The following is a 53,936-nucleotide window of genomic DNA, read 5'->3' on the forward strand; positions in this document are numbered from 1 at the left end:
GGCGGCGTCGACCGCGCGCGAGGCGCGGGCCGGGCTGGCGGCGCGGTCGGAAGCCGCCGCCGAGCGGCTGGCCGAGACCGAAGCCAATCTGCGCGAAACGGCCCAGATGTCGCCCGAGGAACTGGGCCAGAAACTGACCGACGACGCCATCGCCCGCCCGCCCGACGCTGCCGGGGCGGAGAGCCTGCTGTACGGGCTGGAGCGCGAGCGCGAGGCCCTGGGCGCGGTCAATCTGCTGGCCGAGGAGGAGGCGATCGAATACGGCGACCGGCTCAACACCATGAAGGTCGAGCGCAGCGACCTGACCAGCGCCATCGCCAAACTCCGCGACGGCATCGACGAGCTCAACGCCGAGGGCCGCGAGCGTCTGGTGGCCGCCTTCGACGTCATCAACGACAACTTCAAAAGCCTGTTCGAGGCCCTGTTCGGCGGCGGCCAGGCCGAGCTGAAGCTGGTCGAGAGCGACGATCCGCTCGAGGCCGGGCTGGAAATCTACGCCTGCCCGCCCGGCAAGCGGCTGGCCGTGATGAGCCTGATGTCGGGCGGCGAACAGGCGCTGACCGCCGCGGCCCTGATCTTCGCCGTCTTCCTCGCCAATCCGGCCCCGGTCTGCGTCCTCGACGAGGTCGACGCCCCGCTGGACGACGCCAACGTCGACCGCTTCTGCCGCATGCTCGACGAGATGCGGAAGCGGACGGACACCCGCTTCATCGTCATCACCCACAACCCGGTGACCATGAGCCGCATGGACCGCCTCTACGGCGTGACCATGCCGGAGCGCGGGGTGTCGCAGCTGGTGAGCGTGGACCTGAGCCAGGCGGAAGAGATCGTGGCAGCCTAGGCTGAACCTAGCTTGCGGCTGAAGTGAAAGCCCATGATGTGGAAGCCCTCACGGAAATAGAAGCGATGAGCGCGGTCGCGGTGGACGGCCGAATGGAGCGTGGTCGTCTGACAGTCGAGCGCCGCGGCGCGGGCGTCGAACCAGCGCAGCAGGGCCGCGCCGTAGCCGCGTGAACGGTGGGCTTCGCTGGACACCAGATCCTCGATCTCGAGGCGGCGCCCGCAGTAGGTCGTCTCGAACACCCGCCACAGGCCAATGGCTCGGACCTCGCCTTGGTCGACCAGCTGAACCAGCCGCGCCCCCTCGGAGAACATCCTCTCGATCTGGGTCGGGTAGTCGGCCTCCAGCGCCGGGCGCAGCTGGCGGTGCAGGGCTTCGCCCTCAAGAAGCAGGGACCGTCGCGCGGCGGGATCATCCCCGGACAGGAGCCCGGAGGTGCGGAAGTCGATACGGTCGAAAGACATCAGCCAAGCTTTAGCGAGGCCGCGACGGCATTCAACCCCGACCCAGCACCTCGTGCCGGAGGAACAGGCCGAAGATGGCCGGGCCTTCGATGACATAGCGGCGGAACATGCGGCGGGGCTGGGTCAGCAGCCGGTGCAGCCATTCCAGCGACAGACGCTGGAAGATGCGCGGCGCCCTTTGCTGGCTGCCGGTCAGGAAGTCCACCGAGGCGCCGACGCACAGGGTCACGCCGGTCTTGCGGCCCGCGGCGCGCAGGGCGTGGGCGAACAGCTCCTGTTTCGGGAAGGAGACGCAGGCCAGCAGCACGTCCCACTCGGCCCCGGCGGCATGGCCGACGGCCGCACGCCAGCCGAGCGTGCCGGGGACCAACATCGGCGCCTCGAGGTATTTCAGCGTCTGGCGCGGATAGCGGGCGGCGAGCTCGTTGAAGGCGGCGCGGTCGGGGCCGAAGGCGGCGATGGTCAGGCCTTCGGCGGCGGGACTGGCCAGCAGGTCCGCCGTCATGTCCGAGCCCGGATAGACCGGCAGGGTCACCCCCCGCAGCCGCGCCAGGTGGCTGAGGATACGGCTGTCGCAGATCTTCAGATCCGCGTCGGCATAGACCTCGCGTCCCACCCGCCCGTCCATCAGCTTGACCACATGGTCGACATTGGGCGTCACGACATAGCCATAGGCCCCGCCCGCCATGCCGATCACCCGGGCCAGCATCTGCGGCCGGTCGCCGTCGGCGAAATCGAGGGTCATGAAGCGGGCCATGGCGGCACTCTAGTCGCGTCGCGGTCAATGGACGGTTACGATGGCCGCATGCTTCTGACCCTTCTTTCGCTGCTGTCCGCCGGGCCCGCCCAGCCGCCGCACCGGTTCGTCTTCCTCGGCGCCGGCCGGTTCGCGCAATTCGCCGACATGGCCAGTCTCCGGCCGGAGGGGTCAGGCGGGCGGATCCGTGTTTTCCAGGTGGTCGAGCCGGACTTCCGGGCCGGCGGCGCGGCCTACTGGGGCGGCTGGTCGTGGTGGCGGTTCGACTGCGACGCCAGTCAGGTCGACCGGCTGGACTTCGCCTCGGTGCGCGAGGGCGGAGAGGAAGGCCCGGCCACGCCCGACGCCGCGCCCGCCTATGAGGCCGCACAGGGCGGGGACGCCTTCGAGATCCTGGTCGCCGCCTGCAATCCGGAGGATCAGGGCACTGACGCCGGGACGCTGGAAGAGGCCGTCGCCCACGGCCGCATGAATCTGGCCGCCGGCGGCTAGACCACCGCCGCCTCGACCATGTCCGCCAGCTCCGCGGTCGCATCCGGAAGGGCCGCCGACCGGGCGCCGGCGCTCATCGCCGACAGCCGCGCGGGATCGCTCAGCAGCGTCAGCAGCGCCGCCGTCAACCGCTCGACCGTCGCCTCATCCTCCAGCACCACCTCCGCCCCGCCCGCCTCGGCCAGGCTCGCGGCGTTGAAACGCTGGTGGTCGTCCATGGCGATCTTCAAGGGAATCAGCAGCGACGGCAGGGCCGCCACGGCCAGCTCCGAACAGGTCGAGGCCCCGGCGCGGCCGATGACCAGATGCGTGGTCGCCAGCCGCCGCGCCATGTCGCCGAAGAAGGGCGCGACCTCGGCCTCGATCTCCGCGCCGGCATAGATGGCCCGCGCCGTCTCCAGCATCTCGGGCCGCGACTGCTGCTGCACCCGCAACCGTTTGCGCAGCGGCGCCGGCAGGGCCGCGAAGGCCCGGGGCACGGCCTCGGACAGGATGCGGGCGCCCTGGCTGCCGCCGGTCACCAGCACATGGATCGGCCCGCGCGCGGTCGGGGCGGCGTACGGCCGGTCGAACAGGGCGCGGATGTCGGGGCGCACCGGATTGCCGATCAGGCTCACCCGCGCCTCGACGCCGGGCGGAACCAGCCGCAGGTTCGGAAAGGACGCCGCCACCGCGCCGACATAGGGGCTGAGCCAGCGGTTGGTCCGGCCCAGCACCGAATTCTGCTCATGCAGCAGGGTCGGACGGCCCTGGCTCAGGGCGGCCAGCAGGGCGGGCGCCGACGGATAGCCGCCGAAGCCCACCACCACCGCCGCATCCAGCCGCTTCAGCGCCTTGCGCGCCTTGACCACTCCGCGCGCGATGGCGACGCCGGCCCTGGCCATGCCGACCGGTCCGCGCCCGGTGGCGGCGTCCAGGGCGATCCGCTCCTCGGCCGGAAAGGCCTGGGCGTAGGCCTCGCCGCGATGGTCGGTGGCCAGGACGATCCGCCAGCCGCGCCGCGCCAGCTCGCGCGCCAGCGCCTCGGCCGGGAACATATGGCCGCCGGTGCCCCCGGCGGCGACGACGCAGACCCGGGACGTCACGGCAAGATCCGCCCGCGATCCGGCAGGCTGGCCCCCGGCTCGTAGGCGCCGGGGCGGCGGCGGGTCAAGGCCAGGGCCAGGCCCATGGTCAGCCCCATGGCCAGCATCGAGGAGCCGCCGTAGCTGATGAAGGGCAGGGTCATTCCCTTGGTCGGGATGAGGTTGAGGTTCACGGCGATATTGATGCAGGCCTGCAGGCCGATCAGCATGAACAGCCCCGCCGCCGCCGTCTGTTCGAACGGATCGGTCAGTTTCATCGCCCGCCGCATCCCGCGCACCACGATGAAGGCGTAGAGGCCGATCATGGCCAGCGACAGGATGAGGCCGAACTCCTCCGCCCCGACGGAATAGATGAAGTCGGTGTGCAGGTCGGGCACCGACCGTTTCATCACCCCTTCGCCCACGCCGCGTCCGACCAGGCCGCCGGCGCGGATGGCCTCGGAGGCGCGGTCGATCTGGTGGGTGTCGGCGGTCTCGGGCGAGAAGAAGCGGCTCAGGCGGTCGCGCATGTGGCCGAAGGCGAAATACAGGCCGACCACGCCGCCCGCCCCGGCCGCCGCCAGGGCCGCGACCCACTTCAGCGGCACCCCGGCCATGAAGAAGACGGCCATGAAGGTGGTGGTGATCAGCAGGGTCTGGCCGATATCGGGCTGGATCAGCAGCAGGCCGACGGTCAGGGCCCAGGTTCCGAAGGCGATCGAGACGCCGGGCACGCCCTGCCCCTTCTGCGCCTCGGAGAACATCCAGGCGGCGAAGACGATCAGGCCGGGCTTGGCGAACTCCGACGGCTGCAGGCTGAACGGGCCGAGGTTCACCCAACGCGCCGCCCCCTTCACCTCATTGCCGATGAACGGCAGGGCGGCCATGACCACGATGGCCCCGAGCAGGGCCAGCAGGGCGATCCGGCGCACCCCGCGCGGCGACAGCAGGGAGGCGACCAGCATGGCCCCCGTCCCGCCCGAGGCCCAGACCAGCATCCGCCACGAATAGTGGAACGGGTCCGAGATCGATTCATCGGCCAGAATGGCGGCGGGACTGGAGGCGAAGCTCAGCGCCACGCCGAGACCGATCAGCGTCAGGGCCGCGGCCAGCAGGCCCCGGTCGACCGTCCAGAACCATTTGGCGATCGGGCTCTGGTCGTTGCGCGAAAAGGCGGGGGTGTAGTTGTGCGCGGTCATGGTTCGCTAACCATGACCGGAAGGAATGGCCCCAAGGTTAAGGACGGCGGCGCGGAACGCCTCGCCCCGCGCCTCGAAGTCGGGATACTGGTCGAAACTGGCGGCGGCCGGCGACAGCAGCACCACCTCCTCGCGTCCGGTGGCGGCGGCGGCCTCGGCGGCGGCCTTCACGGCGCTGGCCATGTCGCCGCTGATGCGGTGCGGGGTGTCGCCGAGCCGCGCCGCGAACGGCCCGGCCGCCTCGCCGATCAGGAAGGCCTCGACCACGCGCGGAAAAAGCTCCTCGAGGTCGTCGATGCCGCCCTGTTTGGCGCGTCCGCCCGCGATCCAGAAGCTGCGCTCATAGGACGACAGCGCCTGCCGCGCCGCGTCGGCGTTGGTGGCCTTGGAGTCGTTGATGAAGCGGACGCGGCCCAGACGGCCGACCTCCTCCATGCGATGGGCGAGGCCGGGGAAGGTCAGGAGGCCATTGACGGCCTCATCATGTGGGACGCCGATCGCCCGGGCGGCGACCCAGGCGAAGGCCGCGTTCTGGGCGTTGTGGCGGCCGGGGAGGGAGCGGGCCGCGCGAAGGTCGATTTCCTGTCCGTCGGCCCGGATAGAGCCAGCGGTCGCAAGGACCTTTCCTTCCCCCGCAAGGGGGGAAGAGACAAGGGTAGTGACCTCGACCGCAGTTTTCGCCTGACGCGTCAGGGCGGTCAGGATGTCCTGCCCCCAGTCTTCATCCACCCCGACCAACGACAGCCCCGCGTGGGCGAAAATCCGCGCCTTCGCCGCGACATAGCCCGCCATCCCGCCGTGCCGATCCAGGTGGTCCGGGCTGATGTTGGTCAGGATGGCCACATCCGGCGCGAAGGCGGTCGTCAGGTCCAGCTGGTAGCTCGACACCTCGATCACATAGACGGCGCCGGGTGTCGGGGCCGGCAGGGCCAGGACGCCGATGCCGATGTTGCCGCCGACGTGGACGGTCATGCCCGCCTGTTTCAGCACCCAGCCGATCAGGGCCGTCGTGGTCGACTTGCCGTTGGTGCCGGTGATCGCGACCACCTTCGGCCGCTTGCCCTCCGGCAGGGCCGCGATCGCCCGCGCGAACAGCTCGATGTCGCCGATGACCTCGACGCCCGCCGCCTTCGCCTTGCCGACGGTCCAATGAGGCTTGGGATGGGTCAGGGGCGCGCCCGGCGACAGCACCAGGGCCGCGAACCCCGACCAGTCGGCGCTGGTCAGATCCTCGACCGCGAACCCCTCGGCCTCCGCCTGCATGCGGCTGGAGACGCTGTCGTCCCACAGCACCGGCATGGCCCCGCCGGCCTTCAGGGCGCGCGCGGCCGTCAGTCCCGACCGTCCCAGGCCGAAGACCGCGATGCGCCGCCCTTCGAAACCGGGGACGGGGATCATGCGGCTAGCGCAGCTTCAACGTCGCGAGGCCGGCGAGCGCCAGCATGGCCGAGACGATCCAGAAGCGGATCACCACGGTCGATTCCGGCCAGCCCATCTTCTCGAAATGATGGTGGATCGGGGCCATCAGGAAGATGCGCTTCTTCGTGGCCTTGAAATAGGCGACCTGGATCATGACCGAGGCGGCCTCGATGACGAACAGGCCGCCGACGATGCCCAGCACCAGCTCGTGCTTTGTGGCGACCGCGATGGCCCCCAGCGCGCCGCCCAGAGCCAGCGACCCGGTGTCGCCCATGAATATCTTGGCCGGCGGGGCATTGTACCAGAGGAAACCCGTCCCGGCACCGATGATGGCGGCCAGGAAGATGGCCAGTTCGCCCGCGCCCGGCACGTGGTGGACGCCGAGATAGTCCGAGAAGATGAAGTTGCCGACCAGATAGCTGATGATGCCGAAGGCGCCCGCCGCCATCATCACCGGCACGATGGCCAGGCCGTCGAGGCCGTCGGTCAGGTTCACCGCATTGGAGAAACCGACCATGGTGAAGGCTGCGAACAGGACGTAGAACCAGCCGACGTTGAGCAGAACCTCCTTGAAGAAGGGGAAGGCGATCGAGGTCTCGAGGTTGGGCGAGGTCGGCGACTGGGTCATCCACAGCACCGTCAGCACCCCGGCGATGACCGAGACGACCACCTGGGCCAGCAGCTTCTGCTTCGAGGTCAGCCCGGCCGACGTCTGTTTCGACACCTTGGCGTAGTCGTCGACAAAGCCCAGCAGGCCGAAGGCCGCCGTCACCCCGGACACGATCCAGATATAGGGATTGGTCAGATCGCCCCACAGGAACACCGCCACCGCGATCCCCGCCAGGATCATCAGCCCCCCCATGGTCGGGGTGCCGACCTTGGACAGGTGGGAGACCGGGCCGTCCGAGCGGATGGGCTGGCCCTTGCCCTGTTTGACCCGCATCCAGGCGATGAAGCGGCTGCCCATGGCGACCGCGACGATCATCGCCGTGGCCATGGCCAGCGCCACCCGCACCGTCTGGTACTGGACCAGATTGAGCAGCGGATAGTCCTGGGCGATGTCGGCGTAGTGGAGATAGAGCAGGTAGAACATCTTGCTTCCCTATCGCTCCGCGCGCGGCGCGTCGCTGCTTGAGGGGGATCCCAGCGCCGCCAGGGCCTTGGCCACCAGCGACGCCTTCGATCCGTTTGAACCCTTGACCATGACGATGTCGCCCTTGCCGACCAGCATGGCGGCTTCGGCGGCCAGTTCGGCGGCGGTCTCGCGCCAGAGGCCCTGACGCGAGCCCGGCAGGTCGTCATAGAGCCGTTTCATCTCCGGTCCGGCGGCGTGAACCAGATCGAGGCCGGCGGCGTCGATCGGCCCGGACAGGCCCTCGTGCAGCGCCTCGGACTGATCGCCCAGCTCCAGCATATCGGTCAGCACCACCACCCGGCGGCCGCCTGTAGCCGGCAGCGGCCGCGCGCCGAGGCTGCGGAAACCGGCGGCCATCGACAGCGGATTGGCGTTGTAGCTCTCGTCGATCAGGGTGAAGTCGCCGCCGGGCGCATGGACAACCAGCGTCTGTCCCCGTCCCGCCAGCGGCTGGAACTCGGAAAGCGCGGCCAGGCCGGTGTCCAGCGGCACGTCCAGGGCGTCCAGCATCAGCAGGACGCAGAGGCTGTTCAGGCCCCAGTGGAATCCCGACTGGGCCAGGGGGAAGTCGATGGTCTTGCCGAACAGCTCGGCCCGGACGCGGGCCCCCTCGTCGTTCGGCTGGAAGTCGATCAGCCGGGCGTCGCATCCGGCGGCAGACCCGAAGGTCGCGATCCGCGCTCCGGCCCGGCGAGCGCCCGCATCCAGCACGGCGGCGAAGGCCACGTCCGCATTGAATACCGCCACGCCATTGTCGGCGAGGCCCTCGAAGATGGCCGCCTTTTCGGCCGCCACCCCGGCCTCGCCGTCGGCGAAGGCCTCGATATGCACCGGGCCGACCGTGGTGACGCAGGCCGCGTGCGGCCGCACCATCTTCGACAGCGGGGCGATCTCGCCGGGCGCGTTCATGCCGATCTCGAACACGGCCCGCTCGGTCGTGCGCGGCATGCGCGACAGGGTCAGGGGCACGCCGATATGGTTGTTGTAGCTCTTGATCGAGGCGTGGGATGGCCCCGCAAGGTCCAGCCCCGCCTTGATCGCCTGGGTCACGCTGGTCTTGCCGACCGAGCCGGTGACGGCCCCGCGCCGGGCCGGCGTCCGGTCGCGCGCCGCCATGCCGAGCGCCTCCAGCGCCCGCAGGGTGTCGGCGACGACCACCGACGGCCCGCCCTCGACCGGATGTTCGGTGATCGCTCCCGCCGCGCCCGCGGCAAAGGCGGCGGCGGCGAAGTCGTGGCCGTCCCGCGCGCCCTTCAGCGCCAGGAACAGGTCGCCGGGCGCGATCTCGCGGCTGTTGTAGGTGATGCCGGTCGCTTCGAAGGCCGCGCCCGACAGGGTCCCGCCCGTGGCGGCGGCGATCTCGGCGGAGGTCCAGAGCGGGGTGTCAGGCATGGAGGCGGAGGGCTTCAGCGGCTTCGGTGGCGTCGTCGAACGGATGGGTGATCCCGCCGACGATCTGTCCCTGCTCATGCCCTTTTCCGGCGATGATCACCACATCTCCGTCGCCCATCATTTCGATAGCTTCCCGGATGGCGGCGCGGCGATCGCCGATCTCCCGCGCGGCGGGGCAGGCGGCGCGGACCGCCTTGCGGATGGCGGCCGGGTCTTCGGAGCGGGGATTGTCGTCCGTCACGATGGCGACGTCGGCCAGCCGCCCGGCGATCTCGCCCATCATCGGCCGCTTGGCCCTGTCACGGTCCCCACCGGCGCCGAACACCACGATCAGCCGGCCGGTCGCATGGGGCCGCAGCGCCTTCAGCACCGTCTCCAGCCCATCGGGCGTATGGGCGTAGTCGACATAGACCTCGCCGCGTCCGCTTCCGGGAATGCGCTGCAGCCGTCCCCGGGCGCCGGTGATCGTCTCCAGCCCGGCCAGCACCCGTTCGGGCGTCTCCCCGGCGGCGATGCACAGGCCGGCGGCGACCAGGGCGTTGGACGCCTGGAAGGCTCCGGCCAGCGGCAGCAGCACCTCATGCAGCGAGCCGCGCACGTCGATGGTCAGGCGCTGGCCCTCAGGCACGGCCCGGCGGCCGATCAGCGACAGGTCCCGGCCCCGCTCGCCCACGGCCATCACCCCCAGACCCGACATGATCGAGGCCGCGGCGAAGCTGGAATAGGCGTCGGAGTCGGCGTTCAGCACCGCCGTGCGGCCGCGGGGCAGCAGGGTTTCGAACAGCCGCAGCTTGGCGGCGCGATAGGCGCCCATGTCGCCATGATAGTCGAGATGATCCTGGCTCAGATTGGTGAAGGCCGCGGCCTGCAGGGTCACCCCGTCCAGCCGGCGCTGGTCGATGCCGTGCGAGGACGCCTCGAGCGCCAGATGGGTGACGCCGCTTTCGGCCAGATCGGCCAGCATTCGCGCCGCGTCGGCGGCGTCCGGGCTGGTCAGGCCGGGGCCTGTCAACTCCTGGTTAACGTTACCGTTTTGCGCCAAAACCCCGAGGGTCCCCATGCTTGCGGCATGCAGACCCAGGGCGGCCCAGATCTGGCGGCAGAAGGCGGCGACCGAGGTCTTGCCGTTGGTGCCCGTGACGGCGACGCAGGTCGCCGGCTGGGCGCCGTAGAAGCCGCGCGCGGCGATGGCGTAGGCCCGCCGGACATCGCCCGAGGTGATCAGCAGGGGCGCCAGCCGGGCGTCCGTATCGGCCGGCGCGAGAACCGCGGCGGCGCCCTGCGACAGGGCCTGTGGAATAAAGGCGCGGCCGTCGGCGGCGCTGCCCGGCAGGGCCACGAACAGCGCGCCCGGCGCGACCTTGCGGCTGTCGGCCGTCACGCCCGTGATCATCGGATCGGCGGCCACGTCGCGGCGCAGCAGTTCGGACAGCTTGATCGGGGCGGGCCGGGTCGCGCTCATCGCCCGTCGCCTTCCAGATCCTCGAAGGCCGGGATGCGGTCGCCGAGGGCGGTGCGATAGGGATCGGCCCGCCGCGCCACGCCGAGGAAGCCGGCGATCCGGTCGGCGATCCGCCCCACCGCCGGGGCGGCGACGAAGCCGCCGGTGCGGGGATAGGTCTGGGGCTCGTCGATCAGCACCAGGATCTGGTAACGGCGCGCGTTGACCGGACCGTCGGCGGGGAAGACCCCGGCGAAGGTGCCGACCGCGTGGGCGGTGTTGTACCGGCCGTTGACCGACTTGTTGGCCGAGCCGGTCTTGCCGCCGACCCGCAGGCCGGGCGCCTCGGCCCGGCCGCCCGAGCCGCGCACCACGTTGCGGCGCATCAGGTCCAGCATGGTCAGGGAGGTCTCGGGCGAGACGATCTGGCGGCCCCGCACATCCGGCCGACCGCCCTTGCGCAGGGTCAGGGGAATGAACCGCCCGCCGTTGGTCAGGGCCCCCATGGCCGCGGCCATCTGCATCGGGGTGATCGAGATGCCGTAGCCGAACGACAGCGACGCCAGGGTCGAGTCCGACCATTCGCGCGGCACGATCGGCGCTTCCGACGGAATCTCGAACGGCGCGCGCGACATCAGGCCGAAGCGGTCGAAATAGTCGCGCATGACCCGCGGTCCCATCTCGGTCGACAGGCGCGAGGTGCCGATGTTGGACGAATGGAGATAGACCTCCTCCAGCGTCATCACCTTGTTCTGGGCGTGGAAGTCGGTGATCCGGCGGTTGCCGATCTGCAGCGCCTCGGAGGCGTCGAGCAGGGTGTTCATGTCGGCCCGGCCGGTGTCGATGGCGGCGGCGACGGTGAAGGTCTTGAAAACGGACCCCATCTCATAGGTGGCGGCGGTGGCGAGGTTGCGCGAGTTGGACGCCGGCCAGCTGGCCATGCCCAGGACCTCGCCGGTCTGGACGTCGGTGATGATGCCGACGGCGCCCTTGGCCTGGGTCGCCTCGGCGGTGGCGGCCAGTTCGTTTTCCAGCACGCCCTGGACGCGCAGGTCGATGGAGATCTGGAAGCTTTCGCCCCGGGCCCCGGCGGCTCGAATCTCGTCGTTGAAGGCGCGTTCGGCGGCGGACAGGCCGACCCCGCCGGTATCGACATTGCCGACCACGTGGCGGGCGGACTCGCCGAGGGGATGGACGCGGACGTCCTCGGGCTCGAAGCTGACGCCGCCGAGGGCCAGATTGTGGATCGCCACCTTCTCGCGCGGCGTCAGACGGTTGACCACCAGCAGGCGGCGATCGCCGTAGAGCGCGTTCTGAAGCCGGGTCCTCGACACCCGCGGCAAGGCGCGCCGGATCTGCGCCGCGGCGGCCCGGCGGTCCCAGACCTGGGCCGGATCGATATAGAGACCGTAGTGGACGATGTTGGTGGCCAGCAGGGCCCCGTTGCGGTCGACCATGTCGGCGCGCACCACCGCATTCGGATGGCTTGAGGCCCCGCCGCCGGCGCTTGCGGTCAGCAGGGCCGCATGCACGGCGCCGAGCGTGAGACAGACGAACACGGCGGAAAAGACCGACAGGATGACGAAGATGCGGACCCGGGTGTCTTCCTCGGGGCGGGCGTTGGCGTGGGCGCGGCCGAAGGCATGCTCGACCCACCACATGGCCTCGGTCAGCCAGCGCCAGGACGGCGTGTACCGCCGCACGCCCCACGACGGAGCGGGCCGGGAGCCGGCGTGCGGATCTTGCGCGCTCATCGCTCCACCTCCGCGGCGGCGGGGGCGGGGGCGGCGGGCGGCGTCGGCGCGATGATGACCGGGCGCGGCTCGGGGATCGGGGCCAGGTTCGGCAGGTTCTCGGCCGTGGCCTGACGGTGCACGTCGACCGGACCCAGGCCCGCGCCGCGAGACAGGGCCTCGAGCCGGTTGGGCTGTTCCAGCCGGGCGACCTCGGCGCGCAGCAGGCGGACCCGCTGGCCGTTGTCGCTGATCTGTCGCTCTAGATCCGAGATGCGGGCGCTCTCACGCGCCGCGGCGGCCTTGGCCAGATAGACCGAGAAGACCATGGCCGCGACCAGCAAGACGCCGATGATCTCGATCCAGCGGACGCCGCGAATCTTCCAGGCGTAGAGACGGTTCAGGGTGGCGACGGCCGTATTCATGCGGCGATCCTCCCCCCGAAGGCGCCCCAGGGGGCGGCGTCGGTGCGCACCGCAGCGCGCAGCTTGGCCGAACGGGCGCGGGGATTGTCCGCCCGCTCCGCCTCGCCGGCCTCGCGCGCGCCCTTGAACGACAGGGTGAAGCTGGGCTTGCGGGTCTCGATCGCCACGGGCGCATGGCGCGAACCGCCGGGGGCGTTGCCGGTCCGCTCGGTCAGGAAGGCCTTGACGATGCGGTCCTCGAGCGAATGGAAGGTCACCACCGCCAGCCGCCCCCCGGGCGACAGGGCCGCCTCGGCCGCTTCCAGCCCGGCGCGCAGTTCGCCCAATTCGTCGTTGACGGCGATCCGCAGGGCCTGGAACACGCGGGTCGCCGGATGGATCGGCGCGCCGCGCCGGCCGCCCAGCGCCTTCTCGACCACGGCGGCCAGATCCAGCGTGCGTTCGAACGGCTTCTCCACCCGGCGGCGCAGGATGGCGGTGGCGACGCGCCCCGACTGGCGCTCGTCGCCGTACAGTTTGAAAATATGGGCCAGAGGCCCGTGGTCCCAGGTGTTGACGATGTCAGCGGCGGTTTCGCCTTCGTCGCCCATCCGCATGTCCAGCGGCCCGTCGCGCATGAAGGAAAAGCCGCGCTCGGCCTGGTCCAGCTGCATCGAGGACACGCCGATGTCGAACACCACCCCGTCCAGCCGCGCCTCGCCGCTGTCGGCGAAGGCTTCGGCCAGACCCGAGAACGGCGTGCGCACCAGCCGGAACCGGCCCGGAAAGTCGTTGGCCACCGCGTCGGCATAGGCTTGAACCGTCGGATCGCGGTCCAGCGCGATGACGGTCGCTCCGGCCGCGAGAATCGCGCGGGTGTAGCCGCCGGCGCCGAAGGTGGCGTCGATGATCACATCGCCGGCGCGCGGGGCCAGGGCCTCGATCACTTCGGCCAGCAGGACCGGGGCGTGGGGCGCCGTCATCCGCCCTCCCCGTTCATGACCTGCCGGGCCAGGGCGCGGCGGGCGTCGCGCCGGGCGTTCCAGCGCGCCCGGTCCCAGATCTGGAAGCGCGGGCCCAGGCCGACGATGACCACATCCTCGCCGAGACCGGCGTCCTGGCACAGGCTCTCGGGCAGGGTGATCCGGCCGCCGCCGTCGTACGACAGGGGGCGCTGGCCGGCGTAGAAGGTCTCTTCAAGAGCGGTGCGTTTGTCGCTGCCGAACGGCAGGGCCTCGATGCGGGCGACATATTCGGCCATCAGCCGGTCGCCGCCGGCCTCGAGGCAGTCATCGGCCAGGGCGAAGAAGCAGAAGACGCCGTGCTCGGCGCCATTGTCGGCGGTGCGGAACTCCTGCGGGATCAGCAGGCGTCGCTTTCCGTCCAACTGTTTCTCGTAGGTCGAGAGAAACACGCCCTGCCCCAAACTCGGATCCGTGGATCCGCCCCTCTGATCCCCGTGAACATCCACGCGGCGCAAACCAACCCCGCGCCAAGCCTCTGGGATAGCATGGGATGAACTGGGTCTCAATGGGATTAGTTGACGCCGGTTAACCTCGAATGTGGCGACAACGCCTGTATAGACGTGAACATACACAGAACATTGACAGTATAAACAGGCTGTGGACCAATCCTGCGCCGCATTCAGGGCCAAAGGGTTAACGCCGCGGACCCTGGAGGCGGCCCTGGCCCTAGGAGCCGGAACCCTCTGCGGAGGCGCGAGTTTTCAACCCATGCCGAACAAATCCGCCCCGGACCCGACCAAGCCGATGTCGCCCAAGGCCGTGGACGGCATCGTGGTCGTCAAGGATCCGCCCGAAGCCGCCATGGACCTGACCGCCGACGCGGCGGAGATCTCGGGCCTCCGCCTGATCGACGCCGCCGACAAGGCCCGCAAGCGCTACTAGGCGCTCAGGCGGCGGGCGACCGCGTCGCGACCTCCGATCAGGTCGAAGGGTGACGGTCCGCGCTCAAGCAGTGAGCGACCGCGTCGCGACCCTCCGTCAAATCGAAGGGTGACGGTCCGCGCTCAAGCAGTGAGCGACCGCGTCGCGAGCGTTAGCGCTCCAGAAATTATGTCAGACGGCCTGTAAGCCGGGTTCTGTTCCGCCCGAAGACGGCGACGATCATTCCTCTGGACCGCCGGTCGCCCGACGGTTCTCGCGACCTACCCGGATGCCTCGGGCGGTGAACCCTGCGGCCGAAACCGCGCGACATCCCTATTCGGTCTTGCTCCAGGCGGGGCTTGCCATGCCGTCCCTGTTGCCAGGCACGCGGTGGGCTCTTACCCCACCCTTTCACCCTTCCCTGCCCCGAGGGGCAGGCGGTTTGCTTTCTGTGGCGCTATCCCTCGGGTCGCCCCGGGCGGGTGTTGCCCGCCGCCTCTTCACCGTGGAGCCCGGACTTTCCTCGACGGGAGCATAACCCCCGCCGCGACCGCCCGGCCGTCTGACGGGGGCTAGGTGGGCTTTTCGGGCGGCGGCGTCAACGTTCTCCCTCCCCGCTTCGGGGGAGGGAAACCCTCAAGCCCTAGTCCAAAACCCCCGTCACGCTCTCCGCCGTCGCCAGCTGCAGGACGCCCATCAGGGTCGCGCGCGTCTCGCCGTCGGCGATCCCGTCGACCCGCCCCGGCCGCCAGTGGCGCTGGAAGGCCTCGACGGTCAGCCGGGTCGCCGCGTCATAGGTTCCGCCGGGCGTCAGGGCATAGCCCAGCCGGTGCAGGCCGGCGCGCAACACGATCACGCCCAGCCCCTCGTCCCCCACATTCAGGGGCACGCCGAGGGCCGCGATCCGCTCCGGCGCCGGTTCGAACCACAGACCGTGGCCGACCGAGGCCAGCCGCTTCCACGGAAAGCGTTCTCCGGGATCCTGCTTCCGATCCGGCGCGAGGTCGGAATGACCGATGATGCGGGCGTCGGGGATGGTCCAGCGGGTGCGGATGTCGTTGATGAGGCTGATCACCGCGTCGATCTGCGCCTCGGGGAAGTCGCGATAACCGAACTCATGCCCCGGATTGACGATCTCGATGCCGATGGAGGCGGCGTTGCAGTCGGTCTCGCCCTGCCAGGCTCCCTTGCCCGCGTGCCAGGCGCGGCGTTCCTCGGCCACCAGCCTCAGGATCGACCCGTCCTCATCGACGACATAGTGGGCCGAGACCCTGGCCTCGGGATCACACAGGCGGGCGACGGCCTCGTCGGCGGTCTTCATGCCGGTGTAGTGCAGCACCAGCATGTCGGGCGGCCCGCGGCGGGCGTCGAAATTGGGGGACGGGACGTCCTTCACGGTCAGCACGGCGCGCTTACCGGCCCGGTCGCTCCCAGCCGTAGGCGACCCAGGCGCCATCGACCTTGCGGGCCTCGATGACGTCGTCGGCGCGGCGGGTGCGGATCACGGCCTTGCGGCGCGCGCCCATGGCCAGGCCGGCGAAGAAGACCAGAACCGCGGCGAACAGGGCGATGACGGCCACGGCGACGGCGGTGAAGACCGCCAGGACGGCGCCCACGGCCATGGCGAGCAGGGTCGCGATCACGCCGCCCAGCCACATCACCGGCGCCAGCAGTCCGCTCGACGGACGGCGCGCGGACGGGCCGAAGATCAGACGGTCGGACTGGGTCATCAAATCACCTTCGCAGACGCTGGAAGAACAACGTCGAACTCTCAATGTCGGTCCACACGGGTGAACGGTCAATGACCGGCCCCTTCACAGGCGAGTGTTCCGTTTCAATACGGCTGGTCCGCCAGCACCGAAGCGCCGGAGGCCCGGGCCCGCTCGGTCTGGATGCGGCGAACGGTCGCCTCCGCCGCCGGGTCGTTCATGACCCCGCCGATGCCCACCAGCACACGCGCCGCCTCGCCCGAGACGCCAAACGCCTCCGACAGGGCCTCGAACGGCGACCGCGCTTCGGGATAGCGTTTGAACCGCACGGAATCCCCGGCCGGAATGCGGGCCAGTTCGCGCGCCTTGCCGATGGCCTCCTCCAGTCCGCCGAGCTGGTCGACCAGGCCGATCTGTCTGGCCTGCGCGCCGGTCCAGACGCGGCCGCGGGCGATTTCGCGCACCCGGGCGGGCGGCAGGCGGCGACCGGTCGCGACGCGGGCGATGAACTCTTCATAGGTGCGGTCGATCTGGGCCGCGAAGGCCGCGCGCTGGGCCGGACTGAAGTCCTGCGCGGGCGAGAAGGCGTCGGCATAGTCCCCGCCGATCGACAGATTGCGCATGTCGACGCCGAACCGGCCGAGGGCGTCGGCGAGCACGAATTTCCCGCCATAGACCCCGATGGAGCCCGTCAGGGTCGAGGGCTGGGCCACGATCCAGTTGGCTTCCGAGCTGATCCAGTAGCCGCCCGAAGCAGCGTAGTCGCCCATGGACACCACCACCGGCTTGCCCGCCGCCTTGGCCGCGCGCACCGCCGCCAGGATCTGTTCCGAGGCTTCCGGCGACCCGCCGGGCGAGGAGACGCGGAAGACGATGGCCTTGACGCTGTCGTCCTCGATGGCGTCGTAGAGGGCCTCCGCCAGATCATCCGACATGATCGAGGAGCCGCCGCCGAACGGGTCGGCGCCGCCGCCGGTGCCCGTCATGATGGCGCCCTCGCCGCCGACGATGGCGATGGCGTTGCGGCCCGACCCGCCGCGCTCGCCCTGCGACGAGGCGTAGTCGGAGAATTCCATGATCTCGGCGTTGCGGCCGGCCCGGCGCTTCGCCTCGGCCTCGGCCTCCTCGACCTGGCCGATCTTGTCGATCAGACGCCGCTGCAGCGCCTGCGCCGACGAATGCGGCCCGGCTTCAATGGCCGCCCGCAGGGCTGCGGGAGTGGTCTTCCGGTCCTGCGCCGCATTGGCCAGGGCCGAGGTGTAGATCGACGTCATCCAGGCCGACATCGCCTCGCGGTGGGCCGGGGTGAAGTCGCTCTGGGTGAATTCGTTGACCGCGTTCTTGTATTCGTAGCGCTGCTCGAACTCGGCGTTGACGCCGTATTTGTCGAAGGCCCGACCCAGGAAGATGCTCTCGGCCGAGAAGCCCGCCAGCTGGAAACCGGCGGTGTTCTGCATCCACAGCTCGGAGGCAGAGGCCCCGATCATATAGCTGGAGACCGTGGCGCCGACCGGCTGGAAGCCCTGGCTGTGGGCGAGGACGACCTTGCCCGAGGCGCGGAAGCGGCGAATCGCCTGGCGAATCTCGTCGGCAGCGGCCGGGGTGATCCCCGCCTCCGGCAGGCGGATCAGCAGAACCTTGACCCGGTCGTCATCCTCGGCCTGGGCCAGGGTGTCGACGATCTGCAGGGTCGACAGGCCCGACCCGCCGAAGACGGCGAACGGATTGTTCGGGGCCTGATCGGTCACCCCCTCACGCAGGTCGAGCTCCAGCACCGTATTGCGCGGGGTCGGCTCCTCGGACGACGCCGCGCCGATCGCGATGACGATGAAGATGAACGGCACCACCACCAGGAAGAGGAACATCCCGGCGAAGACGCCGAGCATGGTCAGGAAAAATTGCTTCATGGCGAGGGGAGTCGTCCGGAGCACGGGCCGGGTCATGGCCACATTTTGACCATAGGGCGGCAAGCCCCGCCGTCAAATGAACGTCCCGTAACGCGCGAGCCGCGGCGCAACATCGGATGCTGCGTTGCAACGACAACGATTGATGGTCGGTCCCGAAACCCCTATATGAGCGATCTGCGAGCGGGGGCCGAACGCCCCGCGTCACATCCGGACCGCACTCCCCATGCTGGTCACCCTGATGAAGGCCAAGCTGCACCGCGCGACGGTGACCCAGGCCGACCTCGACTATGAAGGCTCGATCGCCATCGACGCCGACCTGCTGGACGCCGCGGGCATCTTTCCGCACGAGCAGGTCGATGTGCTGAACATCACCAACGGCGCGCGTTTCACGACCTACGCCATCGAGGCCCCGCGCGGCTCGCGCGTCATCGGCGTCAACGGCGCCGCCGCCCGTCTGGTGCAGAAGAACGACAAGGTCATCGTCGTGACCTACGGCCAGATGCCGCAGGAAGAAGCCCGCCAATGGTCGCCGGCCGTGGTGCTGCTGGACGACAACAACGAGATCAAGCGCGCGGCTTGACGGCGGCCGGGTTCCGGCCTCCCCTCCGAATCCGGAGGATGATTATGGATCGCACCATTCGCGCCGCCCGCTGGTCCCTGTACGGAGCCTTCGTGCTCGCCTCTGTCGTCTCCACAATGCTCGCCCTGCCGGTCGGGCTGGCGGCCCTCGGCATGGAGCCGAACCAGGTGACCTTCCTGCCCCTCTCCGTCACCGGCCTGCCCTGGAGCGCGCCCCTGTTCTGGATGGAGCTGGATTCCGTCACCCGTCTGGCGATCGCCCTGGTCTCGAACGTGCTGAACCTGGCGCTGGGCCTGATGCTGGCGCGCGGGTCGGACTGAACGACGGCTGGTGGCTGGTGGCTGGTGGCTAGTGGCCAGTGTCGCATTCGACCGCCGTGGAAATTGCTGATGGGCAGCCCCGGCGCCGGCGCTGCCCACCAATCACTAGCCACTGGCCACTGGCCACTCAGAACCGCGTCAGCGGTTCAGATCATACACGCCCGTGATGTCGATCCGCACCGTCAGCTGGCCGGCGGCGACCGGCGTGGAGCCGGCGTCCATGGCCATTTCGGCGCGGGCGTACTGCAGCATCGGCTGCGGGGGCGAATAGCCGCCGCCTTCCGACAGCGAGCGGATGCCGCCCAGCTCCACGCCGAGCGCCTGGGCGTAGAGCGCCGCCTTGGCCTGCAGATTGCGCACGGCGATCTGCCGGGCCTGGTTCTCGGCGGCCGTCGGATCCTTGAGACCGAAGCCGATGCCGTTGATCTGGTTGACGCCGGCCGCGACCACGGCGTCGGCCGTCGTCCCGACCTTCGTCAGATCGTTGATGATCACCGTCACCTGGTTCGAGGCCTGATAGCCGCGCAGCCGCGGCGGCTCGTTCTGGACGTAGTCATACTGGGCCGACAGGTTCAGGCCCGAGGTCTGGACGTCGCGGGCCTCGATGCCGGCCCGGCGCAGGGCGGCCATGACCTGGTTCATCCGCGCGGCGTTCAGGCTCATCGCCTCGGCGGCCGTGGTCGCCTCTGTGACCACGCCGAAGCTGATGGTGGCCATGTCCGGCGCGATCTTGACCTCGCCATAGGCCGACAGGTTGAGCGCCGGCCGTTCGGCCATGGCGTGGATCATCATCGGCGCGCCGCCGGCCGGCTGCGACTGGGCCATGGCGGCGGGCGCGCCCAGGGCGACGGCGGCCATCAGGGCGCCGCCCAGCATCATCGCACGTGTGTTGCGGGTCATGTCGGTAGTCTCCAGTGAACGGGAACGATCCATCCGGCGCCGACCATGCCGGTGAGCCGTGGCCTAACCTTGGCCGTTTGTAGCTGAATGAACGCGCGAACAGCCATGGCAGGTTCCGTTCATCAGCGTGAAATCGCCGACAGGGTGGCGGGGCGAGGATGGCCCTTGGCAATGCGCCGGGCAGGCTGCTAGGCCGAGCCGTCGTCCCGGAGGGCGCGTAGCTCAATGGTTAGAGCCGACCGCTCATAACGGTCTGGTTGGGGGTTCGAGTCCCTCCGCGCCTACCACCTCGCGAAAACGGCCCCGACGCGCCGCGCCGGGACCGTCTTCGGGGAGACTGACCGCTCCGGCGATCAGCGGCTGAACAGGCCCCCGCCGCCGCGCCAGCGGTTGTCGCCGCGATAGCGTTCGTCGCGCACGTAGCGGCCGTCGCGGGTGTAGTAGCCGATGCCGCTCTGATACTCGCGATAGCCTTCCAGCTGATAGCCGTCGTCCTGGTAGGGCAGGCCCAGCAGGCCGTCCTCGTTTTCCCACCAGTTCTGCGGATAGGCGCCGTACATGCATTCCCAGCCGTCGCCGCCCCGCCAGTAGGGCTCGTAGCGGCCGCGATAGCGGTCGCGGAACTGGGCGCGGCACAGATACTGCGACCAGACCCGGTTGCCGCTGGCTTCGACGGTGGCGCGGTTCTCGGCGTAGATCACCTCGCGTACGCCGGAGAAGACGTTGTTGACCACCACCGCATGTCCCGAGGCGGCGGCGACGCCGACCTCGCTCGCCCGGACCCGGCTGTTGGAAAGGTTCAGTTCGCCGTTGTAGAGCACCACGCCCTTGTCCGAGCGGCCGATGCGGCTGTTGGTGATCGCGACCGAGGCCCCTTCGATGGCCACGCCCTCGACATAGCCGAGGACGGCGGTGTTCTCGATCTCGACCCGGCCGTATTCGCGGCCCGACCGGATGACGATCCCGATCGAGCGCGGACCGAAGGCGTTGGGCGCGCCCGTGCCCTTGAGGGTGACGTTGGTCAGCCGGGATGTCTGGCCGACGCCGGGGACCATTTCCAGCCCGGACTGTGCGCCGGTGACCGCCAGCTCATGGGCGGTCAGCACCGCCCCGTCAGCGACGATGGCCGGGGCGATGGTCTGGGCGTCGATGATGGTGTTGCGAATGTCGACCAGGCCGCCGTCGGCATAGATGGCGGCTTCGTCGCCCGCATGGCGGAAACCGACCCGGTTCAGCACGATTTCGGCCCCGTAGCCGACGATGCAGGCGGCGTCGCCCGCGCGCGGCGAGGCGAACACCATGTCGCGGATCTCGACCCGCACCCCCTGCGCCACGGTCATACAGGGCAGGCCGTCGGGCGCCATCAGGGTCGGCGCCGGATTGCTGCCCCAGTCACGCGGATCGAAGCCGCCCTCGCCGATGATGGTCAGCGGCTTGTCGACATTCAGCCAGCCGACGCAGGCGCCGCCGCGGGCGCGAATGACCAGGGTGCCGCCGGGGCGCACCCGGCGCACGGCGTCCTCGACCGCCCCGGTGCCGGGGTTGCCGCCGCAGTCGATCAGTACGATCTCCTCGCCGCCGGGCCGCAGGGGACCCGGCCGCCAGTCAGGCCGGTGCTGGCCGTAGTCATAGCGGCGATGCTGAGAACGGCGACTGCGCGAGCCGCGCGTCGGGGGGTCCAGCAGGACGCCGAAATTCGGACGTGTCTGGCTTTCGACCTTGGCGGCGACCTGGGCGTGGGCGGGCCCGTCGCCCATGGCGAAGGCGGTGACGGCCACGGCGATGGCGGCGACGCCGCCGATCAGGCCGAGGAGCGTGCGGTGCGAGGTGCGGTGGGTGATCATGCTTCCGCCCTCCTTAGCGGCGCTGCTGCGAACGGGAGACCTGGGCCAGCACCGCCTGCAGGCGGCCGGCCGAGGGACCGAAACCGGACAGGGCGGAGTCGATGCGCAGGGCCACGGCCTGGGCCTTGTCCTGGTCCGCCACGCCCGCGACGCCGAGCGCGAAATAGCTCGACATGGCGAATTTGGCCTCGGGGCTGCCCTGACGCGCGGCCTCTTCGAACCATTTGAAGGCGCGGGCGTAGTCGGCGGGCAGGCCGACGCCCTCGGCGTACATCACCGCCAGCACCAGCTGGGCTTCCGACGAGCCGTTGATGGCGGCCATCTGGATGGCGCGAACGCGTTCCAGATAGGACAGCCGGCCCTCCATCGGATGGCCCAGCATGGCCTCCAGGGTCTCGATCTGGCGCTTGGACAGGTCTTCCGGCCGGTTGGCGACCGTATCGGAGATCCCGAGATACCGCAGGGCCCGGCCGACGTGCAGGAACGGCAGTTCGCTCCCCATCCGGCCCAGCGCATATTCATAGGCGTCGCCGCGCGGACGGCTCTCGTCCGAGAAGGGCACGCCCGACTGGGGCGCGGTGTTGGGATAGAATTCGAACGGCGGCGTCCACTGCCGGGCCTTGGTCTCGACGAACCGCTGATAGGTGTCGCGGCTCGGGGCGGAGCGCTCGAAATCCCTCAGCAGGACATAGGCCCCGACATCGCCGGTCTGCACCGCGAGGTAGTTGTACAGGTAGGCGTCGACGTCGTTGCGCTGGAACAGGTTGGTCGCCGAGTAGTAGCCGCGGCGGTTGCGATCGCGGCTGTTGCCGCCGGGGTTGCGGCCCCAGGCTTCGCGGGCCTCGCGATTGTCCTCGGGCTCTCCGAAGGGGCCGTAGAGGCCGTCGTGCAGCCGCGCCAGGGTGCGGTAGCCATGGGCGTCCTGGGTCGAGAGCACATAGATGACGCGGTCGCGCACCGCCTCCTGCTCTTCGCGGGTCATCTGGCCCAGCTGGCGGTCCAGCCGCTGATAGGCCGTGTGCCGCTCCCAGGCGCGGCAGTCGTCGTATTTGGACAGGGGCCGCCAGCCGCCGAACCCGCCGCGGTCCACGCGATTGATCGGGGCGTAGCCCTCGTCATTGGCCAGCGCCATGGCGTACCAGGTGGCGCTTTCGATCGGGTCCTCGATGTTCTTGTCGGTCGCCCGGATGGCCGCATAGCGCCCGCCGAGCTCCAGCTGGGCGAAAAAGTCGCCGCGGAAGGCGGCGCGGCGCAGGGCGCGCAGGCCGGTTTCCTGGGCGTTGAATTCGGATCCGGTGAGCGACGCGGGCCGCGGGCAGGCGTTGGAGGCCGCGTCGTTGCGCTGCCAGAACTGCATGCCCCCGCCATTGCCGTTGCCGCACGAGACCATGCCGAGCGCGGTCAGGGCCAGCACGCCGGCGACCGCTGCGATGGCGACGGGACCGCGGCCCCGACCGAAACGGGAGCCGCCTTCCTGGTTGGATCGACCCTCGCTCATACTCCCCCTCGCACGACTAAAACGGGCAGCCCCCCGCCCATTGCGCCTACTTTGCGCGAGCGTGACAGTCCGGCCCCGTTAACCTTCTGTCAAGGTAAACGCTGGTTTGCGATAAAGCGTTGCCGCATAGCGGCCTTTTTGTGACCCGTGGATAGTTTTCCACGGGAATCAGCGGGTTGCGCACTCGCCCGTGAGGGGAATCAGACCGCTCGCCAGTCGGCCGAAGGCTTCCTATATGGGGCGACCGGACTCCTGGAGCACCCCGATGGCCTATGCCGCCCGTGATGATCGTCCCGCCGACAAGGCCGCCCGCTATGCCGAGGTCGAGGCTGAAATCCTGGCCGTCCTGGACGGCGAGCCCAACCGGACCGCGCGTATGGCCACGGTCGCCTCCATGCTGGCCGACGCCTTTCCCGCCTTCTTCTGGACCGGCTTCTACGTCGTCGACCCGGACAAGGCCGGCGAACTGGTGGTCGGGCCGTACCAGGGGACCCTCGGCTGTCTGAGGATCGCCTTCGGCCGCGGCGTCTGCGGCGCGGCGGCGAAGGACCGGGCGACGCAGATCGTCGAGGACGTCCACGCCTTCCCCGGCCACATCGCCTGCGACAGCCGCTCGGCCAGCGAGATCGTGGTTCCGGTGTTTGACGCTTCGGGCGCCCTGATCGCTGTTTTCGATGTTGACGCCACGGTCACGTCCGCTTTTGACGCCGTGGACGCCCATGCTCTCGAACGGCTGATGGCCAGGGTGTTCGCCGCCTGACAGCCGTCGACCGGCTTCGTCCGGGCCTGGTTTCAGACTATTCAGACGATTCAGACCGCCTTTTTCCCGGAGCCCGATATGTCCCAACGCGTGATCGCCGTGACCGGAGGCCATGGGGTGCTGGGCCGCGCCGTCGTCGAGGCCGCCCTGGCCGACGGGCTCAAGGTGGCGGACATCGACCATGCGACGGACCAGTCCGCGCCCGACGGCGTGCTCGAACTGGGCGGCGTCGACCTGACCGATCCCGCCTCGGCCACGAAGGCCATCGCCGCCGTGGCGGCCCATTTCGGCCGGCTGGACGCCCTGCTCAACATCGCCGGAGGGTTCGTCTGGCAGATGACGGACGACGCCGACCCCGCCTGGGCGAAGATGTTCGCCCTCAACCTGACCACGGCGCTGAACGCCAGCCGCGCCGCCCTGCCCCACCTCAAGGCGTCGCCGGAAGGCCGCATCGTCAATGTCGGGGCCAATGCGGCGCTGAAGAGCGCCGCCGGCATGGGCGCCTACGCCGCCTCCAAGGCCGGCGTCCACCGCCTGACAGAGAGCCTGGCCGAGGAGCTCAAGGACACGTCCGTGACCGTCAACGCCGTCCTCCCCTCGATCCTCGACACCGCCCAGAACCGCAAGGACATGCCCGAGGCCGATCCGGCCAAATGGGTCCGGCCCGCCGATCTGGCCCGGGTCATGCTGTTCCTCGCCTCACCGGACAGTCGCGCCGTCACCGGCGCCCTGATCCCCGTCACGGGCCGCGTCTGATGCTGCTGACCCGCTCGGTCCTCTACCTGCCGGCCAGCAATCCGCGTGCGATCGAAAAGGCGCGCGGCCTCAATGCCGACGCCGTCATCCTTGACCTCGAGGACGCCGTCGCCCCCGACGCCAAGGCCGCCGCCCGTCAGGCCGCCGTCGAGGCCCTCTCGGCCGGCGGCTTCAGCGGCCGCGTCGGCGTGCGCGTCAACGGCCTCGACACCCCCTGGGGGGCGGACGATCTGACCGCCCTCTGCGTTCACAAGCCCGATTTCGTCGTCGCCCCCAAGATCGAAAACCCCGAGGCCGTGCGCGAGGTCGCCGCCCGCCTGCCGGTCGACGTCGACCTGTGGATCATGGTCGAGACCCCGCTGGCCGTCCTCCGCCTTGACCAGATCGCCGGCGCGGGCGCGCCGCTCACGGCCCTGATGCTGGGGATCAACGATTTCGGCGAGCGGATGAACCTCGTCCTCGGTCCGGACCGCGACCCGCTCAAGCCCTGGCTGGCCGCCGTCGTCGCCGCCGCGCGCGGCCACGGCCTGCTGGCCATCGACGGCGTGGTCAACGCCACGGACGACGCCGACCGCCTCCACGCCGAATGCCTGCAGGGCCGCGCCTTCGGCTTCGACGGCAAGAGTCTGATCCATCCCGCCCAGATTGACGCCGCCAACGCCGCCTTCTCGCCGTCAGCGGAGGAGGTCACCAGGGCCCGCGAGGTCGTCGACGCCTTCGCCGACGCCGATGCGCAGGGCAAGGGCGCCATCCGGGTCGGCTACCGCATGGTCGAGCGCCTGCACCTCGACGCCGCCCACCGCCTGCTGGCGCGGCATGAGGCGGCGAGCTCACGCGGCTGACGACCCATCTCGACGGCCCCAATCGACAGGCCTATCAAAGCGTACTTCAACGCAACGGACGTCCCTCAAGCAACGAGGCGCCGCACGTCATTCCGGCGAAGGCCGGGAGCCGAGTGATAGGGACCAACACACCTTGACCCACGCCGTCATCGCCGCCACCGGCCTGTTCACCCCCGAACAGTCGATCTCCAACGCCGAGCTGGTCGCCGCCTACAATGCGTATGCGGAACGGTTCAACGCCGACCACGCCGCCGAAATCCTCGAGGGCGACGTCGCCGAACTGACCCCCTCCTCGGTCGAGTTCATCGAGAAGGCCTCGGGCATCAGGTCGCGCTTCGTCCTCGACAAGGCGGGCGTCCTCGACCCCGCCCGCATGGCCCCGAACATCCCCGAACGCCCCGACGACGCGCTGTCGGTCATGGCCGAAATGGCCGTCGCCGCCGCGCGCGAGGCCATCGCCGCCTGGGGCAAGCCGGTCTCGGAGATCGGCGCCGTCCTGTGCGCCGCCTCCAACATGCCCCGCCCCTATCCGGCCCTGTCGATCGAGGTGCAGCAGGCCCTCGGCATCGAGGGCTTCGCCTTCGACATGAACGTCGCCTGCAGTTCGGCCACCTTCGGCATCAAGACCGCCGCAGACTTCATCGCCTCGGGCTCGGTCAAGGCCGTGCTGATGGTCAATCCGGAAGTCTGTTCCGCCCACCTGAACTTCAGGGACCGCGACAGCCATTTCATCTTCGGCGACGTGGCCACCGCCGTCATCATCGAGTCCTCCGACCAGGCCGGCCCGGGCGGCTGGGACATCCTCGGCACGCGGCTCAAGACCGTCTTCTCCAACAACATCCGCAACAATTTCGGCTTCCTGAACAACGCGGCGCCCGAAGGCATCGGCCAGCCGGACAAGCTGTTCATCCAGCAGGGCCGAAAGGTCTTCAAGGACGTGGTGCCCATGGTCTCGGAGATGATCGTCGACCACGCCCGTGACCTCGGCATCGACCCCGCGACCCTCAAGCGGATGTGGCTGCATCAGGCCAATATCAACATGAACCAGTTCATCGGCCGCAAGGTGATGGGCCGCGAGCCCACGGCCGAGGAGAACGTCATCATCCTCGACGACTACGCCAACACCTCTTCGGCCGGCTCGATCATCGCCTTCCACCTGCGCCAGCAGGCCATGGCCGCGGGCGACATCGGCCTGATCTGCAGCTTCGGCGCCGGCTATTCGGCCGGGACCGTCTTCGTCAGGAAACGCGCATGAGGGTCGACCGCAGCGATATCGGCGCCGTCGTCGACGCCATGTACGCCTGTATCTCGGGCCCCGCCGGGCCGCGCGACTGGGCGACCCAGCGCGAGATCTTCCACCCCGACAGCCGTCAGGCCCGCACCGGCCTCGACGCCGACGGCCGCCCCACGATGATCGTCATGGGCCGCGAAGAGTACCAGGCCAACGTCACGCCTTTCTTTGAGGCCAACGGCTTCTTCGAGGTCGAGATCAGCCGCCGGATCACCGAGTTCGGCAACATGGCGCACGTCTGGTCGATCTACGAGGCCCGCACCGCCCCCGAGGACGCCGAGCCCGAGCGCCGCGGGATCAATTCGATCCAGCTTTGCCGGGGCCCCGACGGCCTCTGGTCCATCCTGCACATGATCTGGGACAACGAGCGTCCCGGCCTCACCGTGCCGGCATAGCCGCCGCGGGCGCTGCCGCCGGCGCATTGGCCGGATGCGTCGCCTTCCACTCCATGGCCATGCGGATGCGGTTCTCGACCGAGGGGTGGTCGTAGAACAGAATCTCCTCGATCGCCGAGGGCGACGGCGCGCGATATTCGGCCGTCTTGATCAGGGCCTTGGACAGCCCGTCCGGCTCATTCGCATGGGTCAGCGAGAACTGGTCGGCGTCCGACTCGATCACCCGGATCATCGTGTTCGTCACCGGCGTCAGCAGGAGGCCGATGACCGCGCCGATCGCGGCCAGCACGGGCAGGCCGGCCGGATCCGAGATGTCGCCGACCCGGTTCGCGCCCAGCAGCCGTTTCGCCAGGGGGAACAGCCGGTCGATCAGCCAGAAGACCAGTCCCGCCAGCACGATCAGGACGCCCGTCATCCACAGCGAGTGCATATGGACATAGTGGCCCATCTCATGGCCCACGACCCCGCGCACCTCGGCCAGATCGGCGCCCTTGGCGAACATGACGTCGCTCATCGCCACCCGCGCCGAGCCGAACAGGCCCGAGACATTGGCGGTGTAGCGGTCCGACTGTTTCGAGCCGTCATAGATGAAGATCTTGTCGTCCGGCGTGCCCGTCCGCTGGGCCAGTTCCACCACGGAGTCGCGCATCGCTCCATCCGGCGCGGGCGTATAGGTGTTGAACAGCGGCTCGATCAGGATGGGCGAGACGATCAGCATGAAGACCACGGCCACGGCCGTCAGCCCCGCGCCCCAGGCCCACCAGAGCCGCCTCGCGCGGCGGATGATGAAATAGAGGCCCACGATCAGCAGGCCCGCGAACACGGTCGAAATCGCCGTGCTCAGCGCCGCCTCGCCGAGCCAGCCGGCCAGAGGCTGTTCCGTCAGCCCGTACTGCGTCTCGCGCCACCAGCCCTGATAGATCGCCCAGGGCAGGGTCAGGACCCAGCTCATCAGCAGATAGACGACGCCCACGACCAGCGAGACCAGCTTCGGCCGCTTGCGCCGCCGCTCCATCCGGTCCCGGATGCCGCTCAGGATGCCCGTGCGGATGATGATCCAGGCCACGACGATCGAGACGACCGCGCCCCACAGCAGCAGCCAGTGGCCGCCGCGCGTATAGGCCACGGCCCGTTCCAGGTCCTCCGGCGAAATGGTCGCCAGCCAGCGAGCGGTCTCGGCCGCGGGGTCGATGCTCATGTGGTGATCCTCCCTGACGCCCGAGGATGACGCCGCAAGGCGAAGCTTGTCAGCTTAAATCCTCTTCATGCCGCCGCGGCCGCTTCACATCAGGAACCGCGACCGGTCCTCCGAGGCAGGTGTCATGCAGACGTGAGTGCGCCCGAAGATACGATAGCGGTTGCTCGCGATCAGGTCATACGCCGGGTCACGGAGCAGCCTCGGCACGGCCTTCAACAGGCCCAGCAGCCACGTGGACCGCAACTGTCGCAGGACGGTCAGCGCGGCGTCCGACTTGAAGAAGATGCGTCCGTTCCACACCACGGCGTTGGTCCGCGGCGCCTCCGGATCGATGCCGAACCGCGCCGCCAACACCCGGCCCGGCTCGGACTGGATCGCCACGAACCGGAACCGCCGCTCCGGGTCGCGGTCGATCACGAACCGGACCCAGCGGGAGCAGAAGACGCACACCCCGTCGAACAGGATCAGGCCGTCAGGCTCATCGGGGGCGGGCTGCGGCGACCAGCGGCTCATGCGCGACAGTGGGGCGGTTGGCCCGGGCAGGCAACGCGGCAATGCGCCGTTCCTCCGCCTCAGGGAAGGAATTAGGCCGCCGCCACCGCCTCGATCTCGACCAGCCAGGCCTCATCGAAGATGCCGGTGATGATCACCGTCAGCGCCGCCTGGCGGCCCGCCAGACGGCGGATACGGACCTCGCGGTTCTCCAGCGAATACGCCCGGTCCGACAGAAAGGTCGTGACCTTGACGAGGTTGTCGAGCGTCATGCCCGCCGCGGTCAGCTGGGTCTCGATATTCGACCAGACCTGTTCGCACTGGCCGGCGAAGTCCGCCGCCAGCGCGCCGTCCGGCGCCACCGGGATCTGGCCGGACAGATACAGCCAGCGGGTCGGGCCGGTCACCTCGACCGCCTGCGGATACGAGCCCTCGACCGGCGGAGAGCCGTCGCCCGTCAGGGGTCGGATGGTGGCGGTCACCGGCGCCCCCTCTACTGGCGTGCGCCGTCCGAGCGGGCGCGGACCACGGCGAACTCCGAGGTCGGCTTCCAGCCCGGCCAGTCGCCGCTGTTCGCGAGGTCCAGGCCCAGGCGATACAGCAGGGTCAGGTTCTCGACCGCCGAGGTCAGGTCCCAGTCGGCCGACCATTCGTCCGAGGCCTTGTGATAGTCGGCCGCGAATTTGGCGCGCCAGGCCCCCTCGCCGGCCTCGCGTCCGCCCTCGACCCAGTCCCAGCCGTGCCAGGGCATGATCGCCGGCACGCCCATGCGGGCGAAGGGGAAGTGGTCGGAGCGGTAGTAGAACCCTTGCTCGGGCATGCCGTCGTCCGAGACATAGCGGCCCAGCGGTTCGGCGAGGGCCTGCAATCGGTCTTCAAGATCGTTCTGGCCCTTGCCGAAAATCGGCACGTCGCGGGTCGGACCCGACAGCGGCAGCATGTCGATATTGATGTCCGCGACTGTGGTCTCCAGCGGATAGACCGGGTCGGCGGCATAGCCGTAGGCGCCCAGCAGACCCATCTCCTCGGCCGCCATATGGGCGAAGACGATCGACCGCTCCGGCCGCGGCACGGCGCTGATCTGACGCGCCATTTCCAGCACGCCGATGGTGCCCGAGGCGTTGTCCCAGGCGCCGTTCCAGATCTGGTCGCCGACCACGCCGGGATGCTGGGCCTCGCCGCCGACGTGGTCCCAGTGGGCCGAATAGATGATGGTCTCGTCCGGATGTTCGGTCCCCGGAATGCGGGCCAGCAGGTTGTGGGTGACGAGCGTCTCGATCGTCTCGGAGGCCTCGACCGACAGGGTGACGCCGTTCAGCGCCACAGCCTTGAACGTTCCGTCGCCGATGTTGGGCAGTTGGGAAATGTCGAGGCCGGCGGCCGCGGCCCAGAGCGTCGCCACGTCGTGATTGATCGCGCCCGAGAACTCCAGGTCGGCGGCGCCCGGAGTCAGGGTCCGGGTGCGCGCATTGCTGCGCACCGCGCCCTGCCACATCGGCGAGGCGGCGTCGCCCATGACCATCGTGATGACGCCCACGGCGCCGCGGCGGAAGGCCTCGTCGGCCTTGTAGGCGCCGGACTGGTAGTTGGTGGCGTACGGACCGTTGAACAGGTCGCCGTCCGGCTCGCCGCCCACCACGATCACGACCTTGCCCCGCACGTCGAGGTCGCCGTAGTCGTCCCAGTTCCGCTCGGGGGCGTAGATGCCATGGCCCGCGAACACGAGCTCCGCATTCCCGATCGAGGCGCGGCCGTCATTGGTGACGGCGCGCACGGTGATGTCGGTTCCGACCGTCAAGGGGTGCGCGACGCCGTCCGGCCCGGTCCAGGCGGCGGTCGCGCCGGCCACGGGCGAATAGCGATTCAGCGCGACGGGCTGCAGCCACTGGCCGTCCGGCCCGCCGGGCTCCAGCCCCATGGCCTCATACTGGGCCTGCAGCCAGGCCAGCACCATGCGCTCGCCCTCGGTTCCCGGATAGCGGCCCTGGAATTCATCGGCGCTGATGGTGCGGATATCGGCGCTGATCCGCGCGGCGGAGAAGTCCTGGGCCGAGGCCATGCCGGCGGCCAGCAGCACGGCGGCGATGGCGACGCCGCCCATCATCTTGCGAAACATATGGGAGGCTCCATCCCCGGATTGACGGCCCGCATTCTAGGGGGGCCGGCCGGGCGGCGTCCGTTAAGTTTTGGTCATGTCAGACCAGGCGCGACCACCCTCCCCCGGCGGGGGAGGGAAAGGGCCGTCGCAGCCCTACCGCCGCTGACTGGCGCTCGGCGCGCGCGCCGGACCGAACTCGGAACCCGGCATCCATTCCGGCCAGTCGCGGCTGTTGGCCAGATCGCGGCCGATGTTGAAGATCAGCTCCAGGTCCTCGGCCTGGCCGCGCAGATCCCAGTCGGGCGACCATTCATCGTCGGCCTGGTGATAGCGGCGGGCGCTGTATTCAGAACGGGACGCTTCGCGGGCGGCGATCGGCTCGTCGCGGAAGGCTCCGCCGCCGTCGACATAGGCCATCGGCACGCCGCGCTTGGCGAGCGGGAAATGGTCCGAACGGAAATAGCTGCCCGAGGCGGGGTTGCCGTCCGGCTTGGCCGTGCGCCCCTGCCGGATCGCCTCGGCGGTGACACGGGCGTCGAGGTTCGACTGGCCCGAGCCGATGATGTCCACGTCGGCGACCCGGCCATAGACGTTCATGGCGTCGATGTTGAAGCCGGCCACCGTCGTCTCCAGCGGATAGACCGGATTGGCGGCGTAGAATTCCGAACCCAGCAGGCCGCTCTCTTCCGCCGTGAAGCTGATCATGACGATCGAGCGTTCCGGACGCGGGGCGGCGCCCCAGACGCGGGCCAGCTCCAGCAGGCCGGCGGTGCCGGTGGCGTTGTCGACCGCGCCGTTGAAGATGGCGTCGCCGTTGGCGTCAGGCTCGCCGACGCCGATGTGATCCCAGTGGGCGGTGTAGAGGATGGTCTCGTCCGGATGCGTGCGTCCCGGCAGTCGGGCGATCACATTTCGGGTCGTGACCCGGGTGGTGGCGACGTCGAACATCCCGCTGAAGCTGGCGCCGGGCAGTTCAACCGGACGGAAGTCGCGGCTGCGCGCGGCGATCTTCAGGGCCTCGAAGTCCTGGCCTGAACGCCGGAACAGGTCGACGGCCACGTCGCGCTGGATCCAGGCCTCCATCGCCACCCGCTCGGCGGCGGCGTTGGCGCGGACGATGTCGAACTGCGGCGTCGACCAGCTGTTCTGGACCGTGGCCCAGCCATAGGAGGCCGGGGCGGTCTCGTGCACCACGATGACCCCGGCGGCGCCCTGGCGGGCCGCCTCTTCATACTTGTAGGTCCAGCGGCCGTAGTAGGTCATGGCCCGGCCGTTGAAGGTGTTCAGCTCGGGTTGCTCGAAGTCGGGGTCGTTGACCAGTACGACGATGATCTTGCCGCGCACGTCGACGCCCTTGAAGTCGTCCCAGTTCCGTTCGGGCGCCTTGATGCCGTAGCCGACAAAGACCAGCGGCGTGTCGGTCAGCATGACGTGGTCGCCCGGGAGGCGGGTCGAGACGGTGATCTGCTGGCCCTGCGCCAACGGAATGGTCTCGCCCCCGACTTCCAGCTGCATTCCCCGGAAATTGGAGGCGGTGAAGCGGTTCAGGACCACGTCCTGGGTCCAGGACCCGTTCCGGCCGCCGGGCTGGAACCCTGCGGCCGCGTACTGCTCGCTCAGATAGCGGACGGTCATGTCCTCGGCCGGGGTGGCGATGCCCCGCCCCTGGAAGCTGTCGTCGGCCAGAACCCGCACATGCTCGGACAGCCGTGCGGTGTCGAAGGTTGCGGCGGGGGTGTCGGGTGCGGACGCCCCGGCCCCCATCATCGCGCAGCCGGAAATCAGGGCGCCGGCGGCAAGCACGGCGGCGGTCGGAAACAGACGCATGAACGGAAACATCCTCAGCCGAAATCAGTGGCCGGGACGTTAGGGCGCCGTCCGCCGGGTGTCGATGCGTCGGACCTGTCCGAACTCAGGGCGCCGGATCGACCGCCCCGCCCGCCGGCCAGTCGGTGTCGCCGATCCGGGTCAGCCGCATCTCGATCATCCGGCGCGGCGGCTGGCCCTCGGCGACCCAGGTCCCGACCTCATGCCAGGTTCCGTCGCGCACCACGGCCACATATTCGATCTTCGCCCCCGGGCCCGCCGGCGTCTCCCAGCGGAAGCCGTCCCCGGTCACCTCGAACGGATAGTCGCCCGAAAATCCCTGGGCGTAGGACCGGAAGCCGTAGCGTCCCGCGCGCGCGTCCCAGGACACCGTGGCCATGGCGTTGAACCGGGTCGAACCGTCGGCGGCGTAGCCGCGTCCCTCGATGACCTTGATCGAACCGCCCAGCATCGACCCGACCCGTTCCGTCTGGGTCAGGGTCGTGGTTCCGTCGGGCCCGTGGATGATGGCCTCGCCCCGCCATTCGCCGTCCAGCATGTCGAGGCGGTGCATCGCCGCGCGCTGGGCCTCCGTGCCGTTCGGCGAGGCGGGCGCCTGGGCCTGAACCGCCGCCGGGGCGGCCAGAAGGACGGCGGCGAGCGCCAGGCAGGCAAACGGCTTCATCGTCGGGTCTCCCTTTGACTTTGTCTTGTAAAGTACTTTTTTGGCTGAGGCAAGACCCACGAAAAACCCGCCGACGCGGGGCGCCGGCGGGTCCTTTCGGTGTCGATGTCGGGGAACCCTAGTGGGCCACGCCCTTCCAGATCCGGCGGTAGCTCAGATAGGTGATGCCCGCGAAGATGAAGAGGAAGATCAGCACGCCCACGCCGGTCTGTTTGCGCTGGACCTGACGGGGGTCCGAGGCCCAGGCGATATAGGCGGCCACGTCCTTGGCCATCTGGTCGACCGAGGCGACGGTGTCGTCGTCATAGGTCACCTGACCGGCGGTCAGCGGCGCCGGCATGGCGATGAAGCCGCCCGGGGGAACGTGCGCGCCTTCGGGCATGAAGGGCGTCAGGTCGCCGGCCATATACATATTGTAGTGCTGGCCGGGCCGGATCTGCAGGCCCTGCGGCACGGCCGCATAGCCGGTCAGCAGCGAATAGATGTAGTTGGCGCCGCCGTGACGGGCCTTGGCCATCACCGACAGGTCGGGCGGGGCCGCCCCGCCGTTCGCAGCGGCCGCGGCCGTGGCGTTCGGATAGGGGTTGGGGAAGCGGTCGGCGGCGGTGCCGTCGCGCATCACCGGCTCGCCGGTCTCGGTGTCGATGTCCGCGATCTGGACCTCTTTCGCCAGCGCCTTGACCCAGCGGTTCTCGGCCGGGCTCGCCTGGTGCGAGTCGAAGAACGGCCCGCCCGGCTCGGCCAGGGTGCGGAAATGCATCAGGTCCATGCTGTGGCACGAGGCGCAGACCTCGCGATAGACCTTGTAGCCGCGCTGCAGCTGGTTCCGGTCGAAGCTGCCGAACGGCCCTTCGAAGCTGAAGCCGCCGTTGCGCAGGGCGTGGGCCTCGCCGGCGGCCAGCGCGGGCTGGGCCGCGAAGGTCAGGCCGGCGGCGGCGGCGATCAGGACCAGGGTCTTCTTCATGGCGCGGATATTCGTCTGGAGGGTCATGGTCCCGCTCAGCCCTTCATCTCGGCGTCGCCGCCCGACAGGACCGGCTCGGAGATCGTCGCCGGGATCGTCCGGGGCGTCTCGCGCAGGCCCACCAGGGGCATGATGATGAGGAAGAAGGCGAAATAGTAGGCCGTCGCGAACCGGGTCAGCCACAGATAGCTGTTCAGGTCCCCGTCGATCAGGGTGAAGGTCTTGAAGGTCCCGATCACCGGCGCGTCGGGCAGTTGAGCCCCGCACCAGCCGAGGATCAGACCCACGATCACGAAGAGGATGAAGAAGGTCCGCATCGTCGGCCGGTAGCGCATCGAGCGCACCTTGGACGTATCCAGCCACGGCAGGACGAACAGCACGCCGATGGCGCCGAACATCGCCATCACGCCGCCGAACTTGTCGGGGATGGCGCGAAGGATCGCGTAGAAGGGCAGCATGTACCACTCGGGCACGATGTGCGCCGGCGTCACCAGCGGATTGGCCGGAATATAGTTGTCGGCGTGGCCCAGGGCGTTCGGCATGAAGAAGACGAACAGGGCGAACAGCATCAGGAACAGGATGATGGCGAACCCGTCCTTGACCGTGAAATACGGGTGGAACGGCACCGTGTCCTTGGCCTGGCGGTCCTTCGGAATCAGGATGCCCACCGGGTTGTTCTGACCCGCCGCGTGCAGGGCCCACAGGTGCAGCACCACGCAGCCGGCGATGACGAACGGCAGCAGATAGTGCAGCGAGAAGAAGCGGTTCAGGGTGGCGTTGTCGATCGCCGGGCCGCCACGCAGCCAAATCAGGACCGGCTCGCCGACGACCGGGATGGCTCCGATCAGATTGGTGATCACCTCGGCGCCCCAGTAGGACATCTGGCCCCACGGCAGGACGTAGCCGAGGAAGGCTGTGGCGATCATCAGGAAGAAGATCAGGCAGCCGACGATCCAGATCATCTCGCGCGGCGCCTTGTACGAGCCGTAGTAGAGGCCGCGCAGCATGTGCAGATAGACCGCGATGAAGAACATCGAGGCCCCGTTGGCGTGGGTGTAGCGGATCAGGTCGCCGCCGTTGACGTCGCGCATGATGCGCTCGACCGAGGCGAAGGCCATTTCGGTGTTGGGCACATAGTGCATGGCCAGGATCACGCCGGTGGCGATCTGGATCACCAGGCAGAGGGCCAGGATGCCGCCGAAGGTCCACCAGTAGTTGAGGTTCCTCGGGGTCGGCAGCGACATATAGTCAGCGCCGAAGCGGATGATGGGCAGACGGGTGTCGAGCCATTTCTCGATGCCGGTCTTCGGGACGTAGGTGGATTCGTGATCGCTCATCGGTCTCGCCCTCAGCCGATCTTGATGCGGGTGTCGGAGAGGTAGGCGTACTCCGGCACGACGAGGTTGGCGGGCGCCGGGCCCTTACGGATGCGGCCCGAGGTGTCGTAGTGCGAGCCGTGGCAGGGGCAGAACCAGCCGCCGAAGTCGCCCGTGCCGAAGGTCGGGATACAGCCCAGGTGGGTGCAGTTGCCCAGCACGACCAGATATTGCGAGTGGCCCTCCTTGACGCGGTCGGCGTCAGCCTCAGGGTCCTTCAGCGCCGACAGCGGCGTGGAGACGGCCTCCTGCAGCTCGCGGGCGGTGCGATAACGCACGAACACCGGCTTGCCCTGCCACTTGATGACGATCTGCTGGCCTTCCTGGACCTTGGTCATATCGAATTCGATCGACGCCAGCGCCAGGGTGTCGGCGGCCGGGTTCATCGAATTGATCAGGGGCCAGGCCAGCATGGCCCCGGCCCCCACGGCGGCAGCGCCGGCCGCGATATGGATGAAGTCCCGACGGGTGGCGTCGCCGCCCTCACCGTTCTCAGTCACGACCGATTCGGCCACGTCTTACTCCTCGTACGCCGCAGTCCGGGGCCGTCTGGGCCCGGTCGATCGCGGCATGGATGCTTTAGCGCCTTCCCGGCAATCTGACCCGGCCCGGCATTGCGGCTCATCGCCGCAAACTGCGCCGCCTCTTTGAGAAACAGTCGCATTTCGAGCCGCGACAAGCCCCCGGGCCACGCGTAAGAGGGCCTTAGAATGCGTCTCGCTCTTTTTCAACCGGCCATTCCCCAGAACGTCGGCGCCTGCATCCGTTTGAGCGCCTGTTTCGGGGTGGAATTGCACATCATCGAACCCGCGGGCTTCCGGTTCGACGACCGGGCGATGAAGCGCGCCGCCCTGGACTACGGCCCCCTCGGCCATATGACGCGGCACCCTGACTGGAACGCCTTCCAGCGCGACCGCGTACCCGGCCGGCTCATCCTGTTCACGACGAAGGGCGCGACGCCGCTGAACGAATTCGTCTTCCAGCCCGACGACATCCTGCTGTTCGGCAGCGAACCCTCCGGCGCGCCGGACTTCGTGCACGACGCCGCCGACGCCCGCGTGGTGATTCCCATCCAGCCCGAGGCCCGGTCGCTGAACCTGTCGGTTTCAGCGGGAATCGCCCTGTGGGAGGGGTTGCGCGGGAATTGACGCCGCTCAAGGCGCCCCTGCTCGCCCCGCCCCACAGATATGCGATGCAGCGCACCCTGATCTTCGCCGCCCGGGTGATCGCCCTTCTCGGCATCGGCTTCATCTCGATGTTCGCCCTGGACGTCCTCAGTATGGAGGCCCCGCTGGCCCCTCGGCTCGCCGGCTTTCTGGTTCACCTGATCCCCAGCTTCGTGCTCGCGGGGCTGCTGGTGGTCGCATGGAGATGGCCGGGCGTCGGCGGCGCGCTGTTCCTGATCGCCGGCCTGTCGCCGCTGCTGCTGCTCGACAACCCCTTGTGGACCAATCTGATTCTGGGCGGCCCCTTCCTGCTGGCGGGGGCGGGATTTCTCGCCGGCCGATCCGGCGGGGCGACGAGCCCCGAACCCGGGTGACGGCTCAGCCCGCGGGCGCGTTCACCGCCAGCCCCGGCCGCTCCCCCCGCTTGCCCGCCGCCACGGATTCGACCGCCCGCATGACCCGCAGCACATTCTCGCCCGCCAGTTTGCGGATGTCCGATTCGCTCCAACCGTTCGCCATCAGGGCGGCCAGCAGACGGGGATAGGCGTCCACCCCCTCCAGCCCGACCGGCAGGGAGTCGACGCCGTCATAGTCGCCGCCCAGGCCGACATGGTCGATCCCGGCCGTATCGCGGATGTGCTGGATGTGGGCGACGACGTCGGCGATGGTGGCGACCGGCTCCGGATGGGCCGCGGCCCAGGCCACGAGGCCCGCCGTCACCGCCGCCGGATCGCCGGGGTTCAGCGACTTGAGCCGCGCGTCCTCGGCCGACCGGGCGCTGTTCCATGTCCGCACGGTCTCGGAGACAAAGCCGGGCACGAAGGTGACCATCACCACCCCGCCGTCCTCGGCCATCAGCCGCAGCACGCTGTCGGGCACATTGCGCGGATGGGCGGTCACCGCCCGGGCCGAGGAGTGGGAAAAGATCACCGGCGCGTCCGACACCCGCATGGCGTCCAGCATGGTCTCTTCCGAGACGTGGCTCAGGTCGACCATCATCCCCAGCCGGTTCATCTCGCGGACCACGTCCTCGCCGAAGGGCGACAACCCGCCCCATTTCGGCGCGTCGGTGGCGCTGTCGGCCCAGGTCGTGGTGCGCGAATGGGTCAGGGTGATGTAGCGGGCGCCGGAATCGTGGAATTCGCGCAGCAGGCCGAGGGAATCGTCGATCGAATAGCCGCCCTCCATGCCGATCAGGCTGGCGATCCGGCCGCGGCGATGGATGCGCTGGATGTCATCGGCGGTGGTCGCCAGCTCGAACACGTCCGGATAGGCGGCGACCAGCCGCTTGACCGTGTCGATCTGTTCGAAGGTCGCCACGGCCGCATCAGGCGGGGCCAGGGTGGCGGGCACATAGACCGACCAGAACTGGCCGCCCATGCCGCCGGCGCGCAGCCGCGGAATGTCGGTGTGCAGCAGCGTCGAGGCGTCGAGGTTCGTCGTCAGGTCCACCGCATGGGGATCATTGCCGTGGTTCTGGCGCAGGGCCCAGGGCAGGTCGTTGTGCCCGTCGATCAGCGGCGTCCGCTCCAGGATTCTCCGCGCCCGCGCCTCGCTCGCCGCATCGGCGGACTGCGCCATGACGGGCCCGGACATCAGCACGGCGGCGACGGTGGTCAGAAGGACGGTGCGGATCATGGCGGGCTCCCGGGATGTGACGGCGGACAGTGGCAGACGGGGGTGGTGCGTCAACGGCCGGACGGACTACAGGAAGCGAATGACCCCCGCCGACCTCACCCCCGATCAAAAGAAGACCGAAGCCCGCGCCTGGTTCGAGACCCTGCGCGACCGCATCCACGCCGGTTTCGAGGCGCTGGAGGACGCCGCCCCCGCCGACCTGTTTCCCGGCGAACCCGGCCGGTTCGTGCGCACCCCCTGGGAGCGGCCGGAGGGGGGCGGCGGCGTCATGGGGATGATGCACGGCCGGTTGTTCGAAAAGGTCGGCGTCCATGTCTCGACCGTGCACGGGACCTTCCCCGCCGACTATGCGAAGAATGTGCCCGGCGCGGCCGAGGACCCGCGCTTCTTCGCCACCGGCATCAGCCTGATCGCCCATCCGGTCAGCCCGCGCGTGCCGGCGGTGCATATGAACACCCGCTTCATCGCCACGACCAAATGCTGGTTCGGCGGCGGCGGCGATCTGACGCCCGTCCTCGACGTCGACCGGCGGCAGGATCACCCCGACACCCTCGCCTTCCACGCCGCCATGAAGGCCGCCTGCGACGCCCACGACCCGGCGTGGCATGCGAAGTTCAAGGCCTGGTGCGACGAGTATTTCTTCCTGCCCCACCGCAATGAGCCGCGCGGCACGGGCGGCATCTTCTACGATCACCACGACAGCGGCGACTGGAGCCGCGACTTCGCCTTCACCCGCGACGTCGGCGTGAATTTCCTCGACGCCTATTCAGCCATCGTGCGCGGACGGATGGGCGAGCCCTGGACGGCGGAGGAGCGCGAGGAACAGCTGGTCCGGCGCGGCCGCTATGTCGAGTTCAACCTGCTCTACGACCGCGGCACCATGTTCGGCCTCAAGACCGGCGGCAATGTCGAGTCCATCCTCAGCTCGATGCCGCCTGTGGTGAAGTGGCCCTAGGCCTTGCGCCTCAGGAATTTCAGGCCCGACCAGTCGGTGCTGACGGCGCAGACCTTCACATCGACCCAGCCCGTCGGGAGAAGGATCTCGCGCAGGCCGTCCTCGGTCAGGTCGCGAAACAGGGGCGAGCTCTTCCTGGGCCACGACACCCACAGCATCCCGCCCGGCCTGACCGCCGCGAGGGCCGGCGCGGCGCCACGCTCCAGTTCGGCACGGTCGCGGACGAACAGGTGGACGAGGTCGGCCTGGGCGGCGTCGGCGTCAACCACCGCACCGAGGGGCAACGGCTCGATCCAGTCGCTATAGGCCCCCGGCGCCGCAATCGGCTTCAGAATCCGGGATTCCTTCAAGCCCAGTTTCTGGATCAGCGGCTTGCCGGAATAGCCGACGGGTCCGGACATGAGGCGGGGTCCTCAGGCCGACAGGAAGTGGCGGATCCACAGGCCGACCGTGGCCCGATCATCCGCCGCCTTCAGGCTGTCCACCGCCCGCTCGACCAGCGCCGGATCAATCCGGTCGTGGCGGCCCGCCGTGAGCGCGGTCGCAAAGGCCGGGGTGAACTCCGGATGGGGCTGCATCGAGATGGCGTCCTCGTCCCAGGCCAGTCCGGCGAACGGCGTGAAGTCGCTGCGCAACAGCACGCGGGCCTCGGCCGGCGCCTCGACCACCTGATCCTGATGCGAGGCGGGGATGGCGACAGTCGCCGCGGCCGGAGCCATCCACGGCTCGGGCGAGACGACCTGATAGCGGTGCAGGCCCACGCCCCAGCCCCGGCTCGACTTCTCGACCCGCCCGCCAAGGGCCTGGGCCATGGCCTGATGGCCGAAACAGACGCCGACCAGTCTCGTCCGGCCCCGGGCCGAGCGGATCCAGTCCAGCAGTTCGGCGATCCAGCCGTCGGTCTCATAGACCCCCGCCGACGAACCGGTGATGATCGCCGCGTCAAAGGCCTCCAGGTCCGGCCATTCCCCGGCCTGTACATCGAAGGTCCGGAAGTCGAACCCCTCGCCCAGCAGGTCGCGGAACATCGCCGGATAGTCGCCATGCGCGGCGGCCAGCGCCGCCGGCGGCGCGCCGGTCTCCAGAATCGCGATGCGGGTCATTCAGGACTCCTCGATCCGACCGAAATAGGCGTTCGCGCAAGACGGCGGAAGGGCGATCCGCTATGGCCCCGCCATGACCCAAGCCGCCGCCGATCCGGTCGTCCTGATCAACGTCTACACCTGCAAGCCCGAACAGCTGGACACGTTGATGGAACTGCTGGCGGTTATGGTCCGGACCCAGCGCGAAGCCGAGGGCTTCATCTCCGCCACCCTGCACCGCGGCCTCAACGGCAAGGTGGCGGCGGTCCACGCCGTCTGGCGCTCGCGCGAGGACTGGAAGGCCATGGCCCGCAGTCCCGCCGTCAATGCGGCGATGGAGCCGATCATGGCCATCGCCACCTTCGCCCCCCACCTCTATGAGGCGGGCGAGGTCATCGAATAAGGGTTCAGCCCGTCATCCACACCTCGGACCGGGCGCTCTCGCCGCCCAGAACCGCCGCGACCCAGCCGCAGACCTCGTCCGCCGCCGCCTCGGCGCCCGGCGGCGGGTTCAGCACCACCACCGCGCAGCCGTTCATCTTCATCGGATCCGTCAGGGGCCGCAGCCGCGCCTCGGCCACCAGCATCCGCTTGATCCCCGCCTGGTCCAGCCGACGCAGGAAGCCGTCGAAGGTCTCCATGTCCTTCAGCGGCGTCCAGATCGCCACCGTCGCCCGCGGGTCGGCCCGCGCGATGGCGGCGGCCGTGTCGGCGGCGCGATTGTAGTCGTCGGGCTGTTCGAACGGCGGGTCGATCAGGACGAAGGCGCCGGTCGCCTCCGCCGCCCAGGTCCGCGCCTGGTCAAAGCCGTCGCCGCCCTGCGCCATCGCCTGCGGAAAGGCCTCCAGCGCCCCGGTCAGCAGGTCGAGCACGGGCGGATGCAGTTCAAAGCCGACATAGCGATCGTCCTCGCCCAACCGTCCGGCGATCAGCAGCGGCGACCCCGGATAGAAGGTCACGCCGCCATCCGGATTGAGCCGCGCCACCTCGGCCGCCAGGGCCTCGATCAGCGGCGGCCGGTCGCCGGCGGCCATCAACCGGGCGATGCCGGCCTCGGCCTCCTTCGACCGCGCGCCATCGCCGGTCAGGTCATACAGCCCGGCCCCTGCATGGGTGTCGATCACGCTGACCGGCCCCTGCGCCTGCCGCCGCTCCAGCAGCCAGAGCAGCAGGGCGTGTTTGACGATGTCGGCGAAATTCCCGGCGTGAAAGCTGTGGCGATAGTTCATCGCCCTGCCCTCTCGCGGCCCGGCCTGCGGGTCAAGGGGAACCGGCGGTCCTCGCGCGACGTTGGCGCTGCGCAAATCCGCAAGGGGTTGAGATGGCGACGAAACTGCGGGGCGGACGACGCTGATGGCCCATGGCGCTTTGGAGGTCGGCTCGCGGGCCGAGGTTCCCGACGGTCTGACGTATTGCAGCGACGAGCATCCGGGCCTGAGACGCACGCCTTCGGGCAAGGGCTTCGCCTATCACGACCCGCAGGGACGCCTCGTCCGCGACCGCAAGGTGCTCGACCGCATCCGTACCCTCGCCATCCCGCCGGCCTGGACCGACGTCTGGATCTGCCCCCGCGCCACCGGCCACATCCAGGCCACAGGCCGCGATGTCAAAGGGCGCAAGCAGTACCGCTATCATGAAGGCTGGAGCCGCCATGCCTCGGAGAGCAAATTCGAACGCATTCCGGCCTTCGCCCGGGCCCTGCCGAGACTGCGCAAGAGGGTCGAGGCCGATCTCAACCGGCGCGGCGTGTCGCGCGACAAGGTGCTGGCCACGGCGGTGCGTCTGCTGGAACTGACCCTGATCCGCGTCGGCAACGCCCAGTATGCGAGGCACAACCGGTCCTACGGCCTGACCACCCTCAACAAACGCCATCTCGATCTGACCGGCGCCGCCCTGACCTTCGCCTTCAAGGGCAAGAGCGGGGTCGAGCACGAGGTCCGGGTGCGCGACCGGCGGCTGGCGACGGTCGTGCGGTCCCTGCGCGAACTGCCGGGTCAGCAGTTGTTCAAATACCGCGACGCCGACGGGACGCTGTGCGCCATCACCTCCGACGACGTGAACGCCTATATCCGCGAGGCCATGGGCGACGGCTTCTCGGCCAAGGACTTTCGCACCTGGGCCGGAACGGTGTCGGCGGCGCGGGCGCTGCGGGAGGCGGAGCCCCCGACCTCGGCCGCCGATGCGAAACGCAGGATCACCGTTTGCGTCAGGGCCGTCGCGGGCTTGCTGGGCAACACCCCGACGGTCTGCCGGTCGGCCTATATTCATCCGACGGTCTTCGAACTTTACGAGACCGGCCGACTGGTCGAAGTCCTGCCGGGCCCCGAGGCCAACGGCTTCGAGCGCGCCCTGATCAAGGCCCTCGCGGGCTGAGGACGCCCGCCGCGACGGGCCCCGTTTGCGCCACGGAGCTGAATCGGATGTAACTTGATCCCTGGGGAGAACGGCGGTTTACGACCGCCCTTTGTCGGAGGGATCCAGGATGTTCGTATCCAATAATTTTCTGCGCCTCGGCGCGCTGTCGGCCCTGGTCGGGATGTCGCTGGGCGTCTGGATGGGCGCCAATCAGGACTTCGTGCTCAGGCCGGTGCACGCCCACATCAACCTGCTGGGATTCGCGTCGATGATGCTGTTCGGCCTGTTCTACCGCGTCTTTCCGGCCGCCGGCCGGGGCTGGCTGCCGATGGCGCATTTCGTCCTTTCGGTCATCGGCTTCCTGATCCTGATGCCGTCCCTGACCCTGATGCTGCTGGGCAAGCCCCTGTTCATGCCGGGGATGATCGCCTCGGAGATCATGCTGGTGGCGTCGATGGCGCTGTTCGTGATCATCGTCTTCAACGCGACGATGGCGAAGGATCAGAGCGCCTGACGGGTCAGGCCGTCGCCCAGTAGCCGCGACTGCGGGCGCTGACCGGCGCTCGCGTCGCCTCGACCCGCGCCAGAATCGCATCCCGGAAGGCGTCCGCCGCTTCGTCGCCCTGCAGCAGCCTCAGGGAGCGGATGATCCGGGTGATGCGGCGATGATTGTGGTCGTTGGGCATCAGCCAGTCGTGGGTCGTCTGGTAGAAGGCGACCATGCGATCGGTCGCGCCGGTAAGGGCGATCGGCGCCAGTTCGGACACGCGAATGGCCTGAATGTCGCCCGGCGTCAGCACCGGCGAGTCGGGTACGGCGGCCGATGGTTCCGGCAAGGGGAACAGCCACTGGATGAAATCGTGCGTCCGCTCAAGGGCGACGTCGTCCATGGCGAGGACGTCAAACACGGTGCGGCCGCGGGCGTCCGTCCCCTCGCCTTCCAGAAACATCACGACAGGGCGGACGACCATTGCGGCCGTCCCCTCAGACCGCCTTGTCCCAGTTGAGCACGACCTTGCCCGACTGGCCCGAACGCATGGCCTCGAAACCCTCCTGATAGCGGTCGTAGCTCATCTGGTGGGTGATCAGCGGGGTCAGGTCGAGACCGGCCTTGAGCAGGCCCAGCATCTTGCGCCAGGTCGTGAACATCTCGCGCCCATAGACGCCCTTGATGGTCAGGGCCTTGAGGATGATCGCCCCCCAGTCGGTCTCCATCGGCTTCGACGGAATCCCCAGCAGGGCCATGCCGCCGCCCATGATCAGGGTGTCGACGCACTGTTTGAAGGCGATCGGCGAGCCCGACATCTCCAGCGCCACGTCGAAGCCGACCTTGAGGCCCTGCTCGTGCATGACGTCGCGGAGGTCTTCCCGGGTCGTGTTCACGGTGCGGACGCCCGGCGCCACCTTCTGCGCCAGCTCCAGCCGGAAGTCGTTGATGTCGGTCAGGACCACGGTGCGGGCGCCGGCGTGGCGGGCGACGGCGGCGGCCATCATGCCGATGGGGCCGGCGCCGGTGACCAGCACATCCTCGCCCAGCAGGTCGAACTGCTGCGCCGTGTGCACGGCGTTGCCGAACGGATCGAGGATCGAGCCGATCTCATAGGGCACGTCGTCGGGCAGCTCGATGACGTTGAACGCCGGGGCGACGACGAACTCGGCGAAGGCGCCCTGACGATTCACGCCGATGCCCTTGGTCGCGGGATCGAGGTGGAAATGGCCGGCGCGGGCCGCTTCCGAATTCAGGTCGATGACATGGCCCTCGGCCGAGACCCGCTGGCCGATCTTCAGGCGGCGGTCGACGTCCTTGCCGATGGCGACGATCTCGCCGGCGAACTCATGGCCGGTGATCATGGGCACCGGGACGTTCTTCTGGCTCCACTCGTCCCAGTTCCAGATGTGGATGTCGGTGCCGCAGACGGCGGTCCGGTGCACCCGGATCAGCACGTCCTCGGGTCCGGCGACCGGGATCGGCGCGTCGATCAGCTCGAGACCGACTTCGGGCCGGGTCTTGGCCAGGGCCTTCATGGTGTCAGCCATCAGATAACTCCCAATTCGCGTCCGGCCGTCGTGAACGCCGCGACCGTTTGATCAATCTGTTCGAAGGTGTGCGCCGCCGACATCTGGGTGCGGATGCGGGCCTGGCCGCGGGGCACCACAGGGAAGCTGAAGCCGATGACATAGACGCCGAGCTCCAGCGCCCGGGCGGCGAAGTCCTGGGCCAGCTTCGCGTCGCCCAGCATCACCGGGATGATCGGGTGCTCGCCGGGCAGCAGGGTGAAGCCCGCTTCGGTCATAGCCGCGCGGTAGCGGACGGCGTTGGCGAACAGCTGTTTGCGCAGGGCGTCGCCCTCGTCGCCGGCGGCGATGCGGATCGCTTCCAGGCTCGAGCCGCAGACGGCCGGGGCCAGGGCGTTGGAGAACAGATAGGGCCGGGCCCGCTGCTTCAGCAGGGCCACGACCTCGGCGGTGGCGCAGATGAAGCCGCCCATGGCCCCGCCCAGCGCCTTGCCGAAGGTGCCGGTCAGGAAGTCGATCTCGACCCCGTGGTGAGCATAGGAGCCGCGCCCCTGCGGACCGAGGAAGCCGGTGGCGTGGCAGTCGTCGACCATGATCAGGGCCTGGTACTTGTCGGCCAGCGCCCGGATGTCCTTCAGCTTCGCGATATAGCCGTCCATCGAGAAGGCGCCGTCGGTGGCGATGACGATCTCGCGCGCGCCGTCGGCCCGGGCCTGTTTCAGCTGGGTCTCGAGGTCGTCCATGTCGGAGTTGGCGAAGCGGTACCGCTTGGCCTTGCACAGCCGCACGCCGTCGATGATGGAGGCGTGGTTGAGGCTGTCCGAGACGATGGCGTCCTCGGCGCCGAACAGGGGCTCGAAGATGCCGCCGTTGGCGTCAAAGGCTGCGGCGAACAGGATCGTGTCCTCGAAGCCGAGATAGTCGGCGACGGCGCGCTCCAGCTCCTTGTGGATCTCCAGCGTGCCGCAGATGAAGCGGACCGAGGCCGTGCCAGCGCCCCATTTCCGCTGCGCCGCGATCCCCGCCTGGGTCACGCGCTCGTCGCCGGCGAGGCCGAGATAGTTGTTGGCGCAGAAATTGAGGACGTCGCGCCCGCCGACCTTGATCACCGGCCCCTGTCGTGAGGCGATGACCCGTTCCGGCTTGGTCAGGCCCTGGGCGTCGATGTCGGCGAGTTCCGCGCGGACGCGGTCATGAAAACTGGCTGTCATGCGCGCTCCGCTACGCCGTTTCCGCCCCGGTTTGAACCCCCCGGAGCTAAGTCGCGGCCGCCGGGGCCGGCGCCGGGGCCGGTTCGGCCGTCGGGCGGAACGGACTGACCCGGATGCGGCCGCCACAGGGTGTGAGGGCCTGGGCCAGCGAGACCGGCGAGGTGTCGCCGGGGGCGGTCATGCGAATACGCGCCGCGGACGGGCAGGCGGTTTCGCCGTTCCCTTCATTCGGCACGACATTCCAGGCGATGTCGAAGAAGGCCTTGCCCTGCGGCGCCAGTTCGACGGGCGTCGGCGCCTGACCCTGCCGGAAATAGCCGCCCGGCGTCTGGTCGGCGCGAATGGCCGTCAGGTTGCGGCCCTGTCGATCCTGAAGCGTCAAGGTCGGATAGCCGGTCAGGCTGCAGGCCTGGGCGCCGACGTTCTGGACGCCGAGGATCGAGACCCGGTTGCCCGCGCCCGCGTCGCCGCCGTCCGCGGACAGTTTCAGCTGCGGTCCCCGGCACGGGGCGGATGCGGGCAGCACGCCGCCCGGCGCGGGCTGGGGTCCGGGGATCGGGCCCGGGGCGATGGGTCCCGAGGACGGGCGGCTGCATCGTTCCAGCACCGACACGCCGACATCCTCGTTGGGGCCCAGACGGCTGAGCGTCGCGCTCTCCGAACCGTCGCGGGTGGCGCTCCACCATTCCAGCCCCGACCCGGCGTAGCGGGCGCCGGACGCCGACTGGACGGTGCGCAATGTATAGCTCTGGCCCTTGTAGGTCAGCAGGGCGGTGGCCGTGTCCGGGTAGGCGACGGTGACCGACTGGCCGCTTTCGCAGGCATAGCTGACCGGCGGCGCGGCCGTTCCGGCGGGGGCCGGCGACGGCGGGACCGGCGCCGGCGGCGCCTCGGCCTCGGGAGAGCAGGCCGCCGCCGCGAACAGGGCGAGGGCCGAAACGGCGGTGCAGGCTGTGCGAATGCGGCGCATGGAGGTGTCCCGTGGTGAGCAGCTTCAACGCCAGCGAACGGCAAAGGCTCCGCTTGCGCAAGCCCGCCGGCTCAGGCCGTCAGAACCCGGGGCAGTTTGAATGTCACGGTCTCTCGCTCGCCCGCGTCCTCGATCACCTCGGCGTCGAAGCGGGCCCGGACAGCGTCGACCAGCTCCTCAATCAGCCGCTCCGGGGCGGATGCGCCGGCCGTGATCCCGAGCGTCGACACGCCGTTCATCCAGGACCAGTCCACCTGACCGGCGTCGTCCACCAGCCGGGCGTCGCGCGCGCCGGCCCGCATCGCCACCTCCACAAGCCGCACGGAGTTCGACGAGTTCTTCGACCCGACCACCAGCACCAGGTCGCAACCCTGACCCAGCCGCTTGACCGCCTCCTGCCGGTTGGTGGTGGCGTAGCAGATGTCTTCCTTGTGCGGGTCGGGCAGCTCGGGGAAGCGGCGCTTCAGCGTGGCCAGGATTTCCGCCGTATCGTCGACCGACAATGTCGTCTGGGTGGCGTAGGCCAGAGGCGCGTCGCCCGGCCGCTGGAAGGCCTCGGCGTCCGCGACCGTCTCGATCAGGCTGATGGCCTCCGGCGGCAGCTGGCCCATGGTGCCGACGACCTCGGGATGGCCGGCGTGGCCGATCAGGATGATGTGGCGGCCGGCGGCATGATGCCGTTCCGCCTCGACATGAACCTTTGAAACCAGCGGGCAGGTTGCGTCGAGATACAGCATCTCCCGCGCCCGGGCCGTCGCCGGGACGGACTTGGGCACGCCATGGGCCGAAAAAACGACCGGGCGGTCGTCCGGGCAATCGTCCAGTTCCTTGACGAAGACCGCGCCCATGGCCTTCAGCCGGTCGACGACATGGCGGTTGTGGACGATCTCATGCCGCACATAGACGGGAGCGCCGTATTTCTCGATGGCCCGCTCGACGATCTGGATCGCCCGGTCGACCCCCGCGCAGAAGCCTCGCGGCGTGGCCAACCGGACGGTCAGGGAGGGCTTCTCGGGCGGCCGCACAGGCGCTTGAAGGGTCATGGACGGAACCTAGTCGTTCGAGGCCGTCCTCGCCACCACGCTTTAGGCTCGCGCGGGTTTGCCGCGCCTCGGTTTAGCCGCTATCAGCAACCAGCGTGCGCCCCGCGTCGGGCTGTCGCCGCACCTCCTCGTTTCCGGAAGAATATTCGATGCGTCGCGTCCTCAAGGTTTCCCTGGCCTCGGCCCTCGCCGCCGCAGCCGTGTCGGTCGTGATCGTCCCGACCGCCGCCAGCGCCCAGTATCCGCAAGGCCAGCAGAGCCGCCCCGGCCAGAGCCCCGGCCAGCGTGAACAGGAAGACGGCTCGACGGAGGACCGCCCGCGCCCGCCCCGGATCGCGCCGCTGCGCCGCAGCGCCGCCGCCGGCCCCTGCCCCTATGTGAAGGTGCTGTACGACGCGGCCCGCTATGTCGAACTGACCGGAGACCGGGTGACCATGGCCAACGTCGGCTTCACCGGCGAAATCGAGGGTCTGGTTTCGGACTGCTCGTACCAGTCGGACGAGCCGATCACGGTTCATACGCGTGTCCAGTTCAACCTCGGCCGCGGCCCGCAGGCGCAGGGCGACGGCCGCACCTATCGCTACTGGATCGCCGTCACCGAACGGAACCGAGCGGTTCTGGCCAAGGAATATTTCGACCTGCCGGTCAATTTCGACGGGGCGACCACGGCGACGGTCATCCAGGATCAGACCATCGTCATCCCGCGCGCCGAGGCGACCACCAGCGGCGACCATTTCGAAGTCCTGGTCGGTTTCGAAGTCACGCCCGCGATGGCCGAGTTCAATCGCAACGGCAACCGTTTCCGCGTCAACGCCGGGACCGGCGCCGCCCAGCCGCCGGCGCAGTAAATGACCGACCTCAGGACTGTTCTGGGCGAAGCGGTCGGAGCCGCCTTCGCCGCCGAAGGCGTGGACGCCGCCCTGGCGAAGGTCACGCCTTCGGACCGGCCCGACCTGGCCGACTTCCAGTCCAATGGCGCGCTCGCCGCCGCCAGGGCGCTGAAGGCCAATCCGCGCGACCTGGCGACCCGGGTCGCCGAACGCCTGACGAACGATCCCCGCCTGTCCTCGGTCGAGGTGGCCGGACCGGGGTTCATCAATCTGAAGCTGGCTGACGGCGCGCTGTCGGCCCGTGCCGCAGAGGTCGCCATCGACGCCGGACACGCCGGCGCCGCGCTGGTCGCATCGCCCCGCAAGGTGGTCATCGATTTCGCCGGACCGAACGTGGCCAAGCCGATGCACGTCGGCCACCTCCGCAGCTCGATCATCGGCGAGAGCCTCAAGCGCATCTTCCGCTTCCGCGGCGATACGGTCTGGGGCGACGCCCATTTCGGCGACTGGGGTTTCCAGATGGGCCTGCTGATCGTCGCCGTCGGCGATGAGGGCAAGGCCGACGGCTTCCTCATCGAGGGCGACGGCCCCTTCCCGGCCGAGAGCCCGGTCACCCTCGAGGATCTCGAGCGCCTCTATCCGGCCGCCGCCGCCATGGCCAAGGAAGACGCCGGCTTCCGCGACCGCGCCCGCAAGGCGACCGCGGAACTGCAGGCTGGCCGTCCCGGCTACCGCGCCCTCTGGGCCCATTTCGTCGCCGTCAGCCGCACGGCGCTGGAACGCGAGTTCGGCGCCCTGGGCGTGACCTTCGACCTGTGGAACGGCGAGAGCGACGCCGATCCGGTCATGGCCGAGATGATCGCCCATCTGGAGGCGACCGGCCTGCTGGTCGAGGACGACGGCGCCCGCGTGGTCCACGTCGCCCGGCCCGGCGAAACCCGCAAACGCAAGCTGGCCGACGGCTCCGTCATCGAGGCGCCCAGCCCGCCGCCGCTGCTGGTCATCAGCTCGGAAGGTTCGGCCATGTACGGCACGACCGACCTGGCGACCATTCTCGACCGCCGCAAGGCCATCGACCCCGACCTGATCCTCTATGTCGTCGACGAGCGGCAGGCCGAGCATTTCGAACAGGTGTTCCGCGCGGCGTATCTGGCCGGCTACGCCGCCGAAGGCTCGCTGGATCACCTCGGCTTCGGCACCATGAACGGCCCGGACGGCAAGCCCTTCAAGACCCGCGCCGGCGGCGTCCTGAAGCTGCACGACCTGATCACCATGGCCGTCGACAAGGCGCGGGAGCGGCTGCACGAGGCGCATCTGGGCGAGGACCTGATCGAGGCCGAGTTCGAGGACATCGCCCACAAGGTCGCCGTCGCCGCCCTGAAATTCGCCGACCTGTCGAACAGCCGCACCACCAGCTACGTCTTCGACCTCGACCGCTTCATGAGCTTCGAGGGCAAGACCGGGCCGTATCTGCTGTACCAGGCCGTGCGGATCAAATCCCTGCTGCGCAAGGCCGCCGACCAGGGCGCGACGCCCGGTCCCATCGTCATCGCCGAACCGGCCGAACGCGACCTGGCCCTGACGCTGGACGCCTTCTCCCAGGCCGTGGCCGAGGCCTATGACAAGCGGATGCCGCACGTCATCGCCGAACACGCCTACCGGCTGGCGCAGAGCTTCTCGAAATTCTATGCCGCCTGTCCGGTGCTGGTCGCCCCCGATGCGGCGACCCGCGGCTCGCGCCTGACCCTGTCGAAGGCGGCGCTGGACCAGCTGGAAACGGCGCTCCGACTGCTGGGAATCGACACGCCCGAGCGGATGTAGGCTAGACTGGAGGCTCGTTTCCGGAGCTCTCCATGTCGCTCGACACCTATATCGCCGGCCTGCCCAAGGCCGAGCTGCATCTTCATATCGAGGGCAGCCTCGAGCCCGAGCTGATGTTCGAACTGGCCCGGCGCAACGGCGTGGCCATTCCCTTCGACAGCGTCGAGGCCGTCCGCGCGGCCTATGACTTCTCCAACCTGCAGGACTTCCTCGACATCTATTACGCCGGGGCCAATGTGCTGCTGACGCGGCGCGACTTCGAGGATCTGGCCTTCGCCTATTTCCAGCGCGCGGCGGCCGACAATGTGCGCCACGCCGAGATCTTCTTCGATCCGCAGACCCACACGGACCGGGGCGTGCCCTTCGGCGTGGTGGTCGAGGGCCTGATCGCGGGCATGGAGCGGGCGAAGACCGAACTGGGCGTGACCTCGGGTTTGATCCTCAGCTTCCTGCGCCACCTGAGCGAGGAGGAGGCCTTCGCCACCCTCGAGGCCGCCACGCCATACCTGCGTCATTTCGTCGGCGTCGGGCTGGATTCGTCGGAGGTCGGCCACCCGCCGTCGAAATTCGAGCGGGTCTTCGCCGCCGCCCGCGAACTGGGCCTGAAACTCTGCGCCCACGCCGGCGAGGAAGGGCCCCCGGCCTATGTGCGCGAGGCGCTGGACCTGCTGCACATCGACCGGATGGACCACGGCAACCGGTCGATGGAGGACGAGGACCTGATCCTGCGGCTGGCGGCGTCGCGCATGACGCTGACCGTCTGCCCGCTGTCGAACCTGAAGCTCTGCGTGGTCAGGGACCTGAAGGATCACCCCGTGCCCGAGATGCTGCGGCGTGGCCTTCACGTCACGCTGAACTCGGACGATCCGGCCTATTTCGGCGGCTATGTGAACGAGAACTACCGCCAGTTGGCGCAGGCCGTCGGGCTGACCCGCGACCAGCTCACCCTGCTGGCGCGCAACAGTTTCGAGGGCTCGTTCCTGAGCGAGCCGGACAAGGCTGCGCGGATCGCCGAAGTGGAGGCGTACGCCGCCCGTTCCGCTTGACACAGGCCCGGAGTCGGGCACTAGGTCCGCTCGCTCTCGCGGGAGAGATCGGGGCCCTTTCGGGGGTTCCGGAGCCGAAGGCGCAACCGCCCCGGAAACGCTCAGGCAAACGGACCGCGAGGACATACGGACGCTGGAAAGTCGCTCTCCGGAGCGCGCCGACGGAGCAAGCGGGGAACCGCGGAATCTCTCAGGCTTCAGGACAGCGGGGGCGCGAGGACGGCGGAGCTTTCCGCCCCAGTACGCGACTCTGAAGGCCGACATGACCGACGAAATCCTCAAGACCACGCCCCTCAACGCCGCGCACCGCGCCCTCGGAGCCCGCATGGTCGGCTTCGGCGGCTATGACATGCCGGTGCAGTACGAAGGCGTGCTGGCCGAGCACCGCTGGACCCGCGAACACGCCGGCCTGTTCGACGTCTCGCACATGGGCCAGTGCCGGATCACCGGCGAGGACGCCACGGCCCAGTTCGAGCGCTTCGTCCCCGGCGACTATGCGGTCCTCAAGGCCGGACGGCAGAAATACAGCCTGCTGCTGAACGCCGAAGGCGGGATCATGGACGACCTGATGGCCGGCCGCCCCGATCACGACGGCCTCTATGTGGTGGTCAACGCCGGCAACAAGGACGCCGACTTCGCCTTCCTCAAGGCCAACCTTGCCGGCGACGCGAAGCTGACGGTCCTGTCCGACCGCGCCCTGATCGCCATCCAGGGCCCGGAGGCCGCCGAGGTCATGGCCGCGCATGAACCGGTGCTGGCCGAGTTCGGCTTCATGGACTGCGCCCGGCTGGTGCTGTTCGGGGTCGACTGCTTCGTCTCCCGCTCGGGCTATACCGGCGAGGACGGCTACGAGATTTCCGTGCCGAACGCCGACGCCGAACGCATCTGGAACACCCTTCTCAAGGACGCCCGCGTCAAGCCGATCGGCCTGGGCGCGCGCGACAGCCTGCGCCTCGAAGCCGGCCTGCCGCTGCACGGCCACGACATCGACCCCTCGACCAGCCCGGTCGAAGGCGCCCTGACCTTCGCCCTGTCGAAATCGCGCAAGGAGCGCGCGGACTTCAACGGCGCCGACCGCATCCTGAAGGAACTGGCCGACGGCCCGTCCCGGGTCCGCGTCGGCCTGAGCGTCAAGGAAGGCGCCCCGGCCCGTGAAGGCGCCGAGATCGCCGACATGGACGGAACCGTGATCGGCAATGTGACCTCCGGCGGGCCCTCGCCGACGCTGGGTCGCAACATCGCCATGGGCTATGTCCCGCCGGAATTCGCCGAACTCGGCACGGATCTGAAGGTCATCGTGCGCGGCAAGCCCGCCGCCGCCGAGGTCGTCGCCATGCCCTTCGTCGCCCAACGCTACTATCGCAAACCGAAAGCCTGAGGATCGGACCGATGCATTTCTCCAAGGATCACGAGTGGGTTCGCTTCGACGGCGACGTCGCCACCGTCGGAATCTCCAGACACGCCGCTGACGCCCTGGGCGACGTGGTGTTCGTCGAGACCCCGGACGCCGGCAAGACCGTTTCGAAAGGCGACAGCTTCGCCGTCGTCGAGAGCGTCAAGGCGGCCTCGGACGTCTACGCCCCCGTCTCGGGTGAAGTGATCGAGGGCAACGCCGTCCTCGCCTCCGCCCCGGAAACCGTCAACGCCGACCCTGAAGGCGAAGGCTGGTTCGCGAAGATCAAGGTGTCCGACACCTCGACCGACGGCCTGATGGACCGCGCCGCCTACGACGCCTTCCTCGCCACCCTCTAAGCCCTTCCCTCCCGCACGGATCTCCCCGCCATGCGCTACCTGCCGCTGACGCCCGACGACCGCTCCGCCATGCTGGCGGCCATCGGCGCCAAATCCATCGACGACCTGTTCGTGGATGTCCCGAAAGCGGCGCACCGCGACGGCTTCGTCGACCTGCCGCGCGTGGCGGGCGAGCTTGAGGTCGAGCGGGCGCTGGGGGCCATGGCGGCGAAGAACGCCTCGGCGGGATCCGTGCCGTTCTTCTGCGGCGCCGGCGCCTACAAGCACCATGTGCCGGCGACCGTGGACCACGTGATCCAGCGGTCGGAGTTCCTGACCAGCTATACGCCCTACCAGCCCGAGATCGCCCAAGGCACGCTGCAGTATCTGTACGAGTTCCAGACCCAGGTCGCGAACCTGACCG

At 69.2% G+C, this 53,936-nt stretch carries 57 protein-coding genes, 1 tRNA gene, 1 other RNA gene, 1 pseudogene and 2 riboswitches (1 of these 62 running past the window's edge); of the genes and pseudogenes, 23 read left to right on the forward strand and 37 right to left on the reverse strand.

Annotated features, from left to right (window positions below):
* A pseudogene (locus QQJ79_RS03430) lies at positions 1-841 on the forward strand (chromosome segregation protein SMC); the annotation flags it as partial.
* Here the strand turns inward: QQJ79_RS03430 and QQJ79_RS03435 are convergent.
* Both QQJ79_RS03435 and QQJ79_RS03440 read right to left on the reverse strand, forming a co-directional pair.
* Positions 838-1,305 (reverse strand): GNAT family N-acetyltransferase, encoded by a 468-nt coding sequence (locus QQJ79_RS03435; RefSeq protein WP_284221134.1) that lies wholly within the window; start codon positions 1,303-1,305, stop codon positions 838-840. The pseudogene QQJ79_RS03430 and the gene QQJ79_RS03435 overlap by 4 nt on opposite strands.
* Before the next feature lie 31 nt (positions 1,306-1,336).
* Positions 1,337-2,062: a WecB/TagA/CpsF family glycosyltransferase gene (locus QQJ79_RS03440; protein ID WP_284221136.1), complete on the reverse strand. Its 726-nt coding sequence runs from the start codon at positions 2,060-2,062 to the stop codon at positions 1,337-1,339.
* Between the two features lie 48 nt (positions 2,063-2,110).
* On the opposite strand from QQJ79_RS03440, the gene QQJ79_RS03445 reads away from it, so the two are divergent.
* Positions 2,111-2,554, forward strand: coding sequence for a hypothetical protein (locus tag QQJ79_RS03445; protein ID WP_284221137.1), 444 nt, complete (start codon positions 2,111-2,113; stop codon positions 2,552-2,554).
* Here the strand turns inward: QQJ79_RS03445 and murG are convergent.
* Genes murG through QQJ79_RS03495 form a run of 10 tightly spaced genes read right to left on the reverse strand, consistent with a single transcriptional unit; the run spans position 2,551 to position 13,755 of the window.
* Complete coding sequence (murG, locus tag QQJ79_RS03450; RefSeq protein WP_284221139.1) at positions 2,551-3,639, reverse strand: undecaprenyldiphospho-muramoylpentapeptide beta-N-acetylglucosaminyltransferase; 1,089 nt, start codon at positions 3,637-3,639, stop codon at positions 2,551-2,553. The genes QQJ79_RS03445 and murG overlap by 4 nt on opposite strands.
* On the reverse strand, positions 3,636-4,817 hold the full coding sequence (locus QQJ79_RS03455; protein WP_284221141.1) for an FtsW/RodA/SpoVE family cell cycle protein: 1,182 nt from the start codon (positions 4,815-4,817) through the stop codon (positions 3,636-3,638). Before QQJ79_RS03455 ends, murG begins: the two co-directional genes overlap by 4 nt.
* 6 nt (positions 4,818-4,823) lie before the next feature.
* Positions 4,824-6,215 carry a UDP-N-acetylmuramoyl-L-alanine--D-glutamate ligase gene (murD, locus tag QQJ79_RS03460; protein WP_284221143.1) on the reverse strand — a complete coding sequence of 464 codons (1,392 nt, stop codon included), beginning with the start codon at positions 6,213-6,215 and terminating at the stop codon, positions 4,824-4,826.
* 4 nt (positions 6,216-6,219) lie between these two features.
* On the reverse strand, positions 6,220-7,329 hold the full coding sequence (mraY, locus tag QQJ79_RS03465; RefSeq protein WP_284221145.1) for a phospho-N-acetylmuramoyl-pentapeptide-transferase: 1,110 nt from the start codon (positions 7,327-7,329) through the stop codon (positions 6,220-6,222).
* A 9-nt stretch (positions 7,330-7,338) separates the two neighbouring features.
* Entirely contained in the window at positions 7,339-8,763 is a 1,425-nt protein-coding gene (locus tag QQJ79_RS03470) for a UDP-N-acetylmuramoyl-tripeptide--D-alanyl-D-alanine ligase (RefSeq protein WP_284221146.1), read from the reverse strand.
* The gene (locus tag QQJ79_RS03475) at positions 8,756-10,225 is read right to left on the reverse strand and encodes a UDP-N-acetylmuramoyl-L-alanyl-D-glutamate--2,6-diaminopimelate ligase (RefSeq protein ID WP_284221149.1); all 1,470 of its coding nucleotides are present in this window, start codon (positions 10,223-10,225) and stop codon (positions 8,756-8,758) included. Before QQJ79_RS03475 ends, QQJ79_RS03470 begins: the two co-directional genes overlap by 8 nt.
* Complete coding sequence (locus QQJ79_RS03480) at positions 10,222-11,958, reverse strand: peptidoglycan D,D-transpeptidase FtsI family protein (RefSeq protein ID WP_284221152.1); 1,737 nt, start codon at positions 11,956-11,958, stop codon at positions 10,222-10,224. Before QQJ79_RS03480 ends, QQJ79_RS03475 begins: the two co-directional genes overlap by 4 nt.
* Entirely contained in the window at positions 11,955-12,362 is a 408-nt protein-coding gene (ftsL, locus tag QQJ79_RS03485) for a cell division protein FtsL (protein WP_284221155.1), read from the reverse strand. The genes QQJ79_RS03480 and ftsL overlap by 4 nt, the downstream gene beginning before the upstream one ends.
* Entirely contained in the window at positions 12,359-13,324 is a 966-nt protein-coding gene (gene rsmH / locus QQJ79_RS03490) for a 16S rRNA (cytosine(1402)-N(4))-methyltransferase RsmH (protein ID WP_284221157.1), read from the reverse strand. Before rsmH ends, ftsL begins: the two co-directional genes overlap by 4 nt.
* On the reverse strand, positions 13,321-13,755 hold the full coding sequence (locus QQJ79_RS03495) for a division/cell wall cluster transcriptional repressor MraZ (RefSeq protein WP_284221159.1): 435 nt from the start codon (positions 13,753-13,755) through the stop codon (positions 13,321-13,323). Before QQJ79_RS03495 ends, rsmH begins: the two co-directional genes overlap by 4 nt.
* Positions 13,756-14,074: 319 nt before the next feature.
* Here QQJ79_RS03495 and QQJ79_RS03500 point away from each other — a divergent pair, with 319 nt between their 5' ends.
* Positions 14,075-14,248: a hypothetical protein gene (locus tag QQJ79_RS03500; RefSeq protein ID WP_284221160.1), complete on the forward strand. Its 174-nt coding sequence runs from the start codon at positions 14,075-14,077 to the stop codon at positions 14,246-14,248.
* Positions 14,249-14,415: 167 nt separating this feature from the next.
* Here the strand turns inward: QQJ79_RS03500 and rnpB are convergent.
* The 4 genes from rnpB to sppA all read right to left on the reverse strand — a co-directional run bounded on the left by rnpB (position 14,416) and on the right by sppA (position 17,843).
* Positions 14,416-14,793: RNase P RNA component class A (gene rnpB, locus QQJ79_RS03505), an RNA gene on the reverse strand.
* 77 nt (positions 14,794-14,870) lie between these two features.
* A complete protein-coding gene (locus tag QQJ79_RS03510; protein WP_348521770.1) occupies positions 14,871-15,572 on the reverse strand; it encodes an N-acetylmuramoyl-L-alanine amidase in 702 nt (233 codons plus the stop codon).
* A gap of 67 nt (positions 15,573-15,639) precedes the next feature.
* Complete coding sequence (locus QQJ79_RS03515; protein ID WP_284221164.1) at positions 15,640-15,957, reverse strand: hypothetical protein; 318 nt, start codon at positions 15,955-15,957, stop codon at positions 15,640-15,642.
* Between the two features lie 104 nt (positions 15,958-16,061).
* Positions 16,062-17,843, reverse strand: a complete 1,782-nt coding sequence (sppA, locus tag QQJ79_RS03520; RefSeq protein WP_284221253.1) for a signal peptide peptidase SppA — start codon at positions 17,841-17,843, stop codon at positions 16,062-16,064.
* Positions 17,844-18,066: 223 nt separating this feature from the next.
* Between sppA and panD the strand changes: the two genes are divergently transcribed.
* Positions 18,067-18,423 carry an aspartate 1-decarboxylase gene (gene panD / locus QQJ79_RS03525; RefSeq protein ID WP_284221166.1) on the forward strand — a complete coding sequence of 119 codons (357 nt, stop codon included), beginning with the start codon at positions 18,067-18,069 and terminating at the stop codon, positions 18,421-18,423.
* 44 nt (positions 18,424-18,467) lie between these two features.
* Positions 18,468-18,743 (forward strand): hypothetical protein, encoded by a 276-nt coding sequence (locus QQJ79_RS03530; RefSeq protein WP_284221168.1) that lies wholly within the window; start codon positions 18,468-18,470, stop codon positions 18,741-18,743.
* A gap of 138 nt (positions 18,744-18,881) precedes the next feature.
* Here the strand turns inward: QQJ79_RS03530 and QQJ79_RS03535 are convergent, their stop codons facing one another.
* The gene (locus tag QQJ79_RS03535; RefSeq protein WP_284221170.1) at positions 18,882-19,643 is read right to left on the reverse strand and encodes an SIMPL domain-containing protein; all 762 of its coding nucleotides are present in this window, start codon (positions 19,641-19,643) and stop codon (positions 18,882-18,884) included.
* A gap of 211 nt (positions 19,644-19,854) precedes the next feature.
* Here QQJ79_RS03535 and QQJ79_RS03540 point away from each other — a divergent pair.
* Positions 19,855-19,930 (forward strand) — tRNA-Ile (locus tag QQJ79_RS03540).
* Positions 19,931-19,996: 66 nt separating this feature from the next.
* On the opposite strand, the gene QQJ79_RS03545 is transcribed toward QQJ79_RS03540, so the two are convergent.
* The gene (locus QQJ79_RS03545; protein WP_284221172.1) at positions 19,997-21,487 is read right to left on the reverse strand and encodes a right-handed parallel beta-helix repeat-containing protein; all 1,491 of its coding nucleotides are present in this window, start codon (positions 21,485-21,487) and stop codon (positions 19,997-19,999) included.
* Positions 21,488-21,500: 13 nt separating this feature from the next.
* Positions 21,501-22,985, reverse strand: coding sequence for a tetratricopeptide repeat protein (locus tag QQJ79_RS03550; protein ID WP_284221174.1), 1,485 nt, complete (start codon positions 22,983-22,985; stop codon positions 21,501-21,503).
* Between the two features lie 265 nt (positions 22,986-23,250).
* On the opposite strand from QQJ79_RS03550, the gene QQJ79_RS03555 reads away from it, so the two are divergent.
* The 5 genes from QQJ79_RS03555 (at position 23,251) to QQJ79_RS03575 (ending at position 27,029) form a co-directional block, all read left to right on the forward strand.
* Entirely contained in the window at positions 23,251-23,745 is a 495-nt protein-coding gene (locus QQJ79_RS03555) for a GAF domain-containing protein (RefSeq protein WP_284221176.1), read from the forward strand.
* 78 nt (positions 23,746-23,823) lie between these two features.
* Complete coding sequence (locus QQJ79_RS03560) at positions 23,824-24,501, forward strand: SDR family NAD(P)-dependent oxidoreductase (RefSeq protein ID WP_284221178.1); 678 nt, start codon at positions 23,824-23,826, stop codon at positions 24,499-24,501.
* Complete coding sequence (locus tag QQJ79_RS03565) at positions 24,501-25,343, forward strand: HpcH/HpaI aldolase/citrate lyase family protein (RefSeq protein WP_284221180.1); 843 nt, start codon at positions 24,501-24,503, stop codon at positions 25,341-25,343. The genes QQJ79_RS03560 and QQJ79_RS03565 overlap by 1 nt, the downstream gene beginning before the upstream one ends.
* Positions 25,318-26,598 (forward strand): beta-ketoacyl-ACP synthase III, encoded by a 1,281-nt coding sequence (locus QQJ79_RS03570; protein ID WP_284221182.1) that lies wholly within the window; start codon positions 25,318-25,320, stop codon positions 26,596-26,598. The genes QQJ79_RS03565 and QQJ79_RS03570 overlap by 26 nt, the downstream gene beginning before the upstream one ends.
* Positions 26,595-27,029 (forward strand): Cif family virulence factor, encoded by a 435-nt coding sequence (locus QQJ79_RS03575; RefSeq protein ID WP_284221183.1) that lies wholly within the window; start codon positions 26,595-26,597, stop codon positions 27,027-27,029. Before QQJ79_RS03570 ends, QQJ79_RS03575 begins: the two co-directional genes overlap by 4 nt.
* Here the strand turns inward: QQJ79_RS03575 and QQJ79_RS03580 are convergent.
* From QQJ79_RS03580 to petA, 9 genes are all read right to left on the reverse strand, one after another.
* Positions 27,013-28,227 carry a M48 family metallopeptidase gene (locus QQJ79_RS03580; protein ID WP_284221185.1) on the reverse strand — a complete coding sequence of 405 codons (1,215 nt, stop codon included), beginning with the start codon at positions 28,225-28,227 and terminating at the stop codon, positions 27,013-27,015. The genes QQJ79_RS03575 and QQJ79_RS03580 overlap by 17 nt on opposite strands.
* An 84-nt stretch (positions 28,228-28,311) precedes the next feature.
* The gene (locus QQJ79_RS03585; protein WP_284221186.1) at positions 28,312-28,740 is read right to left on the reverse strand and encodes a thiol-disulfide oxidoreductase DCC family protein; all 429 of its coding nucleotides are present in this window, start codon (positions 28,738-28,740) and stop codon (positions 28,312-28,314) included.
* A gap of 71 nt (positions 28,741-28,811) precedes the next feature.
* Entirely contained in the window at positions 28,812-29,201 is a 390-nt protein-coding gene (locus QQJ79_RS03590; protein WP_284221188.1) for a RidA family protein, read from the reverse strand.
* Between the two features lie 11 nt (positions 29,202-29,212).
* Positions 29,213-30,835, reverse strand: a complete 1,623-nt coding sequence (locus tag QQJ79_RS03595; RefSeq protein WP_284221193.1) for a M28 family peptidase — start codon at positions 30,833-30,835, stop codon at positions 29,213-29,215.
* 135 nt (positions 30,836-30,970) lie between these two features.
* Positions 30,971-32,644 carry a M28 family metallopeptidase gene (locus QQJ79_RS03600; protein ID WP_284221196.1) on the reverse strand — a complete coding sequence of 558 codons (1,674 nt, stop codon included), beginning with the start codon at positions 32,642-32,644 and terminating at the stop codon, positions 30,971-30,973.
* Positions 32,645-32,729: 85 nt separating this feature from the next.
* On the reverse strand, positions 32,730-33,308 hold the full coding sequence (locus QQJ79_RS03605) for a DUF1579 domain-containing protein (RefSeq protein WP_284221199.1): 579 nt from the start codon (positions 33,306-33,308) through the stop codon (positions 32,730-32,732).
* A gap of 118 nt (positions 33,309-33,426) precedes the next feature.
* Positions 33,427-34,299: a cytochrome c1 gene (locus QQJ79_RS03610; RefSeq protein ID WP_284221201.1), complete on the reverse strand. Its 873-nt coding sequence runs from the start codon at positions 34,297-34,299 to the stop codon at positions 33,427-33,429.
* Between the two features lie 8 nt (positions 34,300-34,307).
* Positions 34,308-35,609, reverse strand: a complete 1,302-nt coding sequence (locus QQJ79_RS03615) for a cytochrome b (RefSeq protein WP_284221202.1) — start codon at positions 35,607-35,609, stop codon at positions 34,308-34,310.
* An 11-nt stretch (positions 35,610-35,620) separates the two neighbouring features.
* Entirely contained in the window at positions 35,621-36,163 is a 543-nt protein-coding gene (petA, locus tag QQJ79_RS03620; RefSeq protein ID WP_284221203.1) for a ubiquinol-cytochrome c reductase iron-sulfur subunit, read from the reverse strand.
* A gap of 195 nt (positions 36,164-36,358) precedes the next feature.
* Here petA and QQJ79_RS03625 point away from each other — a divergent pair, with 195 nt between their 5' ends.
* On the forward strand, positions 36,359-36,796 hold the full coding sequence (locus tag QQJ79_RS03625; RefSeq protein WP_284221205.1) for a tRNA (cytidine(34)-2'-O)-methyltransferase: 438 nt from the start codon (positions 36,359-36,361) through the stop codon (positions 36,794-36,796).
* Positions 36,793-37,188, forward strand: a complete 396-nt coding sequence (locus QQJ79_RS03630) for a DUF7670 domain-containing protein (protein WP_284221206.1) — start codon at positions 36,793-36,795, stop codon at positions 37,186-37,188. The genes QQJ79_RS03625 and QQJ79_RS03630 overlap by 4 nt, the downstream gene beginning before the upstream one ends.
* 4 nt (positions 37,189-37,192) lie before the next feature.
* Here the strand turns inward: QQJ79_RS03630 and QQJ79_RS03635 are convergent, their stop codons facing one another.
* Complete coding sequence (locus QQJ79_RS03635) at positions 37,193-38,452, reverse strand: dipeptidase (protein ID WP_284221208.1); 1,260 nt, start codon at positions 38,450-38,452, stop codon at positions 37,193-37,195.
* A gap of 79 nt (positions 38,453-38,531) precedes the next feature.
* On the opposite strand from QQJ79_RS03635, the gene hemF reads away from it, so the two are divergent.
* Positions 38,532-39,407 (forward strand): oxygen-dependent coproporphyrinogen oxidase, encoded by an 876-nt coding sequence (hemF, locus tag QQJ79_RS03640; RefSeq protein WP_284221210.1) that lies wholly within the window; start codon positions 38,532-38,534, stop codon positions 39,405-39,407.
* On the opposite strand, the gene QQJ79_RS03645 is transcribed toward hemF, so the two are convergent.
* Complete coding sequence (locus QQJ79_RS03645) at positions 39,404-39,808, reverse strand: DUF3052 domain-containing protein (protein WP_284221212.1); 405 nt, start codon at positions 39,806-39,808, stop codon at positions 39,404-39,406. The two genes, hemF and QQJ79_RS03645, sit on opposite strands and share 4 nt — an antisense overlap.
* Before the next feature lie 12 nt (positions 39,809-39,820).
* A complete protein-coding gene (locus tag QQJ79_RS03650) occupies positions 39,821-40,510 on the reverse strand; it encodes a type 1 glutamine amidotransferase (protein ID WP_284221213.1) in 690 nt (229 codons plus the stop codon).
* 73 nt (positions 40,511-40,583) lie between these two features.
* On the opposite strand from QQJ79_RS03650, the gene QQJ79_RS03655 reads away from it, so the two are divergent.
* The gene (locus QQJ79_RS03655; protein ID WP_284221215.1) at positions 40,584-40,892 is read left to right on the forward strand and encodes an antibiotic biosynthesis monooxygenase family protein; all 309 of its coding nucleotides are present in this window, start codon (positions 40,584-40,586) and stop codon (positions 40,890-40,892) included.
* Between the two features lie 4 nt (positions 40,893-40,896).
* Here QQJ79_RS03655 and rlmJ read toward each other — a convergent pair whose 3' ends face one another.
* Positions 40,897-41,718, reverse strand: coding sequence for a 23S rRNA (adenine(2030)-N(6))-methyltransferase RlmJ (gene rlmJ / locus QQJ79_RS03660; protein ID WP_284221217.1), 822 nt, complete (start codon positions 41,716-41,718; stop codon positions 40,897-40,899).
* Between the two features lie 124 nt (positions 41,719-41,842).
* On the opposite strand from rlmJ, the gene QQJ79_RS03665 reads away from it, so the two are divergent.
* Together QQJ79_RS03665 and QQJ79_RS03670 are read left to right on the forward strand one after the other, a co-directional pair.
* The gene (locus tag QQJ79_RS03665; RefSeq protein WP_284221218.1) at positions 41,843-42,862 is read left to right on the forward strand and encodes a DNA topoisomerase IB; all 1,020 of its coding nucleotides are present in this window, start codon (positions 41,843-41,845) and stop codon (positions 42,860-42,862) included.
* A gap of 109 nt (positions 42,863-42,971) precedes the next feature.
* The gene (locus QQJ79_RS03670) at positions 42,972-43,358 is read left to right on the forward strand and encodes a hypothetical protein (RefSeq protein ID WP_284221220.1); all 387 of its coding nucleotides are present in this window, start codon (positions 42,972-42,974) and stop codon (positions 43,356-43,358) included.
* A gap of 4 nt (positions 43,359-43,362) precedes the next feature.
* Here the strand turns inward: QQJ79_RS03670 and QQJ79_RS03675 are convergent, their stop codons facing one another.
* From QQJ79_RS03675 to ispH, 5 genes are all read right to left on the reverse strand, one after another.
* Complete coding sequence (locus tag QQJ79_RS03675; RefSeq protein WP_284221222.1) at positions 43,363-43,815, reverse strand: opioid growth factor receptor-related protein; 453 nt, start codon at positions 43,813-43,815, stop codon at positions 43,363-43,365.
* Positions 43,816-43,828: 13 nt separating this feature from the next.
* Complete coding sequence (gene tdh, locus QQJ79_RS03680) at positions 43,829-44,881, reverse strand: L-threonine 3-dehydrogenase (protein ID WP_284221225.1); 1,053 nt, start codon at positions 44,879-44,881, stop codon at positions 43,829-43,831.
* Positions 44,881-46,071 (reverse strand): glycine C-acetyltransferase, encoded by a 1,191-nt coding sequence (locus QQJ79_RS03685; protein ID WP_284221230.1) that lies wholly within the window; start codon positions 46,069-46,071, stop codon positions 44,881-44,883. Before QQJ79_RS03685 ends, tdh begins: the two co-directional genes overlap by 1 nt.
* Before the next feature lie 46 nt (positions 46,072-46,117).
* Positions 46,118-47,041 (reverse strand): DUF4232 domain-containing protein, encoded by a 924-nt coding sequence (locus QQJ79_RS03690; RefSeq protein ID WP_284221232.1) that lies wholly within the window; start codon positions 47,039-47,041, stop codon positions 46,118-46,120.
* Positions 47,042-47,112: 71 nt separating this feature from the next.
* Complete coding sequence (gene ispH, locus QQJ79_RS03695; RefSeq protein ID WP_284221234.1) at positions 47,113-48,084, reverse strand: 4-hydroxy-3-methylbut-2-enyl diphosphate reductase; 972 nt, start codon at positions 48,082-48,084, stop codon at positions 47,113-47,115.
* 149 nt (positions 48,085-48,233) lie between these two features.
* Here ispH and QQJ79_RS03700 point away from each other — a divergent pair, with 149 nt between their 5' ends.
* The 6 genes from QQJ79_RS03700 to gcvPA all read left to right on the forward strand — a co-directional run.
* The gene (locus QQJ79_RS03700) at positions 48,234-48,932 is read left to right on the forward strand and encodes a Tat pathway signal sequence domain protein (protein ID WP_284221236.1); all 699 of its coding nucleotides are present in this window, start codon (positions 48,234-48,236) and stop codon (positions 48,930-48,932) included.
* Positions 48,933-50,735, forward strand: coding sequence for an arginine--tRNA ligase (argS, locus tag QQJ79_RS03705; RefSeq protein ID WP_284221238.1), 1,803 nt, complete (start codon positions 48,933-48,935; stop codon positions 50,733-50,735).
* 32 nt (positions 50,736-50,767) lie between these two features.
* Positions 50,768-51,781: an adenosine deaminase gene (locus QQJ79_RS03710; protein ID WP_284221240.1), complete on the forward strand. Its 1,014-nt coding sequence runs from the start codon at positions 50,768-50,770 to the stop codon at positions 51,779-51,781.
* A 29-nt stretch (positions 51,782-51,810) separates the two neighbouring features.
* Positions 51,811-51,908: riboswitch (glycine riboswitch) on the forward strand.
* Positions 51,909-51,912: 4 nt separating this feature from the next.
* A riboswitch (glycine riboswitch) is annotated at positions 51,913-51,989 on the forward strand.
* A gap of 54 nt (positions 51,990-52,043) precedes the next feature.
* Complete coding sequence (gene gcvT, locus QQJ79_RS03715) at positions 52,044-53,159, forward strand: glycine cleavage system aminomethyltransferase GcvT (RefSeq protein ID WP_284221242.1); 1,116 nt, start codon at positions 52,044-52,046, stop codon at positions 53,157-53,159.
* Between the two features lie 11 nt (positions 53,160-53,170).
* Positions 53,171-53,533, forward strand: coding sequence for a glycine cleavage system protein GcvH (gcvH, locus tag QQJ79_RS03720; protein ID WP_284221244.1), 363 nt, complete (start codon positions 53,171-53,173; stop codon positions 53,531-53,533).
* Positions 53,534-53,563: 30 nt separating this feature from the next.
* Positions 53,564-53,936: the 5' end (the start) of an aminomethyl-transferring glycine dehydrogenase subunit GcvPA gene (gene gcvPA, locus QQJ79_RS03725; RefSeq protein WP_284221246.1), read on the forward strand. Its footprint extends 971 nt past the window's final position; the window shows 373 of its 1,344 coding nt (coding positions 1-373); it begins with the start codon at positions 53,564-53,566; the stop codon falls past the right edge of the window.

This window comes from Brevundimonas denitrificans, from assembly GCF_030160755.1.
Taxonomy (GTDB): Bacteria; Pseudomonadota; Alphaproteobacteria; order Caulobacterales; family Caulobacteraceae; genus Brevundimonas; species Brevundimonas denitrificans.

What these genes read in the sequence shown, in the direction of transcription:
- QQJ79_RS03710 (WP_284221240.1), top strand. Translation starts at nt 50,768, where the DNA reads ATGTCGCTCGACACCTATATCGCCGGCCTGCCCAAGGCCGAGCTGCAT.
- QQJ79_RS03665 (WP_284221218.1), top strand. Translation starts at nt 41,843, where the DNA reads ATGGCCCATGGCGCTTTGGAGGTCGGCTCGCGGGCCGAGGTTCCCGAC.
- tdh (WP_284221225.1), bottom strand. Translation starts at nt 44,881, where the DNA reads ATGGCTGACACCATGAAGGCCCTGGCCAAGACCCGGCCCGAAGTCGGT.
- QQJ79_RS03555 (WP_284221176.1), top strand. Translation starts at nt 23,251, where the DNA reads ATGGCCTATGCCGCCCGTGATGATCGTCCCGCCGACAAGGCCGCCCGC.
- QQJ79_RS03655 (WP_284221215.1), top strand. Translation starts at nt 40,584, where the DNA reads ATGACCCAAGCCGCCGCCGATCCGGTCGTCCTGATCAACGTCTACACC.
- QQJ79_RS03515 (WP_284221164.1), bottom strand. Translation starts at nt 15,957, where the DNA reads ATGACCCAGTCCGACCGTCTGATCTTCGGCCCGTCCGCGCGCCGTCCG.
- QQJ79_RS03635 (WP_284221208.1), bottom strand. Translation starts at nt 38,452, where the DNA reads ATGATCCGCACCGTCCTTCTGACCACCGTCGCCGCCGTGCTGATGTCC.
- hemF (WP_284221210.1), top strand. Translation starts at nt 38,532, where the DNA reads ATGACCCCCGCCGACCTCACCCCCGATCAAAAGAAGACCGAAGCCCGC.
- QQJ79_RS03610 (WP_284221201.1), bottom strand. Translation starts at nt 34,299, where the DNA reads ATGACCCTCCAGACGAATATCCGCGCCATGAAGAAGACCCTGGTCCTG.
- QQJ79_RS03670 (WP_284221220.1), top strand. Translation starts at nt 42,972, where the DNA reads ATGTTCGTATCCAATAATTTTCTGCGCCTCGGCGCGCTGTCGGCCCTG.
- mraY (WP_284221145.1), bottom strand. Translation starts at nt 7,329, where the DNA reads ATGTTCTACCTGCTCTATCTCCACTACGCCGACATCGCCCAGGACTAT.
- QQJ79_RS03580 (WP_284221185.1), bottom strand. Translation starts at nt 28,227, where the DNA reads ATGAGCATCGACCCCGCGGCCGAGACCGCTCGCTGGCTGGCGACCATT.
- QQJ79_RS03470 (WP_284221146.1), bottom strand. Translation starts at nt 8,763, where the DNA reads ATGCCTGACACCCCGCTCTGGACCTCCGCCGAGATCGCCGCCGCCACG.
- QQJ79_RS03585 (WP_284221186.1), bottom strand. Translation starts at nt 28,740, where the DNA reads ATGAGCCGCTGGTCGCCGCAGCCCGCCCCCGATGAGCCTGACGGCCTG.
- QQJ79_RS03565 (WP_284221180.1), top strand. Translation starts at nt 24,501, where the DNA reads ATGCTGCTGACCCGCTCGGTCCTCTACCTGCCGGCCAGCAATCCGCGT.
- QQJ79_RS03475 (WP_284221149.1), bottom strand. Translation starts at nt 10,225, where the DNA reads ATGAGCGCGACCCGGCCCGCCCCGATCAAGCTGTCCGAACTGCTGCGC.
- QQJ79_RS03545 (WP_284221172.1), bottom strand. Translation starts at nt 21,487, where the DNA reads ATGATCACCCACCGCACCTCGCACCGCACGCTCCTCGGCCTGATCGGC.
- rsmH (WP_284221157.1), bottom strand. Translation starts at nt 13,324, where the DNA reads ATGACGGCGCCCCACGCCCCGGTCCTGCTGGCCGAAGTGATCGAGGCC.
- QQJ79_RS03575 (WP_284221183.1), top strand. Translation starts at nt 26,595, where the DNA reads ATGAGGGTCGACCGCAGCGATATCGGCGCCGTCGTCGACGCCATGTAC.
- QQJ79_RS03605 (WP_284221199.1), bottom strand. Translation starts at nt 33,308, where the DNA reads ATGAAGCCGTTTGCCTGCCTGGCGCTCGCCGCCGTCCTTCTGGCCGCC.
- QQJ79_RS03595 (WP_284221193.1), bottom strand. Translation starts at nt 30,835, where the DNA reads ATGTTTCGCAAGATGATGGGCGGCGTCGCCATCGCCGCCGTGCTGCTG.
- QQJ79_RS03530 (WP_284221168.1), top strand. Translation starts at nt 18,468, where the DNA reads ATGGATCGCACCATTCGCGCCGCCCGCTGGTCCCTGTACGGAGCCTTC.
- gcvT (WP_284221242.1), top strand. Translation starts at nt 52,044, where the DNA reads ATGACCGACGAAATCCTCAAGACCACGCCCCTCAACGCCGCGCACCGC.
- murD (WP_284221143.1), bottom strand. Translation starts at nt 6,215, where the DNA reads ATGATCCCCGTCCCCGGTTTCGAAGGGCGGCGCATCGCGGTCTTCGGC.
- QQJ79_RS03570 (WP_284221182.1), top strand. Translation starts at nt 25,318, where the DNA reads ATGAGGCGGCGAGCTCACGCGGCTGACGACCCATCTCGACGGCCCCAA.
- QQJ79_RS03600 (WP_284221196.1), bottom strand. Translation starts at nt 32,644, where the DNA reads ATGCGTCTGTTTCCGACCGCCGCCGTGCTTGCCGCCGGCGCCCTGATT.
- QQJ79_RS03685 (WP_284221230.1), bottom strand. Translation starts at nt 46,071, where the DNA reads ATGACAGCCAGTTTTCATGACCGCGTCCGCGCGGAACTCGCCGACATC.
- sppA (WP_284221253.1), bottom strand. Translation starts at nt 17,843, where the DNA reads ATGAAGCAATTTTTCCTGACCATGCTCGGCGTCTTCGCCGGGATGTTC.
- QQJ79_RS03480 (WP_284221152.1), bottom strand. Translation starts at nt 11,958, where the DNA reads ATGAGCGCGCAAGATCCGCACGCCGGCTCCCGGCCCGCTCCGTCGTGG.
- QQJ79_RS03625 (WP_284221205.1), top strand. Translation starts at nt 36,359, where the DNA reads ATGCGTCTCGCTCTTTTTCAACCGGCCATTCCCCAGAACGTCGGCGCC.
- argS (WP_284221238.1), top strand. Translation starts at nt 48,933, where the DNA reads ATGACCGACCTCAGGACTGTTCTGGGCGAAGCGGTCGGAGCCGCCTTC.
- gcvH (WP_284221244.1), top strand. Translation starts at nt 53,171, where the DNA reads ATGCATTTCTCCAAGGATCACGAGTGGGTTCGCTTCGACGGCGACGTC.
- rlmJ (WP_284221217.1), bottom strand. Translation starts at nt 41,718, where the DNA reads ATGAACTATCGCCACAGCTTTCACGCCGGGAATTTCGCCGACATCGTC.
- ftsL (WP_284221155.1), bottom strand. Translation starts at nt 12,362, where the DNA reads ATGAATACGGCCGTCGCCACCCTGAACCGTCTCTACGCCTGGAAGATT.
- QQJ79_RS03445 (WP_284221137.1), top strand. Translation starts at nt 2,111, where the DNA reads ATGCTTCTGACCCTTCTTTCGCTGCTGTCCGCCGGGCCCGCCCAGCCG.
- QQJ79_RS03560 (WP_284221178.1), top strand. Translation starts at nt 23,824, where the DNA reads ATGTCCCAACGCGTGATCGCCGTGACCGGAGGCCATGGGGTGCTGGGC.
- QQJ79_RS03440 (WP_284221136.1), bottom strand. Translation starts at nt 2,062, where the DNA reads ATGGCCCGCTTCATGACCCTCGATTTCGCCGACGGCGACCGGCCGCAG.
- QQJ79_RS03700 (WP_284221236.1), top strand. Translation starts at nt 48,234, where the DNA reads ATGCGTCGCGTCCTCAAGGTTTCCCTGGCCTCGGCCCTCGCCGCCGCA.
- QQJ79_RS03645 (WP_284221212.1), bottom strand. Translation starts at nt 39,808, where the DNA reads ATGTCCGGACCCGTCGGCTATTCCGGCAAGCCGCTGATCCAGAAACTG.
- QQJ79_RS03650 (WP_284221213.1), bottom strand. Translation starts at nt 40,510, where the DNA reads ATGACCCGCATCGCGATTCTGGAGACCGGCGCGCCGCCGGCGGCGCTG.
- QQJ79_RS03550 (WP_284221174.1), bottom strand. Translation starts at nt 22,985, where the DNA reads ATGAGCGAGGGTCGATCCAACCAGGAAGGCGGCTCCCGTTTCGGTCGG.
- QQJ79_RS03615 (WP_284221202.1), bottom strand. Translation starts at nt 35,609, where the DNA reads ATGAGCGATCACGAATCCACCTACGTCCCGAAGACCGGCATCGAGAAA.
- QQJ79_RS03690 (WP_284221232.1), bottom strand. Translation starts at nt 47,041, where the DNA reads ATGCGCCGCATTCGCACAGCCTGCACCGCCGTTTCGGCCCTCGCCCTG.
- ispH (WP_284221234.1), bottom strand. Translation starts at nt 48,084, where the DNA reads ATGACCCTTCAAGCGCCTGTGCGGCCGCCCGAGAAGCCCTCCCTGACC.
- QQJ79_RS03510 (WP_348521770.1), bottom strand. Translation starts at nt 15,572, where the DNA reads ATGCTGGTGCTGCACTACACCGGCATGAAGACCGCCGACGAGGCCGTC.
- QQJ79_RS03455 (WP_284221141.1), bottom strand. Translation starts at nt 4,817, where the DNA reads ATGACCGCGCACAACTACACCCCCGCCTTTTCGCGCAACGACCAGAGC.
- QQJ79_RS03500 (WP_284221160.1), top strand. Translation starts at nt 14,075, where the DNA reads ATGCCGAACAAATCCGCCCCGGACCCGACCAAGCCGATGTCGCCCAAG.
- QQJ79_RS03535 (WP_284221170.1), bottom strand. Translation starts at nt 19,643, where the DNA reads ATGACCCGCAACACACGTGCGATGATGCTGGGCGGCGCCCTGATGGCC.
- QQJ79_RS03675 (WP_284221222.1), bottom strand. Translation starts at nt 43,815, where the DNA reads ATGGTCGTCCGCCCTGTCGTGATGTTTCTGGAAGGCGAGGGGACGGAC.
- QQJ79_RS03435 (WP_284221134.1), bottom strand. Translation starts at nt 1,305, where the DNA reads ATGTCTTTCGACCGTATCGACTTCCGCACCTCCGGGCTCCTGTCCGGG.
- panD (WP_284221166.1), top strand. Translation starts at nt 18,067, where the DNA reads ATGCTGGTCACCCTGATGAAGGCCAAGCTGCACCGCGCGACGGTGACC.